The 50439-nt window shown below is 40.5% G+C and carries 39 protein-coding genes and 1 pseudogene (1 of these 40 only partly in view); 21 read left to right on the top strand and 19 right to left on the bottom strand.

Going from position 1 to position 50439, the window contains the following annotated elements; all coding sequences use genetic code 11:
• Positions 1–256: 256 nt before the first annotated feature.
• Positions 257–1132, top strand: coding sequence for a toxin-antitoxin system YwqK family antitoxin (locus HMPREF2086_RS09900; RefSeq protein WP_023928705.1), 876 nt, complete (start codon positions 257–259; stop codon positions 1130–1132).
• A 247-nt stretch (positions 1133–1379) separates the two neighbouring features.
• On the opposite strand, the gene HMPREF2086_RS09895 is transcribed toward HMPREF2086_RS09900, so the two are convergent.
• Positions 1380–1919, bottom strand: a complete 540-nt coding sequence (locus tag HMPREF2086_RS09895; RefSeq protein WP_023928704.1) for a DUF4149 domain-containing protein — start codon at positions 1917–1919, stop codon at positions 1380–1382.
• 87 nt (positions 1920–2006) lie between these two features.
• Here HMPREF2086_RS09895 and yaaA point away from each other — a divergent pair, with 87 nt between their 5' ends.
• The 3 genes from yaaA to HMPREF2086_RS12230 all read left to right on the top strand — a co-directional run bounded on the left by yaaA (position 2007) and on the right by HMPREF2086_RS12230 (position 5809).
• Entirely contained in the window at positions 2007–2711 is a 705-nt protein-coding gene (gene yaaA / locus HMPREF2086_RS09890) for a peroxide stress protein YaaA (RefSeq protein ID WP_023928702.1), read from the top strand.
• A 135-nt stretch (positions 2712–2846) separates the two neighbouring features.
• Complete coding sequence (locus HMPREF2086_RS09885; RefSeq protein ID WP_023928701.1) at positions 2847–3950, top strand: radical SAM protein; 1104 nt, start codon at positions 2847–2849, stop codon at positions 3948–3950.
• Between the two features lie 578 nt (positions 3951–4528).
• Positions 4529–5809 (top strand): FkbM family methyltransferase, encoded by a 1281-nt coding sequence (locus HMPREF2086_RS12230; RefSeq protein WP_023928700.1) that lies wholly within the window; start codon positions 4529–4531, stop codon positions 5807–5809.
• A 228-nt stretch (positions 5810–6037) separates the two neighbouring features.
• Here the strand turns inward: HMPREF2086_RS12230 and rfaE1 are convergent, their stop codons facing one another.
• The 4 genes from rfaE1 to HMPREF2086_RS09860 are packed head-to-tail and all read right to left on the bottom strand — an operon-like array spanning position 6038 to position 9998.
• Positions 6038–7468, bottom strand: a complete 1431-nt coding sequence (gene rfaE1 / locus HMPREF2086_RS09875; RefSeq protein ID WP_023928698.1) for a D-glycero-beta-D-manno-heptose-7-phosphate kinase — start codon at positions 7466–7468, stop codon at positions 6038–6040.
• Between the two features lie 23 nt (positions 7469–7491).
• Positions 7492–8592 carry an ADP-glyceromanno-heptose 6-epimerase gene (gene rfaD / locus HMPREF2086_RS09870; RefSeq protein ID WP_023928696.1) on the bottom strand — a complete coding sequence of 367 codons (1101 nt, stop codon included), beginning with the start codon at positions 8590–8592 and terminating at the stop codon, positions 7492–7494.
• A gap of 47 nt (positions 8593–8639) precedes the next feature.
• A complete protein-coding gene (locus tag HMPREF2086_RS09865) occupies positions 8640–9209 on the bottom strand; it encodes a D-glycero-alpha-D-manno-heptose-1,7-bisphosphate 7-phosphatase (protein WP_023928694.1) in 570 nt (189 codons plus the stop codon).
• Positions 9210–9218: 9 nt separating this feature from the next.
• A complete protein-coding gene (locus HMPREF2086_RS09860; protein WP_023928692.1) occupies positions 9219–9998 on the bottom strand; it encodes a sulfite exporter TauE/SafE family protein in 780 nt (259 codons plus the stop codon).
• A 322-nt stretch (positions 9999–10320) separates the two neighbouring features.
• On the opposite strand from HMPREF2086_RS09860, the gene HMPREF2086_RS09855 reads away from it, so the two are divergent.
• From HMPREF2086_RS09855 to gap, 4 genes are all read left to right on the top strand, one after another.
• Entirely contained in the window at positions 10321–11757 is a 1437-nt protein-coding gene (locus HMPREF2086_RS09855) for an outer membrane family protein (protein ID WP_023928690.1), read from the top strand.
• 52 nt (positions 11758–11809) lie between these two features.
• Positions 11810–11983: a hypothetical protein gene (locus HMPREF2086_RS11850; protein ID WP_156921340.1), complete on the top strand. Its 174-nt coding sequence runs from the start codon at positions 11810–11812 to the stop codon at positions 11981–11983.
• A gap of 200 nt (positions 11984–12183) precedes the next feature.
• Positions 12184–15306 carry an efflux RND transporter permease subunit gene (locus HMPREF2086_RS09850; RefSeq protein ID WP_023928689.1) on the top strand — a complete coding sequence of 1041 codons (3123 nt, stop codon included), beginning with the start codon at positions 12184–12186 and terminating at the stop codon, positions 15304–15306.
• Positions 15307–15512: 206 nt separating this feature from the next.
• Positions 15513–16562: a type I glyceraldehyde-3-phosphate dehydrogenase gene (gene gap, locus HMPREF2086_RS09845; RefSeq protein WP_023928688.1), complete on the top strand. Its 1050-nt coding sequence runs from the start codon at positions 15513–15515 to the stop codon at positions 16560–16562.
• A 224-nt stretch (positions 16563–16786) separates the two neighbouring features.
• On the opposite strand, the gene HMPREF2086_RS09840 is transcribed toward gap, so the two are convergent.
• Positions 16787–17137, bottom strand: a complete 351-nt coding sequence (locus tag HMPREF2086_RS09840; RefSeq protein WP_023928687.1) for a heat shock protein transcriptional repressor HspR — start codon at positions 17135–17137, stop codon at positions 16787–16789.
• A 53-nt stretch (positions 17138–17190) separates the two neighbouring features.
• Positions 17191–18096, bottom strand: a complete 906-nt coding sequence (locus tag HMPREF2086_RS09835) for a DnaJ C-terminal domain-containing protein (protein WP_023928686.1) — start codon at positions 18094–18096, stop codon at positions 17191–17193.
• A gap of 257 nt (positions 18097–18353) precedes the next feature.
• Between HMPREF2086_RS09835 and HMPREF2086_RS09830 the strand changes: the two genes are divergently transcribed.
• From HMPREF2086_RS09830 to HMPREF2086_RS11840, 3 genes are all read left to right on the top strand, one after another.
• Positions 18354–19049 (top strand): outer membrane beta-barrel protein, encoded by a 696-nt coding sequence (locus HMPREF2086_RS09830; protein WP_023928685.1) that lies wholly within the window; start codon positions 18354–18356, stop codon positions 19047–19049.
• Between the two features lie 468 nt (positions 19050–19517).
• Positions 19518–20345 carry a MetQ/NlpA family ABC transporter substrate-binding protein gene (locus tag HMPREF2086_RS11845; protein ID WP_023928684.1) on the top strand — a complete coding sequence of 276 codons (828 nt, stop codon included), beginning with the start codon at positions 19518–19520 and terminating at the stop codon, positions 20343–20345.
• A gap of 36 nt (positions 20346–20381) precedes the next feature.
• Positions 20382–21185 (top strand): MetQ/NlpA family ABC transporter substrate-binding protein, encoded by an 804-nt coding sequence (locus tag HMPREF2086_RS11840; RefSeq protein WP_023928683.1) that lies wholly within the window; start codon positions 20382–20384, stop codon positions 21183–21185.
• 1066 nt (positions 21186–22251) lie between these two features.
• Here the strand turns inward: HMPREF2086_RS11840 and HMPREF2086_RS09810 are convergent.
• The gene (locus HMPREF2086_RS09810; protein ID WP_023928682.1) at positions 22252–23658 is read right to left on the bottom strand and encodes an ABC transporter permease; all 1407 of its coding nucleotides are present in this window, start codon (positions 23656–23658) and stop codon (positions 22252–22254) included.
• Between the two features lie 72 nt (positions 23659–23730).
• Positions 23731–26382: a preprotein translocase subunit SecA gene (secA, locus tag HMPREF2086_RS09805; RefSeq protein WP_023928680.1), complete on the bottom strand. Its 2652-nt coding sequence runs from the start codon at positions 26380–26382 to the stop codon at positions 23731–23733.
• A 417-nt stretch (positions 26383–26799) separates the two neighbouring features.
• Here secA and HMPREF2086_RS09800 point away from each other — a divergent pair, with 417 nt between their 5' ends.
• Together HMPREF2086_RS09800 and HMPREF2086_RS09795 are read left to right on the top strand one after the other, a co-directional pair.
• Positions 26800–27201, top strand: a complete 402-nt coding sequence (locus HMPREF2086_RS09800; protein WP_023928679.1) for a DUF485 domain-containing protein — start codon at positions 26800–26802, stop codon at positions 27199–27201.
• On the top strand, positions 27198–28853 hold the full coding sequence (locus HMPREF2086_RS09795; RefSeq protein ID WP_023928678.1) for a cation acetate symporter: 1656 nt from the start codon (positions 27198–27200) through the stop codon (positions 28851–28853). Before HMPREF2086_RS09800 ends, HMPREF2086_RS09795 begins: the two co-directional genes overlap by 4 nt.
• A 341-nt stretch (positions 28854–29194) precedes the next feature.
• Here the strand turns inward: HMPREF2086_RS09795 and HMPREF2086_RS09790 are convergent, their stop codons facing one another.
• Entirely contained in the window at positions 29195–30367 is a 1173-nt protein-coding gene (locus HMPREF2086_RS09790) for an Mrp/NBP35 family ATP-binding protein (protein WP_023928676.1), read from the bottom strand.
• A 349-nt stretch (positions 30368–30716) separates the two neighbouring features.
• On the opposite strand from HMPREF2086_RS09790, the pseudogene groES reads away from it, so the two are divergent.
• Positions 30717–30983, top strand: a pseudogene (gene groES / locus HMPREF2086_RS09785) (co-chaperone GroES); the annotation flags it as partial.
• A gap of 30 nt (positions 30984–31013) precedes the next feature.
• Positions 31014–32654 (top strand): chaperonin GroEL, encoded by a 1641-nt coding sequence (gene groL, locus HMPREF2086_RS09780; protein ID WP_023928673.1) that lies wholly within the window; start codon positions 31014–31016, stop codon positions 32652–32654.
• A gap of 448 nt (positions 32655–33102) precedes the next feature.
• Here the strand turns inward: groL and HMPREF2086_RS09775 are convergent, their stop codons facing one another.
• Complete coding sequence (locus tag HMPREF2086_RS09775) at positions 33103–34320, bottom strand: pyridoxal phosphate-dependent aminotransferase (RefSeq protein ID WP_023928671.1); 1218 nt, start codon at positions 34318–34320, stop codon at positions 33103–33105.
• Between the two features lie 842 nt (positions 34321–35162).
• Between HMPREF2086_RS09775 and HMPREF2086_RS09765 the strand changes: the two genes are divergently transcribed.
• Together HMPREF2086_RS09765 and HMPREF2086_RS11055 are read left to right on the top strand one after the other, a co-directional pair.
• On the top strand, positions 35163–36047 hold the full coding sequence (locus HMPREF2086_RS09765) for a hypothetical protein (RefSeq protein ID WP_023928669.1): 885 nt from the start codon (positions 35163–35165) through the stop codon (positions 36045–36047).
• A 162-nt stretch (positions 36048–36209) separates the two neighbouring features.
• Positions 36210–36929: a SixA phosphatase family protein gene (locus tag HMPREF2086_RS11055; protein WP_023928668.1), complete on the top strand. Its 720-nt coding sequence runs from the start codon at positions 36210–36212 to the stop codon at positions 36927–36929.
• A 248-nt stretch (positions 36930–37177) separates the two neighbouring features.
• On the opposite strand, the gene HMPREF2086_RS09755 is transcribed toward HMPREF2086_RS11055, so the two are convergent.
• Both HMPREF2086_RS09755 and HMPREF2086_RS09750 read right to left on the bottom strand, forming a co-directional pair.
• Entirely contained in the window at positions 37178–37966 is a 789-nt protein-coding gene (locus HMPREF2086_RS09755; protein ID WP_023928667.1) for a hypothetical protein, read from the bottom strand.
• A 156-nt stretch (positions 37967–38122) separates the two neighbouring features.
• On the bottom strand, positions 38123–39637 hold the full coding sequence (locus tag HMPREF2086_RS09750) for a PhoH family protein (protein WP_023928666.1): 1515 nt from the start codon (positions 39635–39637) through the stop codon (positions 38123–38125).
• A 232-nt stretch (positions 39638–39869) separates the two neighbouring features.
• On the opposite strand from HMPREF2086_RS09750, the gene tpx reads away from it, so the two are divergent.
• The gene (gene tpx, locus HMPREF2086_RS09745) at positions 39870–40370 is read left to right on the top strand and encodes a thiol peroxidase (protein ID WP_023928665.1); all 501 of its coding nucleotides are present in this window, start codon (positions 39870–39872) and stop codon (positions 40368–40370) included.
• Positions 40371–40672: 302 nt separating this feature from the next.
• Positions 40673–42217, top strand: coding sequence for a flagellin B (locus HMPREF2086_RS09740; RefSeq protein ID WP_023928664.1), 1545 nt, complete (start codon positions 40673–40675; stop codon positions 42215–42217).
• Between the two features lie 341 nt (positions 42218–42558).
• On the opposite strand, the gene HMPREF2086_RS09735 is transcribed toward HMPREF2086_RS09740, so the two are convergent.
• The 5 genes from HMPREF2086_RS09735 to HMPREF2086_RS09720 form a co-directional block, all read right to left on the bottom strand.
• Positions 42559–43197: a hypothetical protein gene (locus HMPREF2086_RS09735; RefSeq protein WP_023928663.1), complete on the bottom strand. Its 639-nt coding sequence runs from the start codon at positions 43195–43197 to the stop codon at positions 42559–42561.
• The gene (locus HMPREF2086_RS11835; protein WP_156921339.1) at positions 43194–43355 is read right to left on the bottom strand and encodes a hypothetical protein; all 162 of its coding nucleotides are present in this window, start codon (positions 43353–43355) and stop codon (positions 43194–43196) included. Before HMPREF2086_RS11835 ends, HMPREF2086_RS09735 begins: the two co-directional genes overlap by 4 nt.
• Before the next feature lie 7 nt (positions 43356–43362).
• A complete protein-coding gene (locus HMPREF2086_RS09730; protein ID WP_023928661.1) occupies positions 43363–44574 on the bottom strand; it encodes an exo-alpha-sialidase in 1212 nt (403 codons plus the stop codon).
• A gap of 91 nt (positions 44575–44665) precedes the next feature.
• A complete protein-coding gene (locus tag HMPREF2086_RS09725) occupies positions 44666–45625 on the bottom strand; it encodes a N5-glutamine methyltransferase family protein (RefSeq protein ID WP_023928660.1) in 960 nt (319 codons plus the stop codon).
• Positions 45626–45643: 18 nt separating this feature from the next.
• Positions 45644–46870 carry a M48 family metallopeptidase gene (locus HMPREF2086_RS09720; protein WP_023928658.1) on the bottom strand — a complete coding sequence of 409 codons (1227 nt, stop codon included), beginning with the start codon at positions 46868–46870 and terminating at the stop codon, positions 45644–45646.
• A gap of 188 nt (positions 46871–47058) precedes the next feature.
• On the opposite strand from HMPREF2086_RS09720, the gene HMPREF2086_RS09715 reads away from it, so the two are divergent.
• The gene (locus tag HMPREF2086_RS09715; protein ID WP_023928657.1) at positions 47059–48681 is read left to right on the top strand and encodes a CTP synthase; all 1623 of its coding nucleotides are present in this window, start codon (positions 47059–47061) and stop codon (positions 48679–48681) included.
• Between the two features lie 29 nt (positions 48682–48710).
• Complete coding sequence (locus tag HMPREF2086_RS09710) at positions 48711–49667, top strand: alpha/beta hydrolase (protein ID WP_023928655.1); 957 nt, start codon at positions 48711–48713, stop codon at positions 49665–49667.
• Positions 49668–49829: 162 nt separating this feature from the next.
• On the opposite strand, the gene HMPREF2086_RS09705 is transcribed toward HMPREF2086_RS09710, so the two are convergent.
• Positions 49830–50439, bottom strand: the 3' portion of a protein-coding gene (locus HMPREF2086_RS09705) for a cell envelope integrity TolA family protein (protein ID WP_023928653.1). 575 nt of this gene lie beyond the right edge of the window; only the last 610 of its 1185 coding nucleotides appear in the window; its start codon lies beyond the right edge, outside the window; the stop codon is at positions 49830–49832.

The following is a 50439-nucleotide window of genomic DNA, read 5'->3' as shown; positions in this document are numbered from 1 at the left end:
AGATAAAATATCAAATGTCATAAAGTAAGTGTGAAAAAGTGTGAAAGATTTGTGGGGGGAGGTTGGAAAAATTTCGGTGGAAATGTAAATTTTTTGGGAATTTATGTGGGTTTAGACTTTGCTAAATGCTGCTGCTATGAGCATTTAAAGACTTTTACATAGTCCGTTCGCAATCAACAAAAATAAGATTTTATTTACAAATTGTTTTTTTTTATAAGGTATCACTTACAATGCAAAATATTTGGAGGATATGAAAATGAGTAGATTAGCAAAAATAGTCAGAATAAGTTTGCTTGTGTTTGCTGCTAATTTAGTTTGTGCCAAAAATCTAACAATTAGCGAAGTAAGAATACACATTGAGGAGATAAAAGAATCAAGCAAATTAGCAAATTCAAAAGTAATAGATACTATGAGTTATAATAGCCCTCTTGATCTTGTATATAATCCGTGTTTTCAACACTATGCTACCGTAATGAACAAAACAGAACAAAAACTTATAGAATATATCAGATATAATCATACAACCCATCCTAATGTGCCAAATGGTAGATATGTAGCATATTTTATCAAAATAGGGAAAGCAGAATACGACAAATGTATAGCAAAATTAAAAAACGAGTCGGAAAAAGAAAGAAAAAGGCAAGCAGAACAAGCAAAGCGTGAACTAGAACAAGCAAGGCAAGCAAAAATACAACAAGAACAACAAGAAAAAATACAAAATGATTTTATAAAGAAAATGGAGAAAGAGGGGAAAGTAGTAGCATATTTCGGCGATAATTCTGAAAATAGATTGATTTATAAAGAGTATTATGAAAACGATGAAAAAATAACAGAACTTTTTGATAAAGAAAGTGGAACTGAACTAAAAAGCAAAGCAAGGTTTTATCCAAGCGGATTATTAAAATATAAAGAAGAATATTCAGACGGCAAAATAAATGAAAAATATATCTACGATTCAAATGGAAAATTAGTTAAGAAATACGAATACAATTTCAATGGAAAACTGCTTGAGAAATATTACGATTCAAATGGAAAGTTGGTTGAAGGATACGAATACGATTCAGATGGCAAACTATCTAAGAAATACTTCTACCTAGATGGAGATATAGTTCATGAAGTGATATATGAGTAATTAAGCTTTTTACAAGCGCAAAAATCAAGCCCTTATGGTTTTGCTCAAATTATGATTCAAATTAGTGGGTATTGCGAGTTTATAAATAAGTATCATATAAATACGATACAATAAGGTGTTAGCGCATTTGAAAACAAGATAGAGTAAGATTTGGAGCGTACAAAATGTGTGTTGCAAAATCAAAAAAAGACATTGCATAATGTCATATCAACTGGCATTATGCTACTTAAATCAATAAATTTAGATTCTACTTTCTCGTTACTCTAGCTTTCTTTGGTGCGCTTGGAGTATCCATTTTTAGCATAAACACTCTCCACAAAAACCCAGCACTCAATGCCACAAACAAAATCACAAACACCATTTCACTCTGCGTGTGGATACTCTCAAACTCCTCCGTGCTTGTCGCAGCCACCCCCTCTTGCTGCATAGCGACAATGGAGGGCGTATAATACAGCGTAAAAAGAAAAATAAGCACCACACTAAAAGCCCCCACTGCAAGCAAAAACAGCGACTTTTTTGATGAAGTATTAAACGCAAGTAGCTCATACACAAGCACAAAAATCGCCACAGCATTTAGCGCGTAGCTACACCGCACAAAAATCTGCGTCATAAGCACCCCCGAAGCATATCTAGTCATATACAAATCCGTTATGCCAGCCTTGCTTAAATAATCAGAGGCATTAAAAATCACGGGCGCACTTAGCACGCCACAAGCCAAAATCCCTCCTAGCGTTATCCCCACCACCCAAAGATAAATGCTTGTCATACAAGAAAGTAGGGCTTTCATATTATTCCTTTTATGGTAAAATCCGCCAAAATCGCGACAAACGCACAAACACACCAAAAACCAAAATCATAGCAAAAAAGAGTAAAAATGCAGATTTTATTCTCTCCTAGTGAAGCCAAGCTCTCCCCAAAAGAAATCACAAATGCAAGCACCACAAAAAGATCTATCTTAGAAGACGCACTTTGGGGCGGGCAAGTAGCGCGAAACGCTAATATAAGCGCGTATTTAGACGCATTGCAAAAATCTAGCGAGCTAATCAAAATCTTTGGCACAAAGCGCGTAGATATGGATATGCTTAGTGCTTGCCTAGAGTTAGCAAATGCGCCTCGCATAGAAGCCTTGAAGCTATATAGTGGCGTGGCTTACAAGGCATTAGATTTTGCGAGCCTAGAGAAAAAGGCACAAGATTTTTTGTTAGAATCTACGCTTATTTTTAGCAATCTTTTTGGGCTTGTGAGGGGATTTGACCCCCTGCCCTACTATCATCTAAACCAAAATTATCGCTCCAAAAATCTAAGCCTAAACGCCCTATACAAAGCCCAAAGAGATGAGATTAGCGCGTTTTTGGATAAAATCATCATAGATTTACGCGCAGGAGTATATGCCAAAGCATATCCGCTTAAAAGTGCGAATTTTTGCCAGCCACACTACATTTTGCCTATCCCAAAAGGCACTTCTCATCAAGCAAAACTCTATCGTGGGTTAGCCCTAAGAGAGCTAGCCATAGCCTCTTTGCAGGGCAAGCAAGCCTTGCAAAAAATACTTAGCGAAAAATTTGTCTATGTGGATTAGATTTTGCAGTTTTTGATTTTAAGATTTTTAGATTCATTCTCTACAAAATATACGAGCCACAAAAATATGCAAACAAAAACATAGCCACAAATCCAAAATCCACACTTTCAAAATCCACTTTAATTAAGGATACAAATGCCACCCAAAAATCCCACCCCACAAAACCCTATCAAAAACACCGCGCAAATATCCCCCCAAATCATATTTGGACCTGTGCTATCGCGCCGATTTGGACGCTCTTTGGGGGTAGATTTGTCCCCTAGCGTGAAGCAGTGCAATTTTGATTGTGTGTATTGCGAGCTACACAAAGCAAAGCCTGTGGATTCTATGAGTGAGATTGTTCCTTATACACAGATTTTAGAAGCGATAAAAGGCGGGCTGCAAGCGCACAAAGACATTTGCGTGCTGACTTTCACAGCCACAGGAGAGCCCACACTCTACCCGCAGCTTTATGAGCTTATAAGCGCGACAAAGCCACTTTTGCCACCACATATCAAAACACTTATCCTTAGCAATGGCTCAAAATTCCAAGCGCAAAAAAAGGCTTTAGCACTTTTTGACATCGTGAAATTCTCAATCGATGCGGCGATTTTAGGCGATTTTAGGAAAATCGACCGCCCAAGCAAGAGGCTATCTTTGCCAAGCATATTGCGCGGTATAGAGGATTTTAGTATAGATTTTCGTGGGGAGCTAGTCGCTGAAGTCTTGCTAGTAGAGGGACATAATGATAGTGAGGAAAATCTACGCTCTATCGCGGAGTTTTTGCGAAATATCCGCATATCTCGCGTGGATTTGGGCAGCATAGATAGACCTAGTGCCTATCAAGTCAAAGCCGTGAGTGAGGAGAAGCTACGGTGGGCAAGTGAGTTTTTTGCAGGGCTAAATCTATCGCTACCAAAGAGGGCAAAAATAGAATCTAAAGACGCACTAAGTGTGGCAGATATATCTCAAGTTTGCCCAAAAGATTGCTCCAAAAAAGATTGCTCCAAAAATAAGAAAACAAAATCTAGCAATCCTAAGCAATCCCAAAATCTCCCACCAAATAACCACAAAAATGCCAAATCATACACCAAAGATTCTCTACTGAAATTTATCGCTACGCGCCCTGTGGAGCGAGATGAAGCGGAATTACTTTTTGATAAGCGCACGCTTAAGATTTTGAGCTCTTTGCTAGAGGAGAAAAAAATCGCACTCAAATCCCAAGCGCAGAATACCTTTTATACCATTGCAAAAGCGTAGTTTTTGCCACTCAATTAAAAGTTGAGATGAATTTTTTTATATTTTTCTTGCGTAAATCTTAGAATGTTAACTTGTTATCACAAGCTAGATAATATCTTTTTATCTAGCTTGAATCCTTACTTGAACCTTTTGTCTAAGATTTTTTGCGCAAAATCTTGTAAAAATCACATTATGTTTTTGTTTAATAAATCCTACTATACTCACGCCTCGCCAAATAAGGCTAAATCTATCAAGGAGATTCCAAATGTTTGAGCATATTATTATTTTCCTATAACCATAAAATAGAGTGTCTCATATCTATAAAGACACTCTTGATTGACTAGCTCTTAAATCCTGTAACCCTCTTTCCTACAAAAACTTCGTTATAAAATCCTATTTTTACCACACACATTGGCAATCACACATAAAACTATGTCATACCAACTTTAAACATATTGATTCTGCATTGTCGCATTATCGCGCTATTGCACCTTTTTGCAAAATATTTTTACGCAAAAAATATGATTTTTTGTTTTTTTTTTTTTGTAGCTTATGCTACAATTCGACATTTTTAACCCCCAAAATCAAAGGTATAGCAAATGAGACAATCATTTAAAAACACACTTCAGTCGCTTGAAAAGGCGGTTAAAAAGGTATTTGGCATTAGGAAAGAGCGCAAAGGGCGAATCTTAGATTCGCGCGGATTTGTGTGCGATTCAAAAGAAAAAATCACGCGATTTGTGCTGTTTATCCCGCTTTTTCAAAAGATTCGCACACTTGTAAATGTGAGCGAATTTAACAACGGCGCAAATCGCATCTCACGGGGGGGGGAATCGCAAAAGTTTTGCAATCCTAAATCCACGCTATACACGATAAAAACCACATATAGACTTCTTGGAATACCACTATTTTTCGTTTTCAAAACCACTCTAAACAATCTAAACAAAAAGTATACTTTAAGTGCCTCTATACATACGGGCTATTCCACAAATATAGGCGAATATGTCGCCACAAATCCAAACATAGAAAATGATATTTCTACTCTTATCAAAGATTTGGATATCGCAAGCAAAGTCCTTGTGTCGCGACAAATTGCCCTTTCATTAAAAGCATACAAGGCAAATAATCCAACAATCACCGAGCTTACCGCAGATGAAATCGCTGAGCTTATCAAAATAAACGCGGAGTTTTATCCCAATATCCTTGAGCTAGGTGCGAATCTCTACGCTTATAACGGCTATTTATTGCCCAAAAATGACTTTGAAATTAGCGTATTTTGGCACAAACACGGTCTAAATATTTTAGAGCCAAGCACTTTGGCAAAAATGAGGGGTAAAGATTTTATTGATGTAGGTGGATATGTAGGTGATAGTGCATTACTTTTTGAGAGAGAATTTTGCGATAAGAATATTTATAGTTTTGAGGCTACAAAAGCGAATTTTAGGCTTATGCAGCGCACTTTGGAGCTAAATAATTCAAAGCGAATCGTCCCTATAAATAAAGGACTTGGAGCAAATAATAGCACAATGCAGATTTGTATCGCTGAAGGTGGCTCTAGCATTGTCGCTCACAATAGCGATGAAATGGAAAGCGTGGAGATTATCACGCTTGATGAGTTTGTGAAAGAGCGTAAAATTGCAGTGGGATTTATCAAAGTCGATATTGAGGGCTTTGAGATGGAGTTTCTAAAAGGTGCAAAAGAGACTATTTGTGCGCAAAAACCCGCAATGCTTTTAAGCATATATCATCAGCCAAGCGATTATTTTGGTATCAAACCGCTAATCGAATCGTGGAATCTAGGCTACAAATTTAAGATTCACAAGGGCGTAGATTTCAATCTCACTGTTGAGACTGCACTATTTTGCGAAGTGATAGAGTAGCCATAAAATAATCAAATCTCAATAAGCTACGCTTATAACCAAAAATAGCTACACATAGCCAAACCCCACGCTAGCAACATTTTACACTCAACTAACATTATTGCGCTTATGATACTTTTAAAACCATTGATTTATCCAACGCAGGTAAAGACAAACCTACACAACCTCATCACTAGATTTTGTGCCAAACCCAAAATCTAGCACCAAACTATACAAAAGCCGTTTACTCTAGCTCTTGTTGCCAAATTTTTGAGCGATTTTTTCGATGATTAGGCTACTTGACTTGCCTTTTATGAAATCTGCTAGCACGACTTCTTTGGCTATATCGCTACCTACGACTTCCTTGCCCTCATAGTCCGAGCCTTTGACAAGTGTGTGTGGTTTTATGAGTTTTATAAGCTCTAGTGGCGTATCTTCATCAAATACCACAACAAAATCCACGCATTCTAGCGCACATAGCATTAGTGCCCTATCTTGCTGGCTATTTATAGGGCGATTTTGCCCCTTTAGTCGCTTCACGGAGTTATCACTATTTAGCCCAACTATCAGCAAATCCCCAAGCTGTCTTGCTTGCTGTAAATACGCGATATGCCCCGCGTGAAGCAAATCAAAGCAACCATTGCTAAAGATGATTTTTTTCTCTCTTAGGCTTGGTAGCAAAGTGGATAGCTCCTCTTTAGTGATGACTTTTGAGGAGGAGTAAGAGCCATTGTGCAAAAACGCAACTATCTCGCTAAAGTTTGCACTCGCGCTACCTATCTTGCCGATTACCACAGCAGCCGCAGCATTTGCGAAGTGGCAGGCTTCATAGATATTTAGCCCACCGCTAAGCGCAAAGGCAAGTGCAGCTATGACAGTATCTCCAGCTCCTGTTACATCATAGACTTCTTTAGCGATTGTGGGGGATTTGGTAAGTTTCTTTTTGTCCAAAATAGCGATTCCCTCCTCGCTAAGCGTAACAAGACAAATATCAAGTTTGCAATCTTTTTGTAGCTTTTTCATCGCTTGCTTTAGAGAATCATCATCTTTGATTGTGATTTGTGTGGCGATTTGCGCTTCAAGTTTGTTTGGTGTCAGCAAAGTAGCGTTTTGGTATTTGGAGTAATCACTGCCTTTTGGGTCGATAAGCACAGGTTTGCCCTCACTTTTGGCAAGTTTTATGAGGGATTTTGTGAGTTTGGGTGTAAGCAGTCCTTTGGCATAGTCGCTTAAAATCACCGCATCAAAATTTCTCATCTTGTGCTTAAGTGTGGATAAAATCTCATCTTGCAATCCCTCATCTATATCATCGCTTTTTTCTCTATCTACTCGTAGCACTTGTTGATTTGAAATTAGGATTCTGCTTTTTTGTGTGGTAGGGCGAGCAGAAGTCTGCACGATATGGGTGATGTCTATGTTTTGGGTGTGAAGTTCGTTTATTAGCCACTTGCCAAACTCATCTTTGCCGATGATTCCACATAAACTTACTTTCGCACCAAACGCTATGAGATTTGCTGCGACATTGCACGCACCACCTAAGCGGTTGTTTTCTTCTTTGACATTTACCACTTGCACGGGTGCTTCAGGAGAGATTCTGTTGCACTTGCCCCAGATATAGTGGTCTACCATCAAATCGCCTATGACTAGGATTTTGGGGTGTTGTTTTTGTAGATTTAGCATTTTATTTCCTTACAAAATAGATTCTAGCTTAGTAGCCCAGATTTTAGCTTAGCGTGGATAGATTTTATCTCATTTATATATGATTCTATCCCTTGCTCTAGGCTGTATTTTGGCTTATATCCTAGCACGCTAGCATTTGGCTGTATATCGGCTTGGGTATGAGTCTGAAAAAACGGATATGGATTTTTGAAATACTCCACCTCAAAATCCCCCAAATGATTTTTTAGAATCGCTACGATTTCATTATAGCTTCGTGATAGTCCTGTGCCGACATTATAGATTCCACTTTTTGGGATAGAGTCAAGTTTTTGCATCTCAAACCCCTCGCTCATTGCCAAAACATTTGCAGCCACCACATCATCAATATACACAAAATCCCTCTTTTGCTCGCCTTTTTCGATAAGCCTAACTTTTTTGGATTCTAGTGCTTGAAGTCCTAGCTGAAGTATCATTGAGGCTGTCTTGCCTTTGTAAAATTCTCTGCCACCATAGACATTAAAATACCTTAGCCCAAATATTGGCAAATGCGGTGCGTTTGCCAAAATCTTGCGCACACTTTTATCCATAGCTAGCTTTGAAAATCCATAAATATTTTGCGGTTCTTCACTCTTACCTACGACATTTGGCGCAGGAGTGTTGCCATAAGTAGCAGCCGAGCTAGCATAGACTACTACGGCATTTTTTTTCAGCGCGATATGAAGTAGCTCTAAAAATGCGTGATGATTGGTGTTTATCATTAGTTTTTGATTTTCCACAGTCGTATCACTGATAGCAGCCTGATGAAACACCACATCAAAATCTAGCTCTTGAAGTAAATCTAGCCCCTCGTTTAAATCCCGCGCGATAATCTCGCCATTAAACCCGATAAGATTTTTAAAATGCCCTAGTGAAGTTGGATTGCCATTTGGGAAGCTACTGCCATCGCGGAATTTATCTAGCACGATTACGCGTGTGCTAGGGAAATACTCTTGGAAAAAAAACGCGAGATTGCTCCCTATAAATCCCGCTCCACCCGTGATAAGAACGGCTTTGTTTGCAAGCCTTGCTCGCGCTTTTTCTATGATTTCTTTATCTATGCCTTTTGGGTTTTCATTTTCACTTGGGCTATTTTTTGCCAAACTCATTGTCGCTCCTTTTTTTGGATTTTACTTTTTTTGGATTTTGCTTTTTGCTAGATTTTGGGGTTTAAAATATTATTCATCACTTCTCTTGCTTCGCTAAGTGTGGCTAGCGTATGTAGATTGCTTATGTTTTTTACTTGTGAGCTAAATGCCTTGCTTACAAAAAGTTTGTGTCTTATTCCGCCCTCTTGCCCTGCCTGCATATCTGTGATTTTATCCCCGATGATAAAGCTCTCATCTAAATTGACATTATAGTCTTTTTTGGCTTGCTCTATCATCGCGCTTTTTGGCTTGCGACACTCACACTCCTCATCAGGCGAATGCGGACAAAAATAAATGCTATCAAATTTAAATCCAAGTCTAGCTTGCACTTGAGATTGCATATATGAGCTAAGTTTTTTGAAATCCTCTAGCGTATAAAATCCCCTACCGATTCCGCTTTGATTGGTTACTACAAGTAGCAGGTAGCCTCTCTCTTTGCAAAACTTCAGCAAGTCAAAAATCCCATCTTGGAATTCAAAATCCTCTTGCTTATACACATAGCCTATGTCTTTGTTTATGATTCCATCTCTATCAAAAAACACCGCTTTTGTGCCACTTTTTTTAGTCGCATTACTCATCATTTCCCTTTAAAAGATTTTACTAATCATAATAAAACCCTTATAAATAGTCAATAAACCAACACTTAACATAAGCAAAAAACTGATTTTAAAAAATATATTTTGGTATTTGCCAAACGCTCTAACACCACTTCCTAGCACACCAAGCCCTAGCATAAATGGCAAAGTCCCTAGCCAAAAAGCTAGCATAATCACCACCGAGCTAAATATCGCTTGTGCGCCATCTAGCCCTGCATTTAGTGCATTTAGCGCAAAAAAATACACTAGCCCGCAAGGCAAAAATCCACTCAAAATCCCAAGCACAAAAAAGCTAGCCAAACTCGGCGAAAATAGCAATCTACCAAAAACACGCCCAAAGATTCCAGCTTTTGATAGATTTGGCTCTAAATGTCGCAATACTTTGGGGAAAAATCCAAAACATAGCGCATACACCACAAGCAAAACCCCAATAACAATACCACCAAAATCACGCACAAGCATATTTACCCCAAGTCCCTCTCCCAAAAATGCAAAAACAATACCAATGCAGATATAGCTAAACAATCGCCCAAGATTATAAGCAATATGCCCTAGCAATGATGAGAATGTGCGTAGTAATGATATAGGGAATTTAGCAGAATCTTGGGATTTTTGTGAGTTTTGAATATTTTGTGAATTTTTTGGAGCGGATTTGATACTTGCATAAGCGATGACTATACTTCCACACATTCCACCACAATGCGCAAACGATAGACTAAACGCGCTAGCAAGCACAAGCCACAAATGCAATGAATCAAAATCTATCAACACTATATTTGCCTTGAAGTTTTGGATTTTTATATTTTTGCAAAATATTTAAGAATCTTAAAAGTGAAATTTTCACAAAGCATTTTTACAAAACCTAGATAAAGCCTAGATTTTTATTTTTGATTTTTTTTATCAAGTGGTTTTTACAAGTTAAGTGATTTTTTACCTAGTGTTTTGTTTTCTTTGACATTCTAGCATTTTATGGCAAGTTGCGCTGCCAAATCTAAAAATATTAAAGCGAAATATATTATAATTTTGCCGTGCATTGCTTTAGTCTAAGTGCTTTTAAGCAAGCACAAAAAATCAAAAAAAGGAGATTCTCACAATGAAACAGGCATTAAAAAAGTGTCTTTTTGGGTTTTTTGTCGTTGTAGGTGGCTTCATCGCTTCAGTTATTGCAGAGCCTAGCCAAGAATCTCATCGATTCTCTTTTAGCGGGGAGCTAGAAGCATTTAATAAGTTTGGATTTTATAATGGTATCTCGCCAACTGATAGCTATGGCTATATTTTGGGCACGATAAGCGGAATCTACTCGCACAAGTTTGCAAATGATTCTACGCTAAGATTTGAGCTAGGAGGTGCTGGTGCTGGACTAGCTTATGATTCTACGCGGAGGGCTAGCCAAGCAGGAGATGCGGGGCTAGCATACAACTATGTGGGCTACTACGCAGGGTATCGCGGTAGTAGAGCTGCCACTGCCACAAACACGCACAACTTCTACATTCACAACGCGCATTTAGCATACAATAGCGAGCGCGTAAGCCTAAAAGCAGGTAGATTTATGCACGATGATGATAACTATGTCGTAGGGCTTATGGAGGGCGCGGACTTGAGGGCAGATTTTGCCAAATTTGACAAAGGTGGAATCTATGGACGAGTAGAGGGGGTAAGTGCCTTTGCGTTGCTAGGCGATGGATTTTTTTGGGATTTTACGCAAGCCTACGCACCAAATGGACTGCTAGGAGCGCAGTTTGGAGGCTATGTAGCCTTTGGAGAGGCTTCCAAGTTTGACATAAACGCGTTTTATTACTATGGGATTAGCGAGTATAGCGCACCGGGCGTGGATATGAAGCTAGATTTTGAGAGAGCAAGGCAAGAGGGCGAAGATTCTAGTAAAAAAGGCTTTGCCTCAAGCACGAGAATCAATGCGATTTTCCCCATCTATGACACGCTAAAAATGGAAGTAGCCCCGCTTTTAGGAAATTTCCTAAAAAATGAAAATGGCTCAAATGAGGGCTTCACTTCTAGCATTTTGGCAAGGCAGGATTTTAGATTTTATGCGGGCGATAAAGGCGAATATCTGCTAGGAATAGCCGCGTATAAAAATATCGGGCTTTCTCACGCTCGCGTAGGGCTATATGGCTCGCCACTAGGTGTAAATATCTGGGATAATAGCGTCTATGGCGTAGGTCCTTCACTAAATGGCATAGTCTATAAAGACGCCATAAGTGCCTTTGTTTTCACAAAAGCAAGCTATGAAAATCTCGCTACATTCTTGCAAGGACTTCAAGCAGGGCTAGACTTTCGCTACACTACAAACACAGGTAGCGCAAAGGCGTTAGAGGAGTATTCACTAAAACTTAGCCTAGATTTTACCCTTACCAAAAATGTCGCACTTAGCATAATAGGAAACTACTACACAAGCATATTGTTTGACAACAACGCTTTGAATGTAGGCTTTGGTGGTAGTGGTGGCGAAGTCTCTCGCGGAAAATCACTAGATAGAAGCTATGTGATGACAAAGATTTCACTTAGCATTTAGTGAGTTTGGGTGTTTGGTGGATTTTGCTTTTTAAGCGTTTATTTTTATCGCTATGCAAAATCATTTTGCCACAGATAAATATTTGATTGCAAATTTTGCAAAATCAATATTTGTCGTGGCTTTTTGTGCTTTTTATGTTTCTTTGTGTGTAGCAAAATTTTGGTGTAGCTTTTTTGCCACTGCCAAAATCGCTTATGCGGATTTTGACAAGCCTAGCAAATCCTAAAGCATTTGCTAGGCTTAGTTTTGCACTCCATTTTTTTATAGAATTAAAAGATTTTTATACTTTTCCTCATTTTTTTTACTTTTTTTCACTTTTTCCCCTTGACTGATAGTTGCTCTCATCTTTTATAATTACACTTTTATGTAAGTTTGCATTAGCGCATTCTAAATTGTTGTCATTTATAAAAAGGAGAATCCACCCAAATGTTTTCAAAGTTTTTTATCAATCGCCCCGCATTCTCTACTGTGGGTGCTATCATTATCATCATCGCAGGACTACTTTGTATGCGCTCTCTCCCCATTGAGCAATACCCAAAAGTCGTCCCAACCCAAATCACTATCCAAGCAAACTACCCCGGTGCAAGTGCCAAGACACTCTCCACAAGTGTGGCAAGTATCATTGAAAATAGCGTAAATGGCGTGGAGGATATGCTCTATATGAGCTCTAGCTCTAGCTCGGCTGGGCAGCTTAGCATAATGGTGTATTTTAGCAATGACGCAAACCCAGACATTGCCCTTGTCAATGTCAATAACCGCGTGCAAGCCGTGCTTAGTCAGCTCCCTACCGAAGTGCAGCGACTAGGCGTAACGGTGGAGAGACGCTCCACCGCGCCTATTGGAATGTATCATTTGTATTCGAGCAATCCCGTGCACGACCAGCTTTTCATCGCAAACTATGCAATACTTAATGTCATCGATGAGCTAAAGCGCATTCAAGGCGTGGGTGGCGTGGAGCTATGGAGTTTGCAAGATTATGCGATGAGGATTTGGCTAGAGCCAGACAAACTCCAGCAATACAACCTCTCTCCCCTAGAAGTGCTTAGCAAAGTCCAAGAGCAAAACGCGCAGTTTGCGCCCGGACATTTTGGCAAAGAGCCTGTCAAACAAACGCAATTCACTTATAGCATTATCACCAAAGGGCTTTTATCCACGCCACAAGAATTTGAAAACATCATTATCCGCTCCAATTCTGATGGCTCTTCGCTTCGCTTGCGTGATGTAGCGCGAGTAGAGCTAGGGGCGCGGGATTATCTCACGGATAATTATTATAATTCCACGCCTAGCGTGCCTATTCGTATCACGCTTCAGCCCGGGGCAAATATGCTTGAAGTAACAGATAATGTCAATAAAACAATGCAAGCCCTAAGCGCGAAATTCCCCGATGGTATGAGCTACTCAAACCCTTTCCGCCCCACAGAATTTATCACCGCCTCTATCAATGAAGTGATAAAAACTTTCATCGAAGCAATCGTGCTTGTGGTGCTTGTGATTTATGTGTTTTTGGGAAGTTTGAGGGCGACTATTATCCCTGTGCTTGCTATCCCTGTTTCTATCATTGGGACTTTTGCAGGGCTGTATGCCTTTGGATTTTCCATAAACCTCCTTACACTTTTTGGGCTGATTTTGGCAATCGGCATTGTCGTAGATGACGCTATTATCGTCATCGAAAATGTCGAGCGCATAATACACCAAAAGCACCTAAGCGCGAAAGAAGCCACCATAGAATCTATGCGCGAAATCACAGGTCCTGTGGTGGCTATCGTGCTTGTGCTAAGTGCTGTGTTTTTACCCGTAACCTTTATGAGTGGCTTTAGCGGGGAGTTTTATCGCCAATTTGCCATTACTATTGTCGTGTCAGTAGTGATTTCAGGCTTTGTCGCACTTACCCTTACCCCCGCACTTTGCGCGCTGTTTCTCAAAGGCGGGCATACCAAGCCCATTAAGCCGATTAGAATCTTCAATCTCTTTTTTGAGAAACTCACTTTTAAATTCTCGACTACTCTTGCGCGTGCGCTTAAGCGCGGGTTACTTATGCTATGTCTTTTTGGGGCAATCCTCTTTGCGACATTTGGGCTGTTTAAAAACACGCCAACTTCGCTCGTGCCAAAAGAAGATATGGGAATCATCACCGTGCATACGATTTTGCCAGAGGGCAGCGCACTCTCGCGCACCATAGAAGTGCAAAAATACTTAATCGACACCCTAAGCAAAAACCCACTCATAGCCGAGCAAACCACAATCACAGGATATAGTTTCCTCGCAGGGAGCTTCAAAAACAACGGCGGAATCGCTTGGCCAAGGCTTATCCCGTGGAGTGAGCGCAAAGGCAAAGGACAGAGCGATAAAGAAATAATCCGCGATGTCCAAGCCCAGCTTGATAGCTATCCAAACGCGAAGTTTATCATCGGGCAAGCCCCTACGATTATCGGGCTTGATTCTAGCGGGGTAAATGCCTATATCCAAAGCAGGGGCGGAGGCAGTATGGAGGAGCTGAAGCGATATACTGATGAAATCATCGCTAAAGCAAGCCAACGCAAAGAATTTAGCAGGATTTTTACTAGCTTTGCAGTAGATACGCCACAATATGAAGTCGTGCTAAATAGGGAAGCTGCAAGTGCGCTAAATGTCAGCATTAACGATGTGTTTGCCACTATGCAAATGACATTTGGAAGCTATTATGTCAATAATTTTGAAGCCTTTGATAGGACATTTCGCGTGATAATGCAAGCAGATTCTGACTATCGCGCTTCGCCAGAGGATTTGAGCAAAATCTATGTAAAATCGCGCGATAACAACCTAATCCCGCTTAGCTCGCTTGTGTCCTTTAGCCGAATCGTAGGAGCTGAAATCATCAATCGCTTCAATCTCTTCCCCGCAGCACAGATTCAAGGATTTCTAAGTATGGGATACTCTAGCGGAGAGGCGATGAAAGCCCTAGAGGAAGTGGCTAGCGAAGTGCTGCCACCAGAATATGACATAGCCTATGCAGGCTCAAGCTACCAAGAGAAAGCAAGCTCTAGTAGCGGAGGTGTGGCGTTTGTCTTTGGGCTTATTTTTGTGTTTTTGATTCTCGTGGCGCAGTATGAAAAATGGCTAATGCCCATAGCCGTGCTTACTGCCGTGCCTTTTGGTGTGTTTGGCGCGATACTAGCGACATTTTTGCGCGGTGGGAATAACGACATATATTTCCAAGTGGGCTTGCTAGTCCTCATAGCACTTAGTGCCAAAAACGCCATTCTTATCGTGGAGTTTGCCACGCATTTGCGCGAGAGAGAGGGGCTAAGTATTATTGAGTCTGCCATAGAAGCAGCCAAACTGCGATTTCGCCCTATTGTGATGACTTCGCTATGCTTCTCACTTGGCGTGCTTCCTCTAGCACTCTCAAGCGGTGCAGGTGCGCTCTCACGGCACTCTATCGGCACAGGCGTGATAGGCGGAATGCTCGCAGCGACTTTCATCGCGGTATTTTTCGTGCCATTATTTTATAGCTACTTAGCAAGGCTCGGGGAGTTTTTAAGCGAAAAAATCAAATCAAAAATGCGGTAGTTGGGGTTAAACTAAAATCTAGTTTTACTAAGCTAAAGTGCGAAATAAATCTCACTTTTTAAAATCGCTTTTTGCATTTTATTGCTTATGCAAAAGTGTTTTTTTAAGTGATTTTTGCACTTTTTTGATAAAAAGATAATGTAAAATTTCAAGCGAAAAATCACAGATTTTGCACCAAAATCAAACACTTTCTTTAAGGAGAAGCGATGAAAATAGCGATAAATGGCTTTGGCAGAATGGGACGCTGCATAGCTAGAATCATTTTGGCTAGAGAGCAAGCGGGCGAAAATATCGAGCTTGTAGGGATAAATGACATCGCAAATAGCCAAAATCTAGCCTATCTTTTTGGCAGAGATTCTATTCATCGCGCTCCAGATTTTCGCGTAGAGCTAGAAAGCACACAAGAAAAACAAATAAACCACCTCATCATCACACCCCACACAGATTCTACAAAAAGTGTCCCCAAAAAGCGCGTTCCGCTTTTTGCTTGTGCCGACCCAAAGGAGCTAGATTTTGGCACACTTGGTGCAGAAGTGGTAGTGGAATCTAGCGGGCGATTTCTTACCACCGATGAAGTCGCTCATCACTTAGAAAAAGGCGTGCAAAAAGTCATCATCTCCGCCCCTGCCAAAGATAGCACACCCACCTTTGTGCTAGGGGTAAATCACACCCAATACAAAGGCGAGCCTATCATCTCAAACGCTTCTTGCACGACAAACTGCCTAGCCCCCATCGCTATGCTTTTGGAGCGTGAGTTTGGCATACTAAAAGCTAGCCTTAGCACCATACACAGCTATACAAACGACCAGCAGCTACTAGATGTCCCTCACAGAAGCGACAAACGCCGCTCACGCGCTGCCGCGCTAAATATTATCCCCACCACCACAGGCGCAGCAAAAGCCCTCTACAAAGTTTTGCCAACGCTAAAAGATAAGATTCACGGGCATTCTTTGCGCGTGCCTGTGCCAGATGTATCAATGGTAGACTTAAACGCATATCTTGCAAAGCAAGCAAGCGCAGAGTCCATAAACGCACTATTTGAAGAGCAATCCAAAGGTGCGCTAAAAGGGATTTTGGGCATTGATAAAGATTTTGGTGTGAGTAGCGATTTTTTGGGCGATAGCAGGAGCTCTATCGTGGCGCAAGACTTGACATTTTCGCTAGGAAATATGAGCAAAATAATGGCGTGGTATGACAACGAATGGGGCTACTCCACACGCATAATTGATATGGCGAAATTTATCTTAGAGAGGTAGTTTTTGGAGTTTTAGGCAGAGTTTTAGGCAGAGTTTTAGGCAGAGTTTTAGGCAGAGTTTTAGGCAAGGAATTTTTAGTGTGGCGTTATTTTTGCTCTTTTATTGCAGATTTTCTCAATAGCAAATCCACAAAATCCCACCGCATAATCCCACCACCCGCTTCAATGATTCTCCTCCACCCACTTCAGCTATCCCTCCACATTACAGCTATTCCCCCGCTTCAACTACTTCTTAAAAATAATCAACTCATAAGAGCTTTTTTGCGTCATCACAGGGTTGCTACTTTTGGAGGCTTGTGTCCTTAGCTCCTCTATGGTGCTATCTAGCTCATCTAGCCGCTCCTTTAGTCGTAGGATAATATCCACACCCGCGAGATTTACGCCCAAATCCCGCGTAAGTCGCAAAATCGTCTTAATCTTGTCAATATCCCTTTGTGAATACAACCTCATCTTGCCATCTGTCCTGCCCGGCTCGATAAGCCCCTCTTTTTCGTATTGTCGCAAAGTCTGTGGGTGGATTTCAAGGATTTTTGCCACCACGCTGATAAGATACACAGGCTCATCATAGCTATACATTTTTGCTCCTTTTTGGTGTTTGGCTTTTTGCTTTTTTGTGATATTGCTAGGGCTTAGCTATCTTTGTCCAAAAGCTCATCTTTTAGCTTTTGGACTAATTCGGCTGATAGGCTATCCACGCTTGGCAAAATCACATTTGCCCTTAGATACAAATCCCCCATTTGCCCGCTTTTTAGGTTTTTTGCACCGAGTTCTTTTATGCGAAATTTCTGCGCGTTTTTGGTGTTTTGAGGGATTTTTAGCGTTACTTCTTTGTGAAGGGTTGGCACAGTTACTTTCCCGCCAAATAGTGCCACCCCCAAAGGCACATCAAAATCGCATACCAAATCATCGCCATCGCGCTCATACTTCTCGCTAGGAAGCACAGAGATTTTTAGTAGCAAGTCGCCATTGCCCCCCTTGCCTTTGTGCCCCTTGCCTCGCACGCGGATACTTTTGCCCTCGCTTATGCCCGCTGGGATTTTAAACTTGATTGTCTCGCCATTTAGCGATACGGTATGCTCCCCACCCAAAATCGCCAAATCAAAAGGAATACTAAGCCTTGCTTGGATGTCCAAATCCTCGCTAAAGCCACCAAATCCCCCACCACTAAATCCGCTAAACCCACCTCTAAAGTTCCCACCAAAGCCCCCACCAAAGCCACTATTAAACCCACCTAGCCCGCCAAAAATCTGGCTTAGGATTTCATCTAGCCCTGCTGCCCCGCCTTGAGAGCGAGCGAAATCGTGGAAATTCTGCCCCCCAAACATACTATCGCCAAATTGGTCATATTGTGCGCGTTTTTGCGGGTCGCTTAGGATTTCATAAGCCGCATTTATTTCTTTAAACTTCTCTTCGGCTTCTTTTTGTTTATTCACATCAGGGTGATATTTGCGAGCAAGTTTGCGATAGGATTTTTTTATATCATCTTGGCTTGCGCTCTCGCTGACTTCAAGCGTGTCATAGAGACTTTTGCTCATTTGCTACTCCTTAAATATTTTGTGCGTTTATTATCATAGATTTTGGGGCAATCTTAAGTGCTATTGTATCATAAAACTTTAGTGTTATGCTATCAATTTATAAACAAAAAGAAAATCCAATAAACAAAAATCTAGCATAAAATCTAGCGCACAGATTCCACCAAAATTTGCCCAAAATCTATGCCAATATTTACAAAAACATAAAAAAGACAAGCTAAACTTAAAGTGCATTGAAATTTACACAAAAAGGAGAAACGATGCGAACTTCAACACTTAGCGCGAATCGCGCCAATCACACTTTAGTCTCAAATGCTAGACACCTAAGCCTTGCAGCTTGCTTGGCTTGCTCTTTGGCATTTGTGCCAAACCTCGCAAGTGCAGAGTCTAGTGCGCCATTTGTCGGTGTGGAGCTAGGCTATGGCGAGGGCAGAGTAAATACAGACCTATATTATCTACGCGGTGTCCAATACGGAATCACAGCGGGCTATAAGCAGTTTTTTATGCCTTATGTGGGCTTGCGCTACTATGCAAATTTCTCTGTTATGCACGCACCGGGTGCTTATGACAAAGACGGCAATGAAGACATAACACTCAAGAACAAAACAACCTCTTTGCTAAACTACGGAGTAAATGTAGACTTCCTAGCGAACTTCGTAGCGGGCGAGGACTTTGACTTCGGTGCGTTTGTCGGTGTGGGCGTGGGTGCATACACTTGGCTAAAGAGCGGATACCTAGAAAATGCACCTAGCGATTGGAAACTGACGCATCTTGATGTAGCACTAAATGTGGGGCTTCGCACCAATATCGCCAAAAATCACGGCATAGAAGTGGTAGGGAGGGTGTCTTTTCTGGATGGAAATGTATATAAGGGCACAAGTCCCAAAGGCGAACCCTCCAAAATTGATGTTTCACACCCATATAGCGTAACTGCTCGCTACACTTATAGCTTCTAGGGGGATTTGGGAGGGTTTGTTTGGATAGATAGCTTTAGGAGGGGGATTTAGGCAGATTTAGGATTGCTTAGATTTGCTTAAGGCTTACTTATGTTTATCAGGCTTGTTTATCGGGCATTTTGGAGGGGGATAGGTTTTGCTTCTTTTTGCTTCTTTTTGCTTCTTTTTATTTGGATTTACTTCACTTTTTTGCCTCGTGTTTTTGCTTTGATTTTTTAACTTTAGCTTTTTAAAACTTCGCTTTTTTTATTTCGCTTCTTTTTGCTTCATTTTCCTTGCTTTGTTTTTCATTTTAGAAAGATTGAGCGTTTTACAAAGGTGCGCAAAGCAAAAGCATAACTCTGTGTCGCTTGGTTTGGGATTGATTGGATTTTGTGCGCTATATTTCTGTGTTTGTGCCAAGAGATAGCTTCTAAAAGCGCAAATATATCTAAAAGCCTTAATCTTTAAGGAGAAAGGAGAAATCAAATGCTTCATAAAATCATATTTAGCAAAATCCGCGCTGTGTCAGTGGCGTTTGTAGGGATTGTGCTTTTGGGCTTAAACAGCTTAGTCGGCTTAAACGCAGGAGAGCTAAAGGTAGGTGCTACACCCGTGCCAGCTGCAGAGATACTAGAGTTTGCCAAGCCACTTTTGGAAAAAAAGGGCGTAAAAATGAGTGTGGTTAGCTTCACAGACTATATCACGCCAGATATTGCTTTGGGAGAGAAAAGCCTTGATGCGACACTTCATCAGCACAAGCCCTTTATGGAAAAAATGGCGCGAGATAGGAAGCTAGACTTAGTAGCAATCTCTCCTATTTACATTATCCCGCTTGGATTTTACTCCAAAAAGTTTAAGACCGTAGAGGCTATACCAGAGGGCGCGACTATCGCTATCCCAAACGACCCTACGAACTATTCTAGGGCGTTGATTTTGCTGCACGATAATGGTGTAATCACGCTAAAAAATCCCCAAAATCTAGCTAGCACAGAAGCAGACATCATCAAAAATCCTCGCAAATTTCGCTTTAAGCCTGTCGAGGCTGCGACTTTGCCACGCGTGCTAGATGGGATTGATGCGGCGGTGATAAATGGCAACTACGCCTTGCAAGCAAAAATGAGCCTAAAAAACTCGTTTTTTCACGAGAGTGAGAAAAGCGCGTATGTCAATGTGCTTGTTACGCGCAGTGATAATGCCTCAAGCAAAGACATAGCCACGCTAAAAGAAGTGCTACTAGGCGATGAAGTAGCAGGCTTTATCCTCACAAAATATAAGGGCGAGATTTTGCCTGTGAAAATGCCTGCAAAAAAGTAAAACACCGAGAAATAAACCAAACAAAAAGGAGCAAAAATGCTAAAAAATGCAAAAATAAGTAAAAATCTAAAAAAAATTGTAGTAGCACTTGGAGTGTGCGGAATGCTTGCTTGCCCAAGTGTAGCAGGAGAGCTAAAGGTAGGTGCTACGCCTGTGCCTCACGCACAGATTTTGAGATTTATCACACCCGCGCTAAAAGCTCAAGGCGTGGATTTGAAAATCATAGATTTTACCGACTATGTGATGCCAAATCTAGCACTAGAAGAAAAAAACCTAGATGCGAACTTTATGCAGCACAAGCCGTTTTTAGATAAGATTAGCAAGGATAGAAATCTGCATCTAAAAGCCATAGCAAATGTCCATATCGAGCCTATCGGGGCGTATTCTAAAAAAATCAAAAACATAAAAGAGCTAAAAAATGGTGCGCTTGTGCTTATCCCAAATGACCCCACAAACGGCGGTAGAGCACTAATCCTACTTCACAACAATGGACTTATCACGCTAAAAGATTCCACCAATCTAAGCTCTAATGAATCTGACATAATCAAAAATCCCAAAAAGCTAAAAATCAAAGCATTGGAAGCGGCGATTTTGCCAAAGGCACTTGGTGATGGGGATTTGGCAGTGATAAATGGCAACTATGCTATGCAAATAGGGCTTACCACAAAAGACGCGCTAATCGTGGAGGACTCTCGCTCGCCCTATGCAAATATCCTCGTGGTGCGTGAGGGCGATGAGGGCAAAGAGGACATAATAAAGCTAAAAAATGCCTTGCAAAGCGCGGAGCTAAAGGCATTTTTGCTAGAAAACTATAAAGGCGAGATTGTCCCTGCATTTTAGTGGTTTTTGAGGGGGTTGGTTTTGTTTTGTGGATTGTGCGTTCTATGACTGTGGCTTCGTTTTATGTGTTATGCCTGCATTTTATGGAGGGTTGTAGCTTAGGTGGTTGTCTTAAGTTTGGCTTCGTTTTATGGTTCTGTTTCGTTTGAGTGATTGTGTTTTTACGCTTTTGTGTTGCTACCGCGCTTTTGGGTGTGGGGGTGTGATAGAGGCGCGATTTATCTCACTATATTATTTGGTGCGTTTCTCGCCTCTATCTTTTTTTGTCGTATTTTGGATTCTAGCTTTGCGTAGCAAAATTAGCTAGCAAAGACTAGAATCTTTATGAAAAAATGTAAATACTTCTATTACTTACTAAAGAAACTGCGCCACGCTTGCTTTACAAAAGAAACCAAAGGCTTTCTAAAGAAACTTCGACTTTACTTTGCTCCTAAAAAACTGCGCTACGCTTGTTTTCTAAAGAAACTGCGCTTCGCTTGTTTTGCGTAGCAAAATCTCGGCAATCCATATTCCAATCGTCATTGCGAGAGAATCCGCAAGGATTCTCGTGGCAATCCAAAAAAAAAAAAAACCAAAAAAAGAAATAGATTGCGAGCAAATGCTAACGCATTTGCTCGCAATGACGGAAAAAACCACCCCACCCCCCAAAAAAACCTCGCGCTAAGAGAGTGAGATTTTTAAACCTCTGCGACACAATTTTATCATTTTGAAGAGGGGCTTAATAAAATACTTCACAAAAAAAAGAGAGGGGAAATTTTGCAAGATAAGAGGGGGAAAGTGGTGTTATCTACCACAAAAAAGTCCCTCCCCCATAGCCGATGGATTTAAGGAGTGATGCATTTGCAAGGTGGAATCAAAAAGTAGTTTTTTTGTTACATATAAAATTTTTTGCAATATTAAGGTTTTGCAAGAAGGCAAAATATATCAATGTAGGCTTGTCATACTTAAGCTAAATATCCAAAAAGTGTAGAAGTATAAAAAATATTTAGATATTTTTGCTTTTTGTAAAATCTCAAATATAGCAAGAAAACTTAATATGACAATATCAAAAAGCTAAATAATCTCATCATTCATTTCTTAAAACGACTAAGGCGTCAATCTCGCTTGCCTTTTTGGCGGGATAAAAAGATGAGAGGCACACGATGATACTCGCGCCTATGATTGTAGCGATGAAGTCAAGCACACTTAAATCAAGCGGTAGCTTACTCACGCCATAGACATCAGCGGGCAGGCTTATGATAGGGAAAGTATCTAGCACCCACAGCACCACACCACTAAGCACGATTCCAAAGGCGATTCCACAAAATCCAATAGTAATGCCTAGATAGAAAAATGTCTTTTTGATTTCGGCTTTGCTCGCACCTAGACTTAGAAGCAGGGCGATTTCTTTGCGGCGATTCATCACTACCATTAGAAGTGAGCTTATGATATTTAGGCTTGCCATTAGTATAATAAGCATTAGCACGATAAAAAGCACATTTTTTTCTAAATCCATAGCGGCAAAAAGATTGCTATTTTTTTGCCACCAGCCCTCTATGGTGTATTTGCCACCATAGATTTTGCCTATCTCTATCCCCTCTTTGGAGCTAAGAAACACCCTCAAAGGAGCTATGTCCTCCATAGGCTTTGATGAATGGATATGAATCCCATCAAAAATATCAGTAGGGCGGTTTTTTACCGCTGCGATTGCTTCAATATTTGCATACATATAGGCAGTGTCATACGCACTTATCCCAGAGCTAAATCCACCAAAAAGGCTAAATCGCTTCATCGTAGGGCTTAGCACTAGCCCTGTGGGCTCTAGTCGCGTAAAATATAGCGTGATTTTGTCCCCTTTCTCAAGGAAGTGAGAATCTATAATGCTATTGCCAATGATGATTGCAAAGCGATTTTGAGAGAAAGACTCTAGGGCAGAAGCAAGAGTGGGATTTGTCTGTGGATTTAGATTTGGGTTTGTCTCTAGAGATTTGTCCTCAAAGACATTATTCTCAAAGGTATTTTTTATGAAAGCATTTGCAAAGACGGGGTTTATCCTCGCTTCTCTTTTGGCATCTATGCCAAAAACTATGCCAGCTTCCATTGAACCATCGATTTTGGCGACACTTTGGGCAGAGATATAGGGGCTAAAGGCTAGATTTGGGAAGTGCTTCTCTAGGCTATCTAGCAGGGCACGAGGCACGCCAGAGCGATTTAGCGAATGAAGTGTAAGCGGATAGCTCATCACAAACAATCGCTTTTCAAATTCTTTACTCATTCCATTCATTATCGCCATAGCCACCACTAGCACCATTACCCCTATGCCAATCCCAAGAAACGCCAAAATCGCCGTGATAGAGATAAATGGTTGTGTTTTATCGAAGCGCAAAAATTTGCGATGCAAAAATGCAGGTAGACATTTTGCTTTACTATGTGCTTTGCCTGCATTAGAGGATTTTGCTAGGGATTCTAGCGTGAAGTCTTGGTGTTTTGGCATTTGGCTACTTTATTTAGGTTTGCTAGATTTTTGTTGGCTAGATTTTTGTTGGCTTAGATTTTATTGCTTAGGTTATTTTGCAAGCATTCCCTTTTTTGGTCCGCTTTTGCCGTGGCAGAGTTTAAACTTTTTGCCACTACCGCACGGACAAGGCTCATTTCTAGAGACTTTGCGTCCAAATGGCTTAGAATCCGCACCACTTATTGAGCTAGATTCTAGTTCATCGGTGTTGTAGGCTAGCTCATTTTCAGGTGTTTGCAAATCCTCAATAATCTCTTGGGTTTGCTCGCTAGAATCCTTTGTCTCCACTAGCTCAATGATATGAAGCATTTTTATGGCTTGGTATTTTATGGATTCTATCAGCTCTATAAAAAGATTGTAGCTTTCTTTTTTGTATTCGACAAGCGGGTCTTTTTGGTTGTATCCGCGCAGTCCTATGCCTGTCTTTAGCGTATCCATTGTGTAGAGATGCTCGCGCCATTCGTTATCAAGCACTTGCAGGTAAATGATTCGCTCGATTTCGTTTTTGCGATTGGGGGGGAGCTTTGACATTTTGGTTTCATACTCTTGCGTTATCACGCTTAGCACTTCATCAAATAGTGCTAGCTCGTTTTGGGAATCTAGTCTAGATATATCACCCTCAAATCCAAACTCATCTTGCAAGACTTTGCTAAGAGAATCAATATTTACAGAGCCATCATCACTATTTGCCCTCACTTGCTCAAACGCCCTCTCTAGCGCAAGAGTGCGGTTTTGCTCCACTCGCTCACTCATATCAAATTCACTATCAAGGAGTTCATTGCGGAATTTATACACGCTTTTTCGTTGCTCATTTGCGACATCATCGTATTCTAGTAAGTGCTTGCGAGACTCAAAGTGTAGATTTTCTACCTTTTTTTGCGCATTTTGCACCGAGCGCGTTACAAGCCCTGACTCAATATGCTCGCCATCTTTTAGCCCTAGCTTTTCCATAATGCCTTTTAACTTATCGCTGCCAAAGATTCTTAGCAAAGAATCCTCTAGGCTTAAATAAAATTGACTTACCCCCGGGTCGCCCTGCCTGCCACTTCGTCCGCGAAGCTGATTGTCGATTCTGCGACTTTCGTGTCGCTCTGTGCCGATGATATATAGCCCGCCTAGCTCTTTGACTTCGTCATTTATCTTTATATCCACGCCTCTTCCTGCCATATTTGTAGCGATTGTTACGCTTCCCTTTAGCCCTGCGTCTTTGATGATTTCGGCTTCTTTTGTGTGTTGCTTAGCGTTTAGCACGGTGTGTGGGATTTTTTGCTTTTTTAGCAGTTCGTGCAAGACTTCGCTTTTTTCAATACTTGCAGTGCCGACAAGCACGGGCTGTCCTTTGGAGTAAAGCTCTTTTATTTTTTCTAGCACAGCGTTAAATTTCTCTCTCTCGCTTTTGTAAATCAAGTCATTCAAATCCTTGCGCAAAATCGGCACATTTGTTGGGATTGAGATGACTTCTAGATTATAAATCTGCAAAAACTCGCTCGCTTCAGTCTGTGCTGTGCCTGTCATACCTGCTAGCTTGTCATATAGGCGAAAGTAGTTTTGGAAAGTAATGTCTGCTAGCGTTTGGCTTTCTTCTTTTATCTGCACGCCCTCTTTTGCCTCTAGTGCTTGGTGTAGCCCCTCGCTAAACCTCCTCCCCTCACTTAGTCGCCCTGTAAATTCATCTACGATTACGATTTCATCGCCATTTTCGCCACCTTGCACGACATAGTCTTTGTCTTTGAAAAACAAATAATTTGCTTTAAGTGCTTGGTCTAGATGATGAGAGAGTGCGGCATTTTCTATGCTGTATAGATTTTCTACGCCAAAGGCTTGTTCAGCTTTTTTGATTCCCTCCTCTGTGATTAAAATCACGCGATTTTTTTCATCGATAGTGAAATCTATCTCGGCTTTGAGGGATTTTGCTACTTTGTCGGCGGATTGGTAGTTTTCCATTTTGCGATTGGCAGGTCCAGAGATGATAAGTGGCGTGCGTGCTTCATCTATGAGGATAGAATCCACCTCATCGATGATAGCATAAGCGTGGTGTTTTTGGACTTTGGATTCTAGGTTGTATTTCATATTATCACGCAAATAGTCAAATCCAAATTCATTGTTTGTGCCATAGACTATGTCTTTTGAGTAGGTTTCTAGTCTCTCTCCCTCGCCTTTGTCTGTGCTAGTGATTACCCCCACGCTAAATCCCAAAAACTCATACAAAGCTCCCATATCGCTTGCATCTCTAGCAGCAAGATAGTCATTTACCGTTACGATATGCACGCCTTTGCCACTTAGTGCGTTTAGACATACAGCAAGTGTGGCGACAAGGGTTTTGCCCTCGCCCGTTTTCATCTCTGCGATTCGCCCGTCATTTAGCACCATTCCACCGATGAGCTGGACATCAAAATGCCTCATACCAAGTGTGCGCACACTTGCTTCACGCGTGATAGCAAAGCACTCTTCAAGCACAGAATCTAGTGCGTAGTGTAGTGCTTTTTTGGTGTCTAGATTGCCGTGCTTATCAGCTTTGGAATGCGTAGCGATGCTCTCTTGGACGCGAGATTTTAGATGGGCAAATCGCTCTTGTAATTCGCTATCACTAAGGGATTTTAGGCTTGGTTCTAGGGCGTTTATGGATTCTACTCGCTTGTGGTATTTTTTTACAAGTTTGTCATTGCGGGAGCTAATGATATTTCCAAAAAGTGTTTTAAGCATAGTGCGACCTTGTTATTAAGGATTTGCCAAAAAGGCAAAAGATTAGGGAATTATAGTCAAAATATCTTTAATTAGCGTTTAATGCAGATTTTAGTTTGGTTAAAGATTTTGTTAGAAATCACTCTGCAAAAATAATCCAAATAAAAATCTTGTTGTGTTTGGCATTTTTCTTTAGGCTTATTTCTTAGAGATTTTTTGTATTTAAATATTTGCTAGCTATAAAATAACAAAACGCAAAAGCCAAAAAATCCTTAAAAAATACATAAAATCTACATAAAAATATTACTTTTAGAAACACTATGTGATTTTTTCATCATTTTTTGTTACTTTATTTTGCAAAATGGTAAAAAAATCTTTACACTTTAGCAAGCCTTGTGCGAAAAGCTAAGGTGAAATCTAAAAACAAAAGGAGAAAAGATGAGAAAAGTAGCAAGCGTCCAAGACGCTAAAGCAAGATTTTACAAATTTGTTTCGTTTAGAAATAAATTTTGTATATATCTCTCGCTTGTGATTTTGGTTTGTTACTATGCGTTTGTCGCAAGTGTAGGATTTTTCCCCGAAGTGCTGGGCTATCGGCTAGGACCTAGCTCGATTACGCTTGGCATTATGCTAGGCATTGGCATTATTGTCATATCAATCGCTAGCACGGGCATTTACACGCTTTTTGCGAACAAATACTTTGACAAAGAGCAGGCGCAAATCATTGAGGATTTGCAAGAGAGTGGCGCGCTAGAGTCGATGATAAAGGGCGAATCTAGCGATAAATCCCAAGAGGAATCCAATGACAAAAATCAAAAAACCAAAGGAGGTGCAAAATGAAAAAACTCTTTTTATTGTTTGCATTGTTTGGCACACTTAGTGGCTCATTTGCCGCAGGGCTTGATACAAGCGCACTCACGCAGGGCGAGCGCAATTATTTTGCGATAGGAATGTTTCTAGTTTTTGTGCTAGCCACGCTTGGAATTACCTATTTTTCGAGCAAAAAGTCTCAATCCGCGCAAGGATTTTACACCGCTGGAGGCAATATCACAGGAATGCAAAATGGCATTGCCATAGCGGGGGATTATATGAGCGCGGCGAGCTTTTTAGGTATTGTCGGGCTCGTGTTTGCAAATGGCTTTGATGGGCTGATTTATGCGATTGGATTTTTGGTAGGGTGGCCTATCGTGCTATTTCTCATTGCAGAGAAATTCCGCAATTTAGGCAAATACACCTTTGCGGATATTATCGCGTATCGTCTAGATTCTAAAAAGGTGCGCACTATTTCGGCTATTTCTGGCTTAAGCGTGGTGGTGTTTTATCTAATCGCTCAAATGGTGGGCGCAGGCGGGCTTATCCAAGTGCTTTTTGGACTGCCTTATTCTTATGCCGTTATCATCGTTGGAATCCTAATGATTTGCTATGTAACCTTTGGCGGAATGCACGCCACCACTTGGGTGCAAATCATCAAAGCCTGCTTATTGCTCGGTGGAGCGACATTTATGGCGATTATGATTCTCTACTTAAGCGGATTTGATTTGGCGCGCTACTTTGAAATGGCAATCGCAAACCACGCAAAAGGCGAGGCGATAATGGAGCCGGGCACATTTTTACCAGACCCTGTGAGTGCGATTTCACTAGGGCTTGCGCTGATGTTTGGCACGGCGGGACTGCCTCATATCCTTATGCGCTTTTTTACGGTCAAAAACGCCAAAGAAGCGCGAAAATCGGTGTTTTATGCCACAGGGCTAATCGGGTATTTCTACATTCTTACCTTTGTCATCGGCTTTGGCGCGATTGCCTTTTTGCTCGGGAATCCAGACTTTATAAACGAGCAAGGGCAATTCACAATCCCGCCAAATATGGAAGCTGTGCTACTTGCTAAAGTGCTTGGTGGGGATATTTTGCTAGGCTTTATCTCTGCGGTGGCGTTTGCTACGATTTTGGCAGTGGTGGCAGGGCTTGCTATTTCAGGGGCGAGCGCGATAAGCCACGATTTGTTTGTCAATGTCTGCAAAGACGGCAAATGCGACCCAAAAACTGAAATGCGCGTAACCAAAGGCGCGACTATCTCTCTTGGGATTTTGGCTATCATTTTGGGGCTTGGCTTTGAGGGGCAAAATGTCGCATTTACGGTGGGACTAGCCTTTGCAATCGCTGCGAGCGTGAATTTCCCAATCATTTTGCTTTGCATTTATTGGAAAAATCTAACGACAAATGGCGTGCTATATGGCGGAATCATCGGGCTAGTGGCTGTGCTAGCACTTGTGGTGCTAAGCCCTAGCGTGTGGGTAAGTGTGCTAGGCTTTGAAAGCGCGATATTCCCCTACAATCACCCTGCGATTTTCTCTATGCCACTGACATTTGTGGCGATTTGGGCAATATCAAAGCTAGATTTAAGCAAGAGAGCTGCTAAAGATAAGGCTGGATTTGCCGCGCAAGACTTCCGCGCTCAAAGTGGAATCGGCATAAGCGAAGCTGTGGCGCATTAGGGGTTTGGAGTATTTGTGGCGTTTACACTTGCTTGCACTTAATCTATGATTATTTTGCACTTATTTGCAATGGCGAGGAACTGCGATAGAATTTAGTAGCAGATTCCTTGCCTTGCATATCGTTGTATTCTTGCCATTGCCCTGCTTTGTAAATCCATTGCAAGTCAAGGAAAATTTAAGTAGTGCAAAAAATCGCTGATTATGACTTGCTACACTTTTGGATTTTTTAGTGAAGTTCTAAAGTGTAGCAAGTTGTGATTACATAATTAAATGATTTTGCCACTTTTTATAATGCTTGGCTAAAATATCAGCACTAACCAAAAATTCTTAAATCCAAAATTTTACTTATTTAGAAAATCTATCACTTCAATGCTTGCTTGCATATATATCTTTGCCACGCTAGAATCTGGGGCGAAATACACCACAGGCTTGCCCTCATCGCCGCCCTTGCCTATCGTGCTATCTATGGGGATTTTGGCTAGCACTTTTGTGTCGTATTTTTTTGCTAGCTCATCTGTGCCATTTGAGCTAAAAATATCGCTTTTTTCGCCACAGCAGGGGCAGATAAAACCACTCATATTTTCGATGATTCCAAGAGTGGGGATAGATAGCTTGGCAAACATATCAAGGCAACGAGCTCCATCATCTAGGCTTACAAGCTGTGGTGTGCTTATGGCTATTCCTGCACTTAGAGGCACACTCTGTGCGATAGATAGCTGCGCATCTCCTGTGCCCGGGGGCATATCAAGCACCATTATATCCATTTCCTCCCACGCCACATCGCTAAATAGCTGGGAAATCGCACGCATAAGAATCGGTCCACGCCAAATAAGGCTCTCACCTTGTCCAAAAAGTAACCCAATACTCATTATATCCACGCCATAGACATTTATAGGGATAAGCCTTTTGCCACTCTCATCAAGTGCTGGCTTTTTTTCTTGCACGCCAAACATTCTAGGAATATTTGGTCCATAAATATCCACATCAAGCAAGCCGACTTTTTTGCCCTGCATAGCAAGGGCTATGGCGAGATTTGTCGCTACGGTGGATTTGCCTACGCCACCCTTGCCCGAGCTTATCATAAGGAAATGCTTTGCTTGTGGGAGGAGGTTTTTTTGGAGTGGATTTTGGTGGGGTGCGTTTTGGGGATTTTGTGGATTTGGCGAAGTGTCAAAATTTTTGGTATTTGGGGCGGTAGATTTTGTATTTGCTTGCGCGTCTACTTGTGTGCTTTTGGGGCTTGTGGGGGTAATGATTTCTATATGGATAGATTTTATGCCTGCTTCTTCTAGTCGCACCCCGTTTATTTGCGCTTCTTGAAGTTTGCGCTCTATATTATCGTGCAAAGCCTTTGCCACAGATTCATCTCGTGAAGGAATCTGCACGGATATTTGCACTTCATCATCGCTTATGTTTATGTCTTTTACAAAGCCGTAGCTTACAATGTCTTGGGTAAATTGTGGATAAATCACAAGGGATAGAATCTCTTTTATTTGCTGTTGTGTTATTTGCATTTTTGTCCTTTTTGTTGTGTTTGTTTGGCGTTAAAGTGGCTTTATCTACTCTCTAAATCGTAGCAAACCGCGTAGTTTGTATGATAAATTTGCTTAAATTTTGCTAAATTTTTGTGGGATTTTTTGTGCCTTATGATTTTATGGGCTTTTTTTTGCATTTAACCGCTAGTTTGATATTATTAGTATAACTATTCTTTAGCTTACTAGACTAAAGTTTCTTACTAATTTTTATATAAATCCTTGACTTATTAACCAAAAATTTTCTAAAATATCGCACTTAAATTATCCAAGTGCTAATTTAGTGCTAACTGATTTAAGTAAAATAAACACTCATTAAAAGGAGAAACAAATGAAATTCAAACCACTTGGCGAACGCGTCCTAGTCGAAAGACTAGAAGAAGAGAGCAAAACTAGCTCTGGTATCATCATACCTGATAACGCAAAAGAAAAACCGCTTATGGGCAAAGTCAAAGCCATAAGCGCGAAAGTCGCTGAAGAAAAAACTCTAAAAGAGGGCGATACAATCGTGTTTGGCAAATACTCTGGAAGCGAAATCAAGCTAGACAATGTCGAATATATCGTCCTAGAATCCAAAGACATTCTAGGCGTCTTAGCCTAAAGTAAAATCTAAAATAAGGAGCAACAAATGGCAAAAGAAATCAAATTTAGCGATAATGCTAGAAACAAACTATACGAAGGTGTAAAGCAACTAAATGACGCTGTCAAAGTAACAATGGGACCACGAGGACGAAATGTGCTTATCCAAAAATCCTATGGTGCACCAACAATAACAAAAGACGGCGTAACTGTGGCAAAAGAAGTCGAGCTAGCAGACCCTATAATGAATATGGGCGCACAGCTTGTCAAGGAAGTCGCTAGCAAAACAGCTGATGCGGCAGGAGATGGCACAACTACTGCTACTGTGCTTGCATATAGCATTTTCAAAGAGGGCTTGCGCAATATCACAGCAGGTGCAAATCCTATCGAAGTAAAGCGCGGTATGGACAAAGCAGCTCAAGCTATCACTGAAGAGCTAAAAAAAGGTAGCAAAAAAGTCGGTGGCAAAGGCGAAATCGCACAAGTGGCAACTATCTCGGCAAACTCTGATGAAACTATCGGCAACCTCATCGCAGAAGCTATGGAAAAAGTCGGCAAAGACGGCGTAATCACCGTAGAGGAAGCAAAGGGAATCAACGATGAACTAACAGTAGTAGAGGGAATGCAGTTTGATAGAGGCTACCTAAGCCCTTACTTCGTTACAAACGCAGATAAAATGAATATCCAACTAGAAAATCCATATATCTTGCTTACAGATAAAAAAATCTCTTCTATGAAAGATATTCTCCCACTGCTAGAATCCACAATGAAGAGTGGCAAACCACTACTTATCATTGCAGAAGATATAGAGGGTGAAGCTCTAACTACACTTGTGGTAAACAAACTTCGAGGTGTGCTAAATGTCGCAGCGGTAAAAGCTCCGGGCTTTGGTGATAGACGCAAGGAAATGCTAAAAGACATAGCCATACTCACAGGCGGACAAGTCATAAGCGAGGAGCTGGGCAAAAATCTAGAAAGTGCAGAAATCGCGGATTTGGGGCAAGCTGCTAGAATCGTTGTAGATAAAGACAACACAACCATAGTCGATGGCAAAGGCAAAGCCGCAGAAGTAAAATCTCGCGTAGCTCAAATCAAAACTCAAATCGCAGACACTACAAGCGACTATGACAGAGAAAAATTGCAAGAAAGACTAGCAAAACTTAGCGGTGGCGTAGCTGTTATCAAAGTCGGTGCTGCAAGCGAAGTAGAAATGAAAGAGAAAAAAGATAGAGTAGATGACGCGCTATCAGCGACAAAAGCAGCCGTAGAAGAGGGTATAGTCGCAGGTGGTGGCGTAGCACTTATCCAAGCCTCTCAAAAAGTAAACCTAAAACTCACAGGCGATGAGCTCATCGGCTATGAAATCATCAAGCGAGCTATCAAAGCACCTCTAGCACAAATCGCTCTAAATGCTGGATTTGACGCGGGTGTGGTGGTAAATAAAATCGAAGAAACAAAAGAAGATGGCTATGGGTTTGATGCAAGTAGCGGAAAATACGGCAATATGTTTAAAGCAGGTATCATAGACCCACTAAAGGTTGAGAGAATCGCACTTCAAAACGCTGTATCTGTCTCAAGCCTAATGCTTACCACAGAAGCGACAATCAACGAAATAAAAGAGGATAAGCCAGCCCCTGCAATGCCTGATATGGGTGGAATGGGAGGTATGGGCGGAATGGGAATGATGTAATCAATCCTAATAATGCTTTAGCACCTCTTAATAAAGGCTAGGAGATAGTCCTAGCCTTGACTTCAAAATCCTACAAAACTAGCAAAATCTAAAATCTCTAAAAACTTGCTGAAAAAAAAACTTAAATAAAATCTATTTTGCAAACTATAAAATCTAAATTGACACCCAAACCCCACACTAGCGATTCTATGCAAAAATATATTTGTTTTTAAGCAAAATCGCACAAAGTCTAAAATACCAAAACTGCGATGAGTATGATTAGGTTATGCAAGCAATGCTCCCCCTGCCCTACTCTTTTTGTGCTACATTCCTTTGCACAACATTTCCACCGCCATTTTGAGTAAAAACCCTAAAATCTAAGTTTTTAGCCCTCCACTCCAAAATGCAAAACTCTTAGAATCTACGCTATAAAATAAATCAAGCAAATGATGATTTCAAAGCATATTGACTACTCATTGATAAAGCATTGTATACGCTTGATTCCCTCTATGATTTGCTCCTCATTGCAAGCAAAGCTCATTCGCACAAATCCTTCAGCACCAAAGGCACTTCCCGGGACAAGTGCTACACCTTGAGATTCTAGCAACTGCTTGCAAAACTCCATAGAGTCTACTTTGGATTCCGCGCTAGATGATTTGGATTTTAGGCTTGGTTTTGTGTCGCTTACGCCATTTATGTCGATAAATAGATAAAACGAGCCTTGTGGCTTTAGCACTTTTAGCTGGGGGATTTTGCCTATGCTATCACAGGCTATATCACGGCGGTTTTTAAAAGCTACTCGCATAGATTCTATTTGTGCGTCTACTAAACCATTTAGCGCGACTATGGCAGCTTTTTGAGTGATAGAGTTGATATTTGAAGTGCATTGGCTTTGTAGATTGTCCATCATTTTGACTAGGCGTGTGTCCTTGCACGCTAGATAGCCCATACGCCAGCCTGTCATCGCTACGGATTTGCTAAGTCCATTTATCGTAATCGTGCGCTCTAGACTTGCAGAATCTAGCGAGCCCACCGAGCAAAACTTCCCATCATAGACAAGTTTTTCATAGATTTCATCAGCGATTATCCAAATATTTGTGCCTTTTAGCACCGAAGCTATCGCTTCTAGCTCGGCGCGTGAATACACCATACCTGTGGGGTTTGATGGCGTAGTAAGCACGATAGCTTTTGTCTTGGGCGTGATATGTTTTTGCAGCATAGCAGGCGTTAGCTTAAACCCACTTGCGAAATCCGTATCTACAATGACGCTTTTTCCACCACTATATTCGACAATCTCGGGGTAAGTAACCCAATAAGGAGCGGGGATAATCACCTCATCGCCATCATCAACTATGGCTTGAAATACATTAAATAGCGATTGCTTCGCTCCATTGCTTACCAAAATCTCTTTTGGGCTGTATTCTAGCCCATTATCGCGCTTTAGCTTATCAGCGATAGCTTGCTTTAGTTCGGGGATTCCTGCTACGGCAGTGTATTTGGTAAATCCGCTATCAAGTGCCTTTTTTGCCTCATCTTTTATCGCTTGAGGTGTGTCAAAATCTGGCTCGCCCGCAGAAAAGCTAAGAATATCCCTGCCTTGAGATTTTAGCTCTCTTGCAAGTGTAGAAATAGCGATAGTAGCGGATTCTTGGAGGTGTTGGATTTTGCGTGAGTAAGTGGGCTGCATATATGCTCCTTAGAGTTAAGTAGAATTTAAAAAGGCATTTTTGGCTGTGTAGTGTGCCAAAAATCGTGCAAAAAAATTGCAAGCAAAAAAAACATTTTTAGATTGTAGCAAAAGCAAGGCAAAAACAAGCTAAATCTATACAAAATCATAAAAATTAAGCAAAAACTAGATTTTGCCACCTTAATATCATTTGTCGTGTTTTTATTTTGTTGATTTGATTTTTTGTATGTTTGATTTTGTATTAGACATTGAGAGAATCTTTAAAAATCCTTGATTAGCAAAAATTATAAAAAATATAATCATTTTGCTTGCCAAAAGTTGCCAAAATCTGTTAGCATTTGCTAATCCAAATCAAAATAAAGGTAATAAAATGTTTTTATCCAGCGCGACATTAGGGACAATGATATACCAAACCACATATTTTTTGTTATTTGCACAGCCACTATGTTTTGGGTTTTTGTTTGGGAAATACACAAAATTGCGTGATATTTTTTTGTGTTTGTGCTTGATTTTTGCACAACTTTTTCTTATTGATTTTGATTATTCTCGCTTGAGTGTTCCTACATTAAGTGCCTTGAATTATATCTGCTTTGCACTATCTTTAGGTGGTTTTGGCTATATGATGAGATTATTATACATTGTTACAAAGGCAAGGAATGTGGCAAAAAATAACACAAAATGTTCTGTGGAATATTATCCAAAGTATTTTACAAAAGATTTTATGGGTATAGTCATTATTTTTGCGTTACTGTTCGTGGTAGTGGTAGCAAAAATGGTGTATGATTTTATGTAGTTTTTTTTTCTCACAATTTTTTGTATACTTGAAGTCTTAAGGAATCAAAATGCTAGGCTATTTTACAAAATCAAATCGTGGCAGCTTTTGCAATGGTATTTTTGGCAAGATTTTGGTGGTGTATTTTTTTGCATTCTTTTGGCACTCTTTTGCATTAGCGGGGTATTCTTGCAATGATTTTTGGTGCAGGGACACAAAGGCTGGCTTAGGGGGATATGTGGATGCGATAGGCATAAATGGCGCAAACCCTAGCCTAACTCAAGGTGGTGCATATTTTGCAGTGCATTTTCGCAAGTGGCAAGAGTGGTTTAGCTTCGGTGGAAGTGCTGATTTTGGCTTGGGAAGTGCAAGCATAAAATCTACGAACGCCACAAATTCTACAAGTGCTATCCCAAACCTAGCAAAATCCTCTTTGCACTTTGGTGTGAGTGGCACTCTATATGCTGGGCTAAACGCATATCAGCTAGATACCCCGATTTTTGTTGATATTTTTGTAAATTTTCGCTCACAAATCTATGAAGTAGACTCCAAAATGCCCTCCAAGATTTTGCTATCGCTTGGCACAAGCCTATCAAGCCTGCAAAATCTAAATGACACCATCGGCATAGAGTATGGAATCTCTTATGGCTACATAGTCTATGGAGAATATATTTTTAGAAATTATAGCTCCTATCGCCCAAATCCACAATTCCCCACAAATGAGCACAAAACAAATGATACTTCTTCGCGCATAAACCCAAATAGCCACGAGATAAAAGCATTTATAGGGCTTTTTGACGCTAGAGGGGCAAAAGCATCACTATATGGACGAATAAGTGCGATATATCATTACTTGGATTCTTCGCGTGTGGTGGCGTTTGATAATGCACCAAATGTGTCTTATCCGCACTCACAAAATATCAGCATAACGCTTGAAATGGGTGTTGGATTTTAGTGATTTTGGTAGTGATTTGGCGATATTTGGTAGCAATAGATTTTATAAAGATTTTACATATCTAAAAAGACAAAATCTATAAATTTTTGTTACAATGTTTGGCGTGTGTTTTGTGATTTAGCAAAAACACCGCACAAAATAATAGCCAAAAGGAAGTAGAAAATGTCAGCTAAAGTCCAAGCCCACGCAAATCATTCTTTGCAAACAGTATCAAAAGATTTCACACAAGATTTCACTGCAAATGCCTCACAAGATAGTGCCAAAACCTCCACTCAAACCCCTACAAAAACCACCTCACAAAGCCAAAAATCGCCAAATAACCTAAGTGCAAAACTAAAGAGAATAATCCTTATCCGCCACGCTGATAGTATGGATAGAGAGATATTTGCCAAATCGTGCAAAACCACCAAAACTCCGCATAATGATATGCTTCGCCCGCTTACCAAAAAAGGCAAAATCCAAAGCGAAAATATAGCTAGCTTTGTCCAAAATTTTTTGCATACCCAAAAAACTCCTATTTCTTGCGTGCTTACTTCTCCTGCTAAGCGCACGATACAAACGATAAAACCACTCTCAAAAGTGCTAAAAAAAGTTCCTTGTCAGCTTTGTGATTTTATCTCGCCTGATTGTGGGATAGAGGGATATGAAAAGGCGATATATGCAAATGATGAGCTAGCTCAAACGCTCGTGCTTGTGGGGCACGAGCCTGATTTGGGCGAATTTGTCAAATACGCTTTGGGGGTAGCGCATTTGGACGCGCTAGAATTCCCAAAAGGCGTGATAATCGAGCTAAAGAAAAAACCAAAAGTAAAAAATCTGCAAGGTGGATTTACCCTATCGCTTTTTATCCCTCCTAAGTATTTGCCAAAATACTTAGCCTAGTTTTTGCTAGATTCTAGTAGCCACAAAATCCAACGCGTAAAATCCCCACATAATAAGCACTAAAATCAACATTTATAGAATTTTACACTTTAGGTATTGTCTTTTTAGGACATTATTTTTTGTGGCATTATTTTGAAATCTATGATTGTTGATTCTTTAGTGTTTTCTATTCTTAGCATTGCATATCCTAAGGTTGCTTTGCCAAAATCACTAAAATGGATTTTGCGTTTTGCTAGACTATGTTTTTTCTATTTTTCTTTATCTGCTTCTTTGAAAGGATTATTAAGAGATGTTAAGGCTACTAGATATTCTTGCAAATTTTGGCTATGGATTTTCATCACATTTTTAAATCTAGTCAATGCTTCACTACATTTTTGTGTTGTTTCTTTTGAGGGGTTTTTTAGGCAGTCTAGCTCTGCTTTGTGAAATGCTTTTCTGCTCGCTCTAACTTGTTTAGTTGTTTGCAGGACTTTTTTTAACAATCTTTGTGTCTTTTGTGTCATTTTGTCTTGTTGGCTACATTCATCGTGTGCTTGCTCTACCTTAATCGCCAAGTCTAAAAGTGCGCTATCCTCCTCCTCAATTTTCCAAAATACTCCAACTTTTAGCTCTGTGCCGTCTGTTAGCGATATGGTAGAATCTTTGAGTGTTTGTATATATTCCCTCAAAGATTCATTGTAGATTTTCATTTGCTGTGCTAGCCTAGCCAATGCTTCGTTGCATTTTTGCATCGCTTCTTTTGAGGGGTTTTTTAGGCAGTTTATTGCTTCTTTGTGTGTCGCTATTTTTAAGTTCTTGTATTGTTGCCCTATTTGTTGGATTTTTGTAATTGCATTTTGTAGTGTCTCATTTTGGTGACATAGCACTTCAAATCTTTTTGCTTGCTCTACTGCCTCTACTAAATCACTCATTGCGTTATCTTCTCTAGCAAATTCCCAAAACACCTCTGCTTTTAGCTTTATGCCATTTATTCCATTTAGTAGCATTGTATATGCAACCATAAATCCCTCTTGTGAAAAATCATCATTTATTGCCATAAGAACTCCTTATTTTGATATAGATTTTGCATTATACCATATCAAAATATCACGCTATTTTGGCGTGTGAAGCCCATCAAAAATGTCGCCACAAAAGCGACAAAATGTTTTTGATAAACCATAGTAAAGAATCAAAAAAATAAATAAAAAAAAACTCTAAAAACTCTCCCCAAACCACTGCGCTACACTGCTTCGTATCGTCTGCCTTAGCTGAATCCCAGCGATTATATCCTCACTCAAAGCCTTTTGAAGTAGGCTTACCGCGCCATTGCGAAATTTACTTAAATATGGGTGGTCTATCTGTGCCCAATCGCCCAAAAATACGATTTTGCTATCCTCGCCAAGTCTTGTGCCTATAAGCTTGATTGTCGCGTTTGAAGCGTTTTGGACTTCATCAAATATGACAAACTTTTTGCGGATAGTGATACCGCGAGCGTGGGCTATATCCACCACTTGGATATTATGCTTTTTTAGGAAATATTCTGTGGCATCCTCTTTGTGAATAGTATTTACATCGCCTCGATATTCTATGTAATTTTTCATAGAAGTTGATTGCAGGGAATCAATAGTGAAATTTATCGCACTATATAGTGGATACATAAAATACCCTAGCTTTTGCTCCTCATCGCCTTTGCGAAATCCTAGCTCGGCTTCTTTATCGCTAGCTGTTACGGTGTTTCGCAGGTAGATTATCCCATCGACTATGCCCTCTTTTTGCAAGTAGATTCCTGCTTGAAGTGCAATTAGGGTTTTGCCAGAGCCTGTCGAGCCTGTGGCGATAGTAGCGATATTTTGCTTATGGATTAGCATAGCAAAAAGCATTTTTTGCTCTAGATTCATAGGCGTGATATATGGGTTTGCTTCTTTGATAAGTGCGTCTAGCTCTAGCTCTTCAAATCTCCCACTAGAGCTACTACCCACCTTTATGCCAAATCGCTTTTTGCCTGTGAGGTATAGCGAACTATCGGTGTTGTCTTGCTCATCAATTTGGATAAGACTCCATTGGCTAAGGGATTTGAACTCTTTGCTTTTTTCTAGCGTGGCTATATCGGCGTCTTTGTGTAGCAAAAACTTATGCCAAAAGTCAATATCACTTGGATTTTCTACGCGGTCGCGAAATAGCGATTCTGCCTTGATATTTCGCGCAAGGCAGCGAATCTTTAGCGAAATGTCATTTGTAAGCAAGATTAGGTTGTAGTCTTTGGCGATTTCTGCGATTCTAGCGTCATTTAGCCCATATTCTAGGGATTTGGTTTGATAGTTTTGACGAAAGATTATGATTAGTGGGATAGTGGTGGTTTTGGCATTTGCCCTGCTTATAGAGGAGGTGGCTCGCACTTCATAGTGCACCACACGAAAAAAATCCCCCTCCAATGGCAAAATCTTAGCAAAATCGGTTTTTGTTAGATTTTGGGATTTTGCTTTATTTGCGGTTTTGATTGGCGGATTTTGGCTAGCTAAGCCTTTGGTTGATTCTCCCTCATCGATGATATTGCGGAAAAACTCCCTAGCGAAAAATCCAACCTCGCTAGAAGTCTTTTTTTTGTCAAGCTCATCTAGGACAATGTCGCTTATAAATAGTGTGTTTTTGGCGTTTTGGTAAAGGTAGATAAGGTTTTGTGGGTCATCTAGGATAACAGAAGTGTCAATAAGGTAGGATTTTTTGCTCAATTTTTGTTCCTTTTTGGTTTTATATTGTCGATTTAGTGTGCATTTAGATTTATTTTGTTACAATTCTAGCTGGCTGTAAGCTATGTGGTGTGCTACTCTATCTTAGGGCAAAATCATAACAACGCTAGTTTTTGCGCTAGATTTTGGTTTTGCTAAAGATTAGCCACTATCGTGTATAGAACGCAAAAATTGTAACATTGTGATTCTAAAAAACTCATAAAAAGGAGACAAAATGTCGGTAACTTTTAAAGGAAGTCCTGCAAGTCTTGTAGGCAAACAACTCAAAGTCGGTGATATTGCCCCACAAATCGAGCTTGTTGATAAGGATTTGAACCACATCAAAGTCGGTGGCGCACTTGGCAAAAAGCAAATCATCAATGTTGTCCCAAGCCTTGATACAGGGATTTGTCAGATTCAGACAAAACGATTTAACAAAGAGGCTGCTAGCTTGTCAAATGCGGTGGTGTTTGTAGTAAGTATGGATTTGCCTTTTGGTGCAGGTAGATTTTGCGCGGTAGAAAATATCGACAATATCGTTGTAGCAAGCGACTTTATGGAAAAAGCATTTGGAAAAGAGTATGGGCTTTTGCTTGCCAATACTCCGCTAAAAGGGCTACTTACTCGTGCGGTGATTGTCCTAGATGAAAAAGGGAAAGTCATCTACCAAGAAATCTGCGAGGAAATCAACAAAGAGCCAGACTATGATTCTGCCCTTCAAGCTGCAAAATCCTAATCACTAGCTTCTAAAAAAGCATAGATTTTAGCTTTGCTAGAATCTATGCGAACTTCTTTTTGCTTTTCTACTTTATTTTGCTATTTCTTTTTTGCTTGTTTTTTTTTAAATTGATTGCGTTTGTTTTGTTTGTAGTTGTTTTGTATTTTTTAACGTCGCTTTCGTGCGAAATCTAAATAAAACTCTACATAAATCCACGCACCCAAAATCCGTGCCGACTATCGACAAAAATCCATTTACTTTAAATTTTTGGAACACTGCTTGCTTTACTCATTTGCCAAATTCCACCGCGAAGGATGCAAATGAGTTTCAGGATAAACACGAACATTGCTGCGCTAAATGCGCACACCACAGGCGTAGAGAACAATAGATTGCTCGCAAGCTCGCTAGAGAAACTTAGCTCGGGGCTTAGAATCAACAAGGCAGCCGATGATGCTTCAGGTATGGCGATTGCCGATAGTCTGCGAAGTCAGAGCGAGAGCTTAGGACAGGCGATAAGAAATGCCAATGATGCTATCGGTATGATACAAGTAGCCGACAAAGCTATGGATGAGCAAATTAAGATTTTGGATACCATAAAGACAAAGGCTATCCAAGCAGCGCAAGATGGACAGACTTTGGAATCTCGCCGCGCGTTGCAAGCAGATATTCAGCGACTACTAGAGGAGCTAGATAATATCGCAAATACGACAAGCTTCAACGGGCAGCAAATGCTCTCTGGCTCTTTTTCTAACAAAGAATTCCAAATCGGTGCGTATTCAAATACCACAGTAAAAGCCTCTATCGGACCTACAAGCTCAGATAAGATTGGACACGTCCGTATGGAATCCTCCTCTATTCTTGGCACGGGAATGCTAGCAAGTGCTGCGGGCAAAAACCTTACCGAAGTCGCTCTAAACTTTAGAGAAGTCGATGGGCTAAATAGCTATGAGCTAGAAACTTGCAAAATCTCTACTTCTGCAGGTATGGGTGTGGGACACTTAAGTGAAATCATAAACAAATTTTCCGACACGCTTGGTATCCGCTCGGCTTATAATGTGCTAGCTACAAGTGTAGACCCTGTAATGTCTGGCACGGTAGAAAAGCTAGTTATCAACGGCACAACAATAGGAACTGTAAATGATGTCCGCAAAAACGACTCTGATGGACGACTAATCAATGCAATAAATAGTGTAAAAGAGCGCACAGGCGTGCTAGCCTACCTTGACATCACAGGACGGCTAAACCTCTCTGCACCAGATGGCAGAGCGATACAAATCCACGCAGAGGGCGATGCGGCAAATGTCTTTGGTGGTGGGGATTTCAACGGCATATCAGGGTGGAATCACGCCATCATCGGACGCTTGACACTTATCCGCACAGATGCGCGTGATATTTTGGTAAGTGGGGTAAATTATAGCCACGTGGGATTCCACTCCGCACAAGGCACAGCAGAATACACCGCAAACTTGCGTGAGCTAAGGGGAATCTTTGGTGCAAATGTCGCAAGTGCCTATGGCGCAAATGGCAATGTTGCCCAAGCGGACTTGAATTGGAAAGGTATCGGTGCGGGCGTAACCACGCTAAAAGGTGCGATGCTTGTTATGGATATGGCAGATTCTGCGCGAGCACAGCTTGACAAAATCCGCGCCGACATAGGCTCTGTCCAGCTACAATTAGTCGTAACGGTAAATAATGTATCTGTAACGCAAGTCAATGTCAAAGCGGCAGAATCTCAAATCCGTGAAGTGGATTTCGCTAGTGAATCAGCGAACTTCTCTAAACACAACATTTTGGCACAAAGCGGTAGCTTCGCTATGGCGCAAGCAAATGCAGTGCAACAAAATGTGCTTAGACTACTTCAGTAGATTTTTGATTGCATAATCTATTGCTTTGTAGGTTTTAGTCTAAAATCTACAAAGCAAAACTTCTTTGACTTTTTTTTGATTCTTTGCAAAACCTTGCGTTGATTCTATGAAATCTTTTTTGCACTTTTTTAGCGACTCTATCAAAAGCAGGCTAGAATCAACTTTGCAATACCCCCACAATATAGTTATGATAAAAAATTTCATAATGTAGAAAAATATTTGCTTTTTTGATTTACAATACCGCTACTTTTTGCTTGTTATTGCTTTATCAAGCAGTTTGTAGCAAATAGTCGTGTTGGTTTTTTGAGTTAGATTCCACGATATGTATAAGAAACTCTCTTTTATGTTTTTGTGTATTTTTTGCGCACCTTTAGGACAATGGCATAAAGCGCACTTACCCCACACCATAGCCACAAAAATGGGTCGATACAATAATCCCACACTCCCATTTCCCCAAAAATCTTATATGCAAATAACCCACACACTAGCCCCACACCTAGTCGCGCACTCACAAAATATCCGACAATAGCAAATACCCACAAACTAGCCATTTGGGTAAAAGAATCTAAATGGTAAAAATCAAGCCAATATAAATTTATTTGGCTAGGCAAATGATAATTTATGCTAAAGATTCCACCCAAAAACTCCGCATACACAACCGCCCCCACCAAAAAGATAACAACCTTTGATTTTGTATCAAAAAATGGCTGAAAACTCTCTCTACGCTCCAAAATCTGCCACCCGCTCCAAATACTCATAACCACCAAAAGCACGCTAGGTGCGCCAAGCAAAGCATACGCATATCCACTTACACTAAAAGAAGTAAATGGCATAAGAAGCAAGAAAAAGGCAAGCAAGATAAATAGGGCTATCCATTTTTTAGCGTATTTGCGCAATGCCTTTTGTGCGATAAAAAGCACACTTGAAACAAGCACAATGCTTAGTGCGATTTCATTTGCTAGTGCGTGTATCACACTCATTGTGCTTCCTTTTTGTGCGATTTTGGTTTGTGCAATTTTGGCAAAAGTAGTGTGCGAATATGCTCCCTCCCATAAGTGTAAGAAATATGCACAAACTCGCTATTTACAGCCACACTAGGATATGACACCTCCTTGCCCTCTAGCTCATCAAGTCGCATTATGGGCTTAAAATTTACTTCCCCCCCCCCCTAAATGCTTTTCTAAACTAGATTGAACTATGTCAAAATCTTGCAACTTATATAGCCACAGCTCCTCTCTATTGTTTGCGTTTTTTGATTCTGTATTTTTCGCGCGATTGTGTAGCAAAAATACAAAATTCCCTAGCCTAAAGAGCACAGAAGATGAGTCAAAATTTTGCAAGTTTGTAGATAATGTATTGCAACTATTTTTACCAGCTTTTTCACGCTCACAAAGCGATGCTTTCATAGAATTATCTGCTCCATACCTGCGAGACACCCCAAAAGATTTGTCAAAATCAAGCGGGACAAAACTTGGCTGAAGCTGATTTCTAGGCAAATCTTTATAAAAAGGCTTTTGCGTGGAAAGCACTTCATAATCACTATTTATCTCTAATAAAAGCGGATATTTTTGGGCAAACTCATTATAAATAGGTAGCACAAAGCCACCATTATCCAAAATCATAGCGGGATTTCGCGCGAGATGAGAGAGATTTAGAATCGGGGATAAATGCAGCTCTCGCACGAAATTTAACGAATAAAGTTCCTTATCAAACACAGCCCAATAGATTTTGGAAGTAGCCCAGCCACCCATACTCACACCCACTACAAACAAATGCACCCAACCCTTACTATCAATGAAACTCACAGGATTGCCAAGTTTTTTGATAAATTTGCCCGCCATTTTGGATAAATCCTGCGGACACAAAATCGCTCTAGGCTCGCTCCAGCCTTTATTTTTTGCCAAATCTTTTTGTGGATTTTTTTGTGAATTTTCGCTCAAATGCTTTGTGTGGGATTTATCGCTAGATTTTGCATAAGGCTTTGGTGGCGAAAAAAAACTCTGATAAATACAAACATCGCTAGCCCCCTCCCTGCTTCCTGCAAAATAAAGTAGCATATTTGTTAGCGTAGCATTATCTTTGTCGGCTAGCTGCAAACTCTCAATATTTACTATCGCGCTTGCGTGAGCGGATTTTGCGCTGTTTGGGACATCAAAAAATATAAGCTCTTTTAGTGGCTTGTCTATGTGAAGCTGTGCTTCTCTATCAAGCACGAAGTTTGAGGGATTTTGCTTTTTGCTAGCAAAATATTGCAAAAAATCACAAAAAAGAACAACTCCAAACACCCCCCAAAGCGTAAAAAATACCAAATGCTTCTTATGATTTTTCTTCTTGTGATTTTTGATTGTGTGCTTCAACTTTTTTCCTAATTTGTGGATTTTGTGCTTACAAAAAATTTTAGAGCAATTATAGCAAGGTTTTGGATTCTTTCATTGTGCGGCTACTCTGTCATAATTGCGCTTTACAAAATCTTGCGACAAAGCCACGATATAGCCCGCTTAAATCTTTGTAAAATTCTGCGTTATAACCACTGCTTGCAAGTAGTGGGGCTAAAATCTCACGCTGGTCATATCCCATCTCGCAGGCTAAAAATTTTATCTCTCGCTTTGCACACAGTGTGATTATGGATTCTAGCACTTCGCTTCCTTTTTTGCCACCAAATAGAGCGCATTTAGGCTCATAAGCTACATTTGGAGGCAATGTATAATCATCTGCGATATAAGGTGGATTTGAAAACACTAAATCAAAATCCAAACTAGAATCCAAAGTATTTTTTACGCTAGATTTTAGACTAGAATCTAATCTTTTTTTGCTTGGCTTTAGGCTAATCATTGTGCTAGATTCTAGCACAAAATCACTGCCAAAATCGCTAGGTGCTACCTCATCTAAAAGCGAGGTTTGCACTAGCTTTATGCGAGAGTTTAGCCCAAAATGTGTTATGTTTTTTTGCGCTACTTGCAGGGCTTTTTGGCTTATATCTGTGGCAGTGATAAGCACTTTTTTGCACATTTTTGCCACACTCACGCTTAGCGCACCACTTCCTATGCCGATTTCTGCGATATTTTTTAGATTTTCGCTACTAATGATTTCACACACTTTTTGGATAAGGATTTCACTCTCTGGACGCGGAATAAGCACACGCTCATCGACATAAAATTCATCACTAAAAAAGCTAACTCTTTGTGTCAAATATTGTATCGGTTCATTTTGCACTCGCCGATGAAGCAAGCTAAAAAACGCTTCTTTTTCTTGTGTGTCTAGCTCACACTCGCTATGACCGTGCAAAAACTCACGCTTCTTTCGCAACACAAACATAAGCAAAATCTCCGCTTCAAGTCGCGCTCTAGTTATGTGAGGATTTGCCAAAAGCTGCTGCGTAGCAATCTTAAGCGCGTCTTGTATATTCATACACTCATTTTGTGTGATTTAAGATTTTGCTTCATCATCTTGCAATGATGAGCTAATCAGCTTATCAAGTGCGCAAAGTCGCTCCAAAAGTGGCGGGTGTGTGTAGTGAAAAAATGTGTAAAGCGGGTGAGAGTATGGAAATGATTTGTTTTCATTGACAAGTCGTATCAAGGCTTCTTTTAGGCAATGCGGACTTGTAAGGGACGCGCCATAAAAGTCGGATTTATACTCTGCTTTTCGGCTAAAATACGCACTCACAGGCATAACCCAAAATGCAATCACAGGTGCTATAAGCAGGAGCATAACTATCGTAGTGGCACTATTATTTAGCACATTTAGCGATTCAAACAGACAAGCGGGCAAATGCCCAGCGATAAAAAATAGCCCAAAAAGTATCCCACCAGATATGAAAAGATTAAAAATAATATCTTTGTGCTTGAAATGTCCTAGCTCGTGCCCAAGTATGGCTAGAAGTCCATCAGAGCTTACTTTGTCCAAAAGCGTGTCAAACAGCACCACGCGCTTAGAAGTCCCAAGCCCACCAAAGTAAGCATTTAGCCTATCATCTCGCCTGCTAGCATCCATAACAAATATTCCATTTGCCTTAAAACCAGCTTTTTGCATAAGCTGCTCTATTTTGCCTTGCAAATGCTCATCATTTAGGGGAGTAAAAGTATTAAACATTGGTGCGATAAGTGTGGGATAGAGCATATTTACAAGCACCACTAGGCAAAATATAATCCCAAATCCAGCAAGCCACCAATACTCATACTCCATAACCCATAGCAAAATCCACAGCACCAAAAAACCAAACACAACAATAAGTGCAAAAGTTTTGATAACATCGGTGCTAAAAATCGCTTTATTGGCGTTTGAAAAGCCGTATTTTTTATCTAGTATAAGTTCTTTGTAAGCTTTGAAAGGCAGGTTTAGCACCCAAGAAATCAGCAAAAATCCAAGCACAAAAACGATGAATCCAAGTCCTGATTCTTCTATCAATATTTCTTGCCATAGCTTTAGTCCCACGCATACCCACAGAGCAAAAACAATCGTATCATAAAGAGTGTTGAAAATAGATAGTTTGAGATTGTCTATGGCGTATTTTGCAGAGATAGCATAATCTTTTGGAGGTAGAATCACAGCAGGAGATTTTGCGTGTGCTTTTATGTGTCGTATCTGTGCTATGTCGATTATCATACTTGGCAGTGTCAAAAGCACGATATATGCAAGGCAAAACAAAAGCATTTAGATTCCTTTATTTACTCTAAAATCAGGTGTTTAGTAATGTTGCTAAAAATTTTAAGTTGGTATTGTAAAGCAGAAATATAAATCTAAAAATAATGAGTTTGTAAGGATTTGGCATAGTTTGCAAGGATTTTATAAGCTGCTTTTGTATAAGATTACGCCAAATGTTTGGCAAAAGGGCGGTGTCAATGAAAAAAACAAAATATATCTTTGTAACAGGTGGTGTGCTTAGCTCTCTTGGCAAGGGGATTTCCTCCTCCTCCATTGCGACACTGCTAAAGCAGAGTGGCTATCAAGTCGAAGTGCTAAAAATCGACCCTTATATCAATATCGACCCAGGGACTATGAGCCCACTAGAGCACGGAGAAGTGTTTGTAACCGCAGATGGTGGCGAGACGGATTTAGACATTGGGCATTATGAGCGGTTTTTGAATACAAGCCTAAAAAAACAAAACAACTTCACCACAGGGCAAGTTTATCTATCTGTCATAGAAAACGAGCGACAAGGTAAATATCTTGGCAAAACAATCCAAATCGTCCCCCACATAGTCGATGAAATCAAAGCTAGAATCAAAGCCGTAGGGGAAGGAAATGATTTTCTCGTAGTAGAGCTAGGAGGCACGGTAGGCGATATGGAGGGAATGCCATTTTTGGAAGCGATACGACAAATACGACACGAGCTAGAATCAAACCAAGTGCTAAATATCCACGTAACGCTTATCCCGCTACTTCGCGCTGCAGGCGAGCTAAAAACAAAGCCTAGTCAGCACTCTGTCCAAGAACTCCGCAGAATCGGCATATCTCCACAAATCATCATAGCTCGCACCGAAAAACCACTTAGCAGAGAGCTAAAACGCAAACTTGCTTTGAGCTGTGATGTGGCAAATGATAGCGTCATAGAAGCACTTGATTCTGCAAGTATCTATCAATGCCCGCTGAACTACTTAAAAGAGGGGATTTTAGTGCCGATTGCACGAGCATTTGGGCTAAAGCAAATCAAGCCAGATATGTTTGAGTGGGATAGCCTAGTCAAAAAAATCCTATCCCCAAAAGATGAAGTCAAAATCGCTTTTGTCGGCAAATATTTGGATTTGAAAGAATCCTATAAATCACTCACAGAAGCCCTCATACACGCGGGGGCAAATATCGATGTGCGAGTAAATATCAAGTGGATAGATAGCCAAAATCTAGATTCTAGCAATGTGCTTGAAGATGTCGATGGAGTGCTTATCCCGGGTGGGTTTGGCTCGCGTGGGATAGAGGGCAAAATCCGTGCGATAACTTATGCGCGAACGCAAAAAGTGCCTTTTCTTGGAATCTGTCTAGGAATGCAGCTTGCCATTATTGAGTTTGCTCGCAATGTGCTAGGGATAAAAGAAGCAGATTCTAGCGAGTTTGATTCACGATGCAAAGAGCCTTTTATTTACTTGATAGAGGACTTTATCGACCAGCAAGGAGTAAGCCAAATCCGCACACACACTTCACCTATGGGCGGAACGATGAGACTTGGCGAGTATGAATGCAATCTCGCACAAGGAAGCACGATAGCCAAAGCCTACAATGGTGCAAAATCCATAAAAGAGCGACATCGCCACCGCTATGAAGCAAACCCCAAATACAAAAAAATGCTAGAATCTAGCGGGCTACTAATCAGTGGCGAGTCCTCAAGCGGACTTATCGAAGTGGTAGAATTGCAAGAGCATCCCTTTTTTGTGGGCGTGCAATTCCACCCAGAATTTACTTCTCATCTCCAAGCACCAAATCCTATTATTTTGGAATTTGTCAAAAAAGCAATGGAATCCAAAAGATAGATTTCACTACTATGATTTGGGCTATATAAGTGAAATATCTTTTTTTGGTGCTGTGTTTTGGCTTTAGCTCGCACCTGCTTGCAAAGCCAAGTGATAAAATCACAGCACTTACCCCAAAGGCAAAGCGTGTTTTTGACACTTCACAAATCGGGCAAATCTATGCAAATGGTGCTATTTATACTATACGGTTAAGCAAAATCAAAGCGCAAAAGACAGTCCCAAAAAGCTATAAGATTTTTTATATATTAGATGGTAATGGACATCTACCAATCGCGCTTAACGCACTCTCTAAAGCAGGATTTTTGTATGAGGGGTTGGAATCTGTGCTGATTGTCAGCATAGGCTATGGAGGCAAGTATGAGAGCGTGGCTTTTCCTGCTTTGAGGAAGCGCGACTACACACCAAAATATAAATTGGATTGTGATGATAGTGGTGATTTTGGGGGTAGTAGTTTTGTAGGCACTGATTTTAGCGATGATGATTCTTTGGGTGGTGGAGCGGAGCAATTTTTGCAAACTTTGCAAAATGATATTATCCCCTTTACGCGCTCATTTGTGCAAGAGAGATTGGGAGTGGAGATTGAGCACAAATCTGGCATTTTTGGGCATAGTTTTGGTGGGCTTTTTGTGCTGTATGCGCTTAGCAACTCTAGTGGAAACTTTAGTCATTTCTATGCAGTATCGCCTTCACTTTGGTGGGGAGGTGGCGAATTTATCGGCAAAGCCATTGATTTTGCCAATATTAAGGGTAATTGTGCTACTTTGTGGATTATGCAAGATAAAATAAGTCAAGTAAGTGAGGCAAGTAAAGAAAGTGAGGCAAAAATCCGCACAGCAAAAATAAACTCCAAAGAATTAGTTCGCCTCATAGAATCACAAAGCAATATAACGACCATATATAAAGCGTTTTATGGACATACACACGGCTCTGTGGTTGTCCCAGCATTTTTGCACGCCATAAGTGATTTTGCAAAAAGTGGATTTTAGGGGATTGTGATTATGCAAAATATGTAGCAGGTAATCTAAACTTGTCATAACAAGTAAAATGCGTAGAAAAATTGCGCTTTTGTATTGTATTTAAACGAATGAGTGCAAAAAAATTTATAAAAAACATAAATAATCTATATGATTTTTTTAGAGAATTTTTGACTAAAATCTATACACAAGGCTTAGATATTGCTGAAAATTTGGCATCACACTTTGTATAAACTGCAAGCCTCCACCATTACCATTCGCACCTAAGATAGAAAAATGCAAGCTAATTTTAGAGCCGATTTCTATGGAGAAATGCTCCTTTATGTCAAAAATCACTCCAAGCCTTGTGCCAATCCCTATAAAAAATATATGAATGAAATCTTGCGCTTCTCCAGCAGGAATGGGGGTAGTTTGCCAACCTCCTTGAACACCTCCAATCATACAATCACTACCCCATAAAGCACTGTTAGGCACACATTGTCGGCTTAAACTATATTTCTCATATCTTTCACTTATTGCCATATAAGAAAAGCTATTATAAAATCCTAGCACTCCTCTAGCAGATGAACTGCCAAGTCTAGGTATCCAATCAATCCCTACATTATGAGCAATATTGTGTATGTCTACTATTACTTCTGTATCATATCCACCATAGTAGTAGCCATAGTAGTCATATCTATATGCTATATAGCCAATATCGCTACTGCGTCCATACCCATAGCCTAGTGAAAAATATGTCCTCCAAGCATTTGCTCCACTACCAAAAAGATAGCCTGCTTCAAGT

This window comes from Helicobacter macacae MIT 99-5501 (genome assembly GCF_000507845.1).
Classification (GTDB): Bacteria; Campylobacterota; Campylobacteria; order Campylobacterales; family Helicobacteraceae; genus Helicobacter_B; species Helicobacter_B macacae.
The sequence above is the reverse complement of the archived record's forward strand: the minus strand, read 5'-3'. Positions and strand labels throughout refer to the sequence as shown.

Excerpts from the sequence above, each read along its gene's own strand:
- HMPREF2086_RS09895 (WP_023928704.1), bottom strand. The coding sequence starts at position 1,919 with ATGAAAGCCCTACTTTCTTGTATGACAAGCATTTATCTTTGGGTGGTG.
- HMPREF2086_RS09800 (WP_023928679.1), top strand. The coding sequence starts at position 26,800 with ATGAGAAAAGTAGCAAGCGTCCAAGACGCTAAAGCAAGATTTTACAAA.
- HMPREF2086_RS11055 (WP_023928668.1), top strand. The coding sequence starts at position 36,210 with ATGTCAGCTAAAGTCCAAGCCCACGCAAATCATTCTTTGCAAACAGTA.
- HMPREF2086_RS11845 (WP_023928684.1), top strand. The coding sequence starts at position 19,518 with ATGCTTCATAAAATCATATTTAGCAAAATCCGCGCTGTGTCAGTGGCG.
- rfaE1 (WP_023928698.1), bottom strand. The coding sequence starts at position 7,468 with ATGCTAAATCTACAAAAACAACACCCCAAAATCCTAGTCATAGGCGAT.
- HMPREF2086_RS09850 (WP_023928689.1), top strand. The coding sequence starts at position 12,184 with ATGTTTTCAAAGTTTTTTATCAATCGCCCCGCATTCTCTACTGTGGGT.
- gap (WP_023928688.1), top strand. The coding sequence starts at position 15,513 with ATGAAAATAGCGATAAATGGCTTTGGCAGAATGGGACGCTGCATAGCT.
- HMPREF2086_RS09835 (WP_023928686.1), bottom strand. The coding sequence starts at position 18,096 with ATGAGCAAAAGTCTCTATGACACGCTTGAAGTCAGCGAGAGCGCAAGC.
- HMPREF2086_RS09810 (WP_023928682.1), bottom strand. The coding sequence starts at position 23,658 with ATGCCAAAACACCAAGACTTCACGCTAGAATCCCTAGCAAAATCCTCT.
- HMPREF2086_RS09735 (WP_023928663.1), bottom strand. The coding sequence starts at position 43,197 with ATGAGTGTGATACACGCACTAGCAAATGAAATCGCACTAAGCATTGTG.
- HMPREF2086_RS09900 (WP_023928705.1), top strand. The coding sequence starts at position 257 with ATGAGTAGATTAGCAAAAATAGTCAGAATAAGTTTGCTTGTGTTTGCT.
- rfaD (WP_023928696.1), bottom strand. The coding sequence starts at position 8,592 with ATGAGTTTGGCAAAAAATAGCCCAAGTGAAAATGAAAACCCAAAAGGC.
- HMPREF2086_RS09725 (WP_023928660.1), bottom strand. The coding sequence starts at position 45,625 with ATGAATATACAAGACGCGCTTAAGATTGCTACGCAGCAGCTTTTGGCA.
- HMPREF2086_RS09790 (WP_023928676.1), bottom strand. The coding sequence starts at position 30,367 with ATGCAAATAACACAACAGCAAATAAAAGAGATTCTATCCCTTGTGATT.
- HMPREF2086_RS12230 (WP_023928700.1), top strand. The coding sequence starts at position 4,529 with ATGAGACAATCATTTAAAAACACACTTCAGTCGCTTGAAAAGGCGGTT.
- HMPREF2086_RS11835 (WP_156921339.1), bottom strand. The coding sequence starts at position 43,355 with ATGCGACTTGATGAGCTAGAGGGCAAGGAGGTGTCATATCCTAGTGTG.
- HMPREF2086_RS09755 (WP_023928667.1), bottom strand. The coding sequence starts at position 37,966 with ATGGCAATAAATGATGATTTTTCACAAGAGGGATTTATGGTTGCATAT.
- HMPREF2086_RS11840 (WP_023928683.1), top strand. The coding sequence starts at position 20,382 with ATGCTAAAAAATGCAAAAATAAGTAAAAATCTAAAAAAAATTGTAGTA.
- HMPREF2086_RS09865 (WP_023928694.1), bottom strand. The coding sequence starts at position 9,209 with ATGAGTAATGCGACTAAAAAAAGTGGCACAAAAGCGGTGTTTTTTGAT.
- HMPREF2086_RS09840 (WP_023928687.1), bottom strand. The coding sequence starts at position 17,137 with ATGTATAGCTATGATGAGCCTGTGTATCTTATCAGCGTGGTGGCAAAA.
- HMPREF2086_RS09795 (WP_023928678.1), top strand. The coding sequence starts at position 27,198 with ATGAAAAAACTCTTTTTATTGTTTGCATTGTTTGGCACACTTAGTGGC.
- HMPREF2086_RS09720 (WP_023928658.1), bottom strand. The coding sequence starts at position 46,870 with ATGCTTTTGTTTTGCCTTGCATATATCGTGCTTTTGACACTGCCAAGT.
- HMPREF2086_RS11850 (WP_156921340.1), top strand. The coding sequence starts at position 11,810 with ATGCAAAATCATTTTGCCACAGATAAATATTTGATTGCAAATTTTGCA.
- secA (WP_023928680.1), bottom strand. The coding sequence starts at position 26,382 with ATGCTTAAAACACTTTTTGGAAATATCATTAGCTCCCGCAATGACAAA.
- HMPREF2086_RS09715 (WP_023928657.1), top strand. The coding sequence starts at position 47,059 with ATGAAAAAAACAAAATATATCTTTGTAACAGGTGGTGTGCTTAGCTCT.
- HMPREF2086_RS09830 (WP_023928685.1), top strand. The coding sequence starts at position 18,354 with ATGCGAACTTCAACACTTAGCGCGAATCGCGCCAATCACACTTTAGTC.
- HMPREF2086_RS09885 (WP_023928701.1), top strand. The coding sequence starts at position 2,847 with ATGCCACCCAAAAATCCCACCCCACAAAACCCTATCAAAAACACCGCG.
- HMPREF2086_RS09765 (WP_023928669.1), top strand. The coding sequence starts at position 35,163 with ATGCTAGGCTATTTTACAAAATCAAATCGTGGCAGCTTTTGCAATGGT.
- HMPREF2086_RS09775 (WP_023928671.1), bottom strand. The coding sequence starts at position 34,320 with ATGCAGCCCACTTACTCACGCAAAATCCAACACCTCCAAGAATCCGCT.
- HMPREF2086_RS09740 (WP_023928664.1), top strand. The coding sequence starts at position 40,673 with ATGAGTTTCAGGATAAACACGAACATTGCTGCGCTAAATGCGCACACC.
- yaaA (WP_023928702.1), top strand. The coding sequence starts at position 2,007 with ATGCAGATTTTATTCTCTCCTAGTGAAGCCAAGCTCTCCCCAAAAGAA.
- tpx (WP_023928665.1), top strand. The coding sequence starts at position 39,870 with ATGTCGGTAACTTTTAAAGGAAGTCCTGCAAGTCTTGTAGGCAAACAA.
- groL (WP_023928673.1), top strand. The coding sequence starts at position 31,014 with ATGGCAAAAGAAATCAAATTTAGCGATAATGCTAGAAACAAACTATAC.
- HMPREF2086_RS09855 (WP_023928690.1), top strand. The coding sequence starts at position 10,321 with ATGAAACAGGCATTAAAAAAGTGTCTTTTTGGGTTTTTTGTCGTTGTA.